At 37.1% G+C, this 57,671-nt stretch carries 69 protein-coding genes and 2 other annotated features (1 of these 71 running past the window's edge); all 69 genes read right to left on the bottom strand.

Annotated features, from left to right (window positions below; all coding sequences use genetic code 11):
* A protein-coding gene (locus V7056_RS07435; protein WP_499700693.1) for an ATP-binding protein crosses the window boundary here: on the bottom strand, positions 1-996 show its 5' portion. Its footprint begins 300 nt before the window's first position; only the first 996 of its 1,296 coding nucleotides appear in the window; it begins with the start codon at positions 994-996; its stop codon lies off the left edge, out of view.
* Positions 997-1,130: 134 nt separating this feature from the next.
* Entirely contained in the window at positions 1,131-2,822 is a 1,692-nt protein-coding gene (locus tag V7056_RS07430) for an NAD-dependent malic enzyme (RefSeq protein WP_499700668.1), read from the bottom strand.
* Between the two features lie 126 nt (positions 2,823-2,948).
* Positions 2,949-4,385 (bottom strand): aspartate ammonia-lyase, encoded by a 1,437-nt coding sequence (gene aspA / locus V7056_RS07425; RefSeq protein ID WP_499700666.1) that lies wholly within the window; start codon positions 4,383-4,385, stop codon positions 2,949-2,951.
* 18 nt (positions 4,386-4,403) lie between these two features.
* On the bottom strand, positions 4,404-5,675 hold the full coding sequence (locus V7056_RS07420; RefSeq protein ID WP_499700664.1) for a cation:dicarboxylate symporter family transporter: 1,272 nt from the start codon (positions 5,673-5,675) through the stop codon (positions 4,404-4,406).
* A gap of 246 nt (positions 5,676-5,921) precedes the next feature.
* Positions 5,922-6,314 (bottom strand): 30S ribosomal protein S9, encoded by a 393-nt coding sequence (rpsI, locus tag V7056_RS07415; protein ID WP_056467505.1) that lies wholly within the window; start codon positions 6,312-6,314, stop codon positions 5,922-5,924.
* 21 nt (positions 6,315-6,335) lie between these two features.
* Positions 6,336-6,773 carry a 50S ribosomal protein L13 gene (gene rplM / locus V7056_RS07410; RefSeq protein WP_088003849.1) on the bottom strand — a complete coding sequence of 146 codons (438 nt, stop codon included), beginning with the start codon at positions 6,771-6,773 and terminating at the stop codon, positions 6,336-6,338.
* Between the two features lie 156 nt (positions 6,774-6,929).
* Positions 6,930-7,673, bottom strand: a complete 744-nt coding sequence (truA, locus tag V7056_RS07405) for a tRNA pseudouridine(38-40) synthase TruA (protein ID WP_499700652.1) — start codon at positions 7,671-7,673, stop codon at positions 6,930-6,932.
* A 12-nt stretch (positions 7,674-7,685) separates the two neighbouring features.
* Positions 7,686-8,480: an energy-coupling factor transporter transmembrane component T family protein gene (locus tag V7056_RS07400; protein ID WP_499700644.1), complete on the bottom strand. Its 795-nt coding sequence runs from the start codon at positions 8,478-8,480 to the stop codon at positions 7,686-7,688.
* Positions 8,477-9,343 carry an energy-coupling factor ABC transporter ATP-binding protein gene (locus V7056_RS07395; protein ID WP_499700642.1) on the bottom strand — a complete coding sequence of 289 codons (867 nt, stop codon included), beginning with the start codon at positions 9,341-9,343 and terminating at the stop codon, positions 8,477-8,479. Before V7056_RS07395 ends, V7056_RS07400 begins: the two co-directional genes overlap by 4 nt.
* On the bottom strand, positions 9,319-10,161 hold the full coding sequence (locus V7056_RS07390) for an energy-coupling factor ABC transporter ATP-binding protein (RefSeq protein WP_499700640.1): 843 nt from the start codon (positions 10,159-10,161) through the stop codon (positions 9,319-9,321). Before V7056_RS07390 ends, V7056_RS07395 begins: the two co-directional genes overlap by 25 nt.
* Before the next feature lie 112 nt (positions 10,162-10,273).
* Positions 10,274-10,636 (bottom strand): 50S ribosomal protein L17, encoded by a 363-nt coding sequence (gene rplQ, locus V7056_RS07385; RefSeq protein WP_088003839.1) that lies wholly within the window; start codon positions 10,634-10,636, stop codon positions 10,274-10,276.
* An 87-nt stretch (positions 10,637-10,723) separates the two neighbouring features.
* Positions 10,724-11,668, bottom strand: a complete 945-nt coding sequence (locus tag V7056_RS07380; RefSeq protein WP_499700638.1) for a DNA-directed RNA polymerase subunit alpha — start codon at positions 11,666-11,668, stop codon at positions 10,724-10,726.
* Between the two features lie 169 nt (positions 11,669-11,837).
* Positions 11,838-12,227, bottom strand: a complete 390-nt coding sequence (gene rpsK / locus V7056_RS07375; protein ID WP_088044540.1) for a 30S ribosomal protein S11 — start codon at positions 12,225-12,227, stop codon at positions 11,838-11,840.
* A gap of 26 nt (positions 12,228-12,253) precedes the next feature.
* Positions 12,254-12,619: a 30S ribosomal protein S13 gene (rpsM, locus tag V7056_RS07370; RefSeq protein ID WP_192604281.1), complete on the bottom strand. Its 366-nt coding sequence runs from the start codon at positions 12,617-12,619 to the stop codon at positions 12,254-12,256.
* A 21-nt stretch (positions 12,620-12,640) separates the two neighbouring features.
* A complete protein-coding gene (gene rpmJ, locus V7056_RS07365; protein ID WP_000868344.1) occupies positions 12,641-12,754 on the bottom strand; it encodes a 50S ribosomal protein L36 in 114 nt (37 codons plus the stop codon).
* A gap of 38 nt (positions 12,755-12,792) precedes the next feature.
* Entirely contained in the window at positions 12,793-13,011 is a 219-nt protein-coding gene (infA, locus tag V7056_RS07360) for a translation initiation factor IF-1 (RefSeq protein ID WP_056467475.1), read from the bottom strand.
* A gap of 285 nt (positions 13,012-13,296) precedes the next feature.
* Entirely contained in the window at positions 13,297-13,947 is a 651-nt protein-coding gene (locus V7056_RS07355; RefSeq protein WP_499700633.1) for an adenylate kinase, read from the bottom strand.
* Between the two features lie 59 nt (positions 13,948-14,006).
* Complete coding sequence (gene secY / locus V7056_RS07350; RefSeq protein ID WP_499700631.1) at positions 14,007-15,305, bottom strand: preprotein translocase subunit SecY; 1,299 nt, start codon at positions 15,303-15,305, stop codon at positions 14,007-14,009.
* The gene (rplO, locus tag V7056_RS07345) at positions 15,305-15,745 is read right to left on the bottom strand and encodes a 50S ribosomal protein L15 (protein ID WP_088003829.1); all 441 of its coding nucleotides are present in this window, start codon (positions 15,743-15,745) and stop codon (positions 15,305-15,307) included. Before rplO ends, secY begins: the two co-directional genes overlap by 1 nt.
* 30 nt (positions 15,746-15,775) lie before the next feature.
* Entirely contained in the window at positions 15,776-15,958 is a 183-nt protein-coding gene (gene rpmD / locus V7056_RS07340; RefSeq protein WP_088003827.1) for a 50S ribosomal protein L30, read from the bottom strand.
* A 15-nt stretch (positions 15,959-15,973) separates the two neighbouring features.
* The gene (rpsE, locus tag V7056_RS07335; protein ID WP_088044546.1) at positions 15,974-16,474 is read right to left on the bottom strand and encodes a 30S ribosomal protein S5; all 501 of its coding nucleotides are present in this window, start codon (positions 16,472-16,474) and stop codon (positions 15,974-15,976) included.
* A 20-nt stretch (positions 16,475-16,494) separates the two neighbouring features.
* Complete coding sequence (gene rplR, locus V7056_RS07330; protein ID WP_192604285.1) at positions 16,495-16,857, bottom strand: 50S ribosomal protein L18; 363 nt, start codon at positions 16,855-16,857, stop codon at positions 16,495-16,497.
* Between the two features lie 31 nt (positions 16,858-16,888).
* Entirely contained in the window at positions 16,889-17,425 is a 537-nt protein-coding gene (gene rplF, locus V7056_RS07325; protein WP_499700629.1) for a 50S ribosomal protein L6, read from the bottom strand.
* Between the two features lie 30 nt (positions 17,426-17,455).
* The gene (gene rpsH / locus V7056_RS07320; RefSeq protein ID WP_088003819.1) at positions 17,456-17,854 is read right to left on the bottom strand and encodes a 30S ribosomal protein S8; all 399 of its coding nucleotides are present in this window, start codon (positions 17,852-17,854) and stop codon (positions 17,456-17,458) included.
* 33 nt (positions 17,855-17,887) lie between these two features.
* Positions 17,888-18,073 (bottom strand): type Z 30S ribosomal protein S14, encoded by a 186-nt coding sequence (locus tag V7056_RS07315; RefSeq protein WP_069716795.1) that lies wholly within the window; start codon positions 18,071-18,073, stop codon positions 17,888-17,890.
* A 34-nt stretch (positions 18,074-18,107) separates the two neighbouring features.
* Positions 18,108-18,647: a 50S ribosomal protein L5 gene (rplE, locus tag V7056_RS07310; RefSeq protein WP_499700627.1), complete on the bottom strand. Its 540-nt coding sequence runs from the start codon at positions 18,645-18,647 to the stop codon at positions 18,108-18,110.
* Between the two features lie 28 nt (positions 18,648-18,675).
* A complete protein-coding gene (gene rplX / locus V7056_RS07305; RefSeq protein ID WP_088044551.1) occupies positions 18,676-18,987 on the bottom strand; it encodes a 50S ribosomal protein L24 in 312 nt (103 codons plus the stop codon).
* 56 nt (positions 18,988-19,043) lie between these two features.
* Positions 19,044-19,412 carry a 50S ribosomal protein L14 gene (gene rplN / locus V7056_RS07300; protein WP_107904046.1) on the bottom strand — a complete coding sequence of 123 codons (369 nt, stop codon included), beginning with the start codon at positions 19,410-19,412 and terminating at the stop codon, positions 19,044-19,046.
* A gap of 46 nt (positions 19,413-19,458) precedes the next feature.
* Positions 19,459-19,722 (bottom strand): 30S ribosomal protein S17, encoded by a 264-nt coding sequence (gene rpsQ / locus V7056_RS07295; RefSeq protein ID WP_192604288.1) that lies wholly within the window; start codon positions 19,720-19,722, stop codon positions 19,459-19,461.
* Positions 19,723-19,743: 21 nt separating this feature from the next.
* Positions 19,744-19,944: a 50S ribosomal protein L29 gene (gene rpmC, locus V7056_RS07290; RefSeq protein WP_088044553.1), complete on the bottom strand. Its 201-nt coding sequence runs from the start codon at positions 19,942-19,944 to the stop codon at positions 19,744-19,746.
* The gene (rplP, locus tag V7056_RS07285) at positions 19,934-20,368 is read right to left on the bottom strand and encodes a 50S ribosomal protein L16 (protein WP_192604289.1); all 435 of its coding nucleotides are present in this window, start codon (positions 20,366-20,368) and stop codon (positions 19,934-19,936) included. The genes rpmC and rplP overlap by 11 nt, the downstream gene beginning before the upstream one ends.
* A 2-nt stretch (positions 20,369-20,370) precedes the next feature.
* Positions 20,371-21,030: a 30S ribosomal protein S3 gene (rpsC, locus tag V7056_RS07280; RefSeq protein WP_192604290.1), complete on the bottom strand. Its 660-nt coding sequence runs from the start codon at positions 21,028-21,030 to the stop codon at positions 20,371-20,373.
* Between the two features lie 3 nt (positions 21,031-21,033).
* A complete protein-coding gene (rplV, locus tag V7056_RS07275) occupies positions 21,034-21,375 on the bottom strand; it encodes a 50S ribosomal protein L22 (RefSeq protein WP_499700623.1) in 342 nt (113 codons plus the stop codon).
* A 17-nt stretch (positions 21,376-21,392) separates the two neighbouring features.
* Positions 21,393-21,671 carry a 30S ribosomal protein S19 gene (rpsS, locus tag V7056_RS07270; protein WP_069033610.1) on the bottom strand — a complete coding sequence of 93 codons (279 nt, stop codon included), beginning with the start codon at positions 21,669-21,671 and terminating at the stop codon, positions 21,393-21,395.
* Positions 21,672-21,728: 57 nt separating this feature from the next.
* On the bottom strand, positions 21,729-22,559 hold the full coding sequence (gene rplB / locus V7056_RS07265) for a 50S ribosomal protein L2 (RefSeq protein WP_088003803.1): 831 nt from the start codon (positions 22,557-22,559) through the stop codon (positions 21,729-21,731).
* Positions 22,560-22,590: 31 nt separating this feature from the next.
* The gene (gene rplW, locus V7056_RS07260) at positions 22,591-22,881 is read right to left on the bottom strand and encodes a 50S ribosomal protein L23 (protein WP_088003801.1); all 291 of its coding nucleotides are present in this window, start codon (positions 22,879-22,881) and stop codon (positions 22,591-22,593) included.
* Positions 22,881-23,504, bottom strand: coding sequence for a 50S ribosomal protein L4 (gene rplD / locus V7056_RS07255; RefSeq protein ID WP_499700620.1), 624 nt, complete (start codon positions 23,502-23,504; stop codon positions 22,881-22,883). The genes rplW and rplD overlap by 1 nt, the downstream gene beginning before the upstream one ends.
* A gap of 26 nt (positions 23,505-23,530) precedes the next feature.
* Entirely contained in the window at positions 23,531-24,160 is a 630-nt protein-coding gene (gene rplC, locus V7056_RS07250) for a 50S ribosomal protein L3 (RefSeq protein WP_499700618.1), read from the bottom strand.
* 32 nt (positions 24,161-24,192) lie between these two features.
* Positions 24,193-24,501, bottom strand: a complete 309-nt coding sequence (gene rpsJ, locus V7056_RS07245; protein ID WP_088003795.1) for a 30S ribosomal protein S10 — start codon at positions 24,499-24,501, stop codon at positions 24,193-24,195.
* Between the two features lie 330 nt (positions 24,502-24,831).
* Positions 24,832-26,019, bottom strand: coding sequence for an elongation factor Tu (gene tuf / locus V7056_RS07240; RefSeq protein WP_499700616.1), 1,188 nt, complete (start codon positions 26,017-26,019; stop codon positions 24,832-24,834).
* A gap of 120 nt (positions 26,020-26,139) precedes the next feature.
* On the bottom strand, positions 26,140-28,218 hold the full coding sequence (fusA, locus tag V7056_RS07235) for an elongation factor G (RefSeq protein WP_499700614.1): 2,079 nt from the start codon (positions 28,216-28,218) through the stop codon (positions 26,140-26,142).
* A gap of 233 nt (positions 28,219-28,451) precedes the next feature.
* A complete protein-coding gene (gene rpsG, locus V7056_RS07230; RefSeq protein WP_088044563.1) occupies positions 28,452-28,922 on the bottom strand; it encodes a 30S ribosomal protein S7 in 471 nt (156 codons plus the stop codon).
* Between the two features lie 32 nt (positions 28,923-28,954).
* The gene (gene rpsL, locus V7056_RS07225) at positions 28,955-29,377 is read right to left on the bottom strand and encodes a 30S ribosomal protein S12 (RefSeq protein ID WP_056467392.1); all 423 of its coding nucleotides are present in this window, start codon (positions 29,375-29,377) and stop codon (positions 28,955-28,957) included.
* A 246-nt stretch (positions 29,378-29,623) separates the two neighbouring features.
* Complete coding sequence (rpoC, locus tag V7056_RS07220) at positions 29,624-33,232, bottom strand: DNA-directed RNA polymerase subunit beta' (protein ID WP_499700611.1); 3,609 nt, start codon at positions 33,230-33,232, stop codon at positions 29,624-29,626.
* Between the two features lie 46 nt (positions 33,233-33,278).
* Positions 33,279-36,812: a DNA-directed RNA polymerase subunit beta gene (gene rpoB, locus V7056_RS07215; RefSeq protein ID WP_499700691.1), complete on the bottom strand. Its 3,534-nt coding sequence runs from the start codon at positions 36,810-36,812 to the stop codon at positions 33,279-33,281.
* A 250-nt stretch (positions 36,813-37,062) separates the two neighbouring features.
* The gene (locus tag V7056_RS07210) at positions 37,063-37,662 is read right to left on the bottom strand and encodes a class I SAM-dependent methyltransferase (RefSeq protein WP_499700609.1); all 600 of its coding nucleotides are present in this window, start codon (positions 37,660-37,662) and stop codon (positions 37,063-37,065) included.
* 110 nt (positions 37,663-37,772) lie between these two features.
* Positions 37,773-38,135, bottom strand: a complete 363-nt coding sequence (rplL, locus tag V7056_RS07205; protein ID WP_088044568.1) for a 50S ribosomal protein L7/L12 — start codon at positions 38,133-38,135, stop codon at positions 37,773-37,775.
* A 52-nt stretch (positions 38,136-38,187) separates the two neighbouring features.
* Positions 38,188-38,688 carry a 50S ribosomal protein L10 gene (gene rplJ / locus V7056_RS07200; protein ID WP_499700606.1) on the bottom strand — a complete coding sequence of 167 codons (501 nt, stop codon included), beginning with the start codon at positions 38,686-38,688 and terminating at the stop codon, positions 38,188-38,190.
* Between the two features lie 44 nt (positions 38,689-38,732).
* Positions 38,733-38,868 (bottom strand) — a sequence feature (ribosomal protein L10 leader region).
* A gap of 54 nt (positions 38,869-38,922) precedes the next feature.
* Entirely contained in the window at positions 38,923-39,612 is a 690-nt protein-coding gene (gene rplA, locus V7056_RS07195) for a 50S ribosomal protein L1 (RefSeq protein WP_499700604.1), read from the bottom strand.
* A 115-nt stretch (positions 39,613-39,727) separates the two neighbouring features.
* Positions 39,728-40,153 carry a 50S ribosomal protein L11 gene (rplK, locus tag V7056_RS07190; RefSeq protein WP_142283142.1) on the bottom strand — a complete coding sequence of 142 codons (426 nt, stop codon included), beginning with the start codon at positions 40,151-40,153 and terminating at the stop codon, positions 39,728-39,730.
* Positions 40,154-40,319: 166 nt separating this feature from the next.
* A complete protein-coding gene (gene nusG / locus V7056_RS07185; RefSeq protein WP_499700602.1) occupies positions 40,320-40,853 on the bottom strand; it encodes a transcription termination/antitermination protein NusG in 534 nt (177 codons plus the stop codon).
* Positions 40,854-40,965: 112 nt separating this feature from the next.
* On the bottom strand, positions 40,966-41,148 hold the full coding sequence (gene secE, locus V7056_RS07180; RefSeq protein ID WP_499700600.1) for a preprotein translocase subunit SecE: 183 nt from the start codon (positions 41,146-41,148) through the stop codon (positions 40,966-40,968).
* 139 nt (positions 41,149-41,287) lie between these two features.
* Positions 41,288-41,434, bottom strand: a complete 147-nt coding sequence (rpmG, locus tag V7056_RS07175) for a 50S ribosomal protein L33 (RefSeq protein ID WP_464961650.1) — start codon at positions 41,432-41,434, stop codon at positions 41,288-41,290.
* A gap of 87 nt (positions 41,435-41,521) precedes the next feature.
* On the bottom strand, positions 41,522-42,145 hold the full coding sequence (sigH, locus tag V7056_RS07170; RefSeq protein ID WP_499700689.1) for an RNA polymerase sporulation sigma factor SigH: 624 nt from the start codon (positions 42,143-42,145) through the stop codon (positions 41,522-41,524).
* Positions 42,146-42,236: 91 nt separating this feature from the next.
* Entirely contained in the window at positions 42,237-42,716 is a 480-nt protein-coding gene (locus tag V7056_RS07165) for an NYN domain-containing protein (protein WP_499700687.1), read from the bottom strand.
* A gap of 34 nt (positions 42,717-42,750) precedes the next feature.
* Complete coding sequence (gene rlmB, locus V7056_RS07160) at positions 42,751-43,494, bottom strand: 23S rRNA (guanosine(2251)-2'-O)-methyltransferase RlmB (protein WP_499700597.1); 744 nt, start codon at positions 43,492-43,494, stop codon at positions 42,751-42,753.
* A gap of 1 nt (position 43,495) precedes the next feature.
* Positions 43,496-43,912, bottom strand: coding sequence for a Mini-ribonuclease 3 (locus V7056_RS07155; protein ID WP_499700595.1), 417 nt, complete (start codon positions 43,910-43,912; stop codon positions 43,496-43,498).
* Between the two features lie 4 nt (positions 43,913-43,916).
* Complete coding sequence (gene cysS, locus V7056_RS07150; protein WP_499700593.1) at positions 43,917-45,317, bottom strand: cysteine--tRNA ligase; 1,401 nt, start codon at positions 45,315-45,317, stop codon at positions 43,917-43,919.
* Positions 45,318-45,321: 4 nt separating this feature from the next.
* Complete coding sequence (gene cysE / locus V7056_RS07145; protein WP_499700591.1) at positions 45,322-45,960, bottom strand: serine O-acetyltransferase; 639 nt, start codon at positions 45,958-45,960, stop codon at positions 45,322-45,324.
* Positions 45,961-46,051: 91 nt separating this feature from the next.
* Positions 46,052-46,276: a binding site (T-box leader), on the bottom strand.
* A 42-nt stretch (positions 46,277-46,318) separates the two neighbouring features.
* The gene (gltX, locus tag V7056_RS07140) at positions 46,319-47,779 is read right to left on the bottom strand and encodes a glutamate--tRNA ligase (RefSeq protein ID WP_499700590.1); all 1,461 of its coding nucleotides are present in this window, start codon (positions 47,777-47,779) and stop codon (positions 46,319-46,321) included.
* Between the two features lie 42 nt (positions 47,780-47,821).
* Positions 47,822-48,301, bottom strand: coding sequence for a 2-C-methyl-D-erythritol 2,4-cyclodiphosphate synthase (gene ispF, locus V7056_RS07135; RefSeq protein WP_499700588.1), 480 nt, complete (start codon positions 48,299-48,301; stop codon positions 47,822-47,824).
* Between the two features lie 11 nt (positions 48,302-48,312).
* A complete protein-coding gene (gene ispD, locus V7056_RS07130) occupies positions 48,313-48,999 on the bottom strand; it encodes a 2-C-methyl-D-erythritol 4-phosphate cytidylyltransferase (RefSeq protein WP_499700586.1) in 687 nt (228 codons plus the stop codon).
* 16 nt (positions 49,000-49,015) lie between these two features.
* Positions 49,016-50,083, bottom strand: coding sequence for a PIN/TRAM domain-containing protein (locus V7056_RS07125; protein ID WP_499700584.1), 1,068 nt, complete (start codon positions 50,081-50,083; stop codon positions 49,016-49,018).
* Between the two features lie 80 nt (positions 50,084-50,163).
* Positions 50,164-51,237, bottom strand: coding sequence for a DNA integrity scanning diadenylate cyclase DisA (gene disA / locus V7056_RS07120; RefSeq protein WP_499700582.1), 1,074 nt, complete (start codon positions 51,235-51,237; stop codon positions 50,164-50,166).
* 10 nt (positions 51,238-51,247) lie between these two features.
* Positions 51,248-52,621, bottom strand: a complete 1,374-nt coding sequence (gene radA / locus V7056_RS07115) for a DNA repair protein RadA (protein WP_499700580.1) — start codon at positions 52,619-52,621, stop codon at positions 51,248-51,250.
* 175 nt (positions 52,622-52,796) lie between these two features.
* On the bottom strand, positions 52,797-55,238 hold the full coding sequence (gene clpC / locus V7056_RS07110; protein WP_499700578.1) for an ATP-dependent protease ATP-binding subunit ClpC: 2,442 nt from the start codon (positions 55,236-55,238) through the stop codon (positions 52,797-52,799).
* 20 nt (positions 55,239-55,258) lie between these two features.
* Complete coding sequence (gene mcsB / locus V7056_RS07105; protein ID WP_499700576.1) at positions 55,259-56,323, bottom strand: protein-arginine kinase McsB; 1,065 nt, start codon at positions 56,321-56,323, stop codon at positions 55,259-55,261.
* A gap of 5 nt (positions 56,324-56,328) precedes the next feature.
* Positions 56,329-56,877, bottom strand: coding sequence for a protein-arginine kinase activator protein McsA (gene mcsA, locus V7056_RS07100; protein ID WP_499700574.1), 549 nt, complete (start codon positions 56,875-56,877; stop codon positions 56,329-56,331).
* Between the two features lie 19 nt (positions 56,878-56,896).
* Positions 56,897-57,358: a CtsR family transcriptional regulator gene (locus V7056_RS07095; protein WP_088003714.1), complete on the bottom strand. Its 462-nt coding sequence runs from the start codon at positions 57,356-57,358 to the stop codon at positions 56,897-56,899.
* Positions 57,359-57,671 lie beyond the last annotated feature (313 nt).

Genomic DNA, 57,671 nt, shown 5'->3' with positions numbered 1-57,671 from the left:
TGCGTTAGCAACTAAATTGTTGATAAAGGATAGCATTAGGTAAATATGATAATTCGAATGTGTACCGTTTATTTTAGAAACAAATTCGATTTTCTTTCCTAGTAGTGCAGCATATTTCTGATTACTTCTAATAATAATAAGCGCTAATTCATTTACATTCATATATTCTGGCAAGCTTTCACTTGAAATGAGCTTTGAAAGACCTGCAAAGATTCTCTGATTATCCTTTTTTATTTCATGTACTTCTCCTGCGATTCGCAAGGCTTTTTTTCCCCAATCTTCAATTGGATAACCATGAATAGGGTTAACATGATTCATATTACGATATAAATGATAGGATTCCTTTGTGATCGTCTCTGCATTTTGTAGCGTCTTTTTCAAATAAACAGACTCAACATATAAATTGGAAAGGTGCATGAGCATATTCTCATTCTCTCTCCGGGTTTGTGATTCTTTTAGTCTTAGTTCGTACAGTTTCATCATATTAATAAAAGCTAAAACAAAAAAGCTTCGAAATATGGCAATAATAATAATTTTGTTTAATTCACCTACTGTAAGTTCTGAACCGTTACCAATCAGTTGGAGTATTAACTCTAGGAGACTAGATGCAATTTCGATGGTAATGCCAAAAAATCCAATCAGTAATGGATGTTGGAAACGATTTACCCTCAATAAGTAAAACAGAAAGGCATACATTAGATAGTAAAAAAACGTCGGGTATCTTATGGAGAATGAAGTATCTAGGCTAAAGTCCGCCAAAACCACCCAGTCCAATCCAACACGAAAGATGAAAACGGCCGCTCCTACAAAAAGCCCTAAAACAACCGGTGAAATTTTTCTAAAGTACAATAAAGAAAAGAAGAAGATTGGCGTTCCAAAACTGACACGAAAAATATTATCGAATGGATGAAAATTTAATTCACCCGCAATCGGTACGATAATCATTAGCGCAATAACAATCCAGACGTCCTTGTCTTGAAGTTGATCTGGCTTCAATTCTGATACTCCCCGATTTTTACCAAGAGTACTTCGTTTTGAATTTTTAATCACAATTGCCCTCCATACACTACGTAATTTAATAAGAAAATACAGCTTGTTCATTTAAACAAGCTGTACCAGTACTTTCTATACTATCCAATATAAGCGTTTGTTACAGCTTTAATAGGTCTATATTCAGGTTCCCACATGGCATTTCTAACAGCTTGTTGGATATCATCGTGCAGAGCGCGAGCTACACCATCAGCTATAGCTGCTTTTGCTACTTCTATCGCAACGACTTCAGAAATGGCGCGAAGATTTTCAATTTGCGGAAGCAAAGGTGCACCTAATTTACTAACGTCAATCATTGCTGCCACAGCTTCAGCGGCCGCTGCAAACATTCCGTCAGTGATAATACGTGCACGAGAAACATTCGTTCCAAGACCAAGCCCTGGAAAAATTAAAGCATTATTAGATTGCCCAATCACATAAACTGTTTTGTTATATGTGACATTAGGAAACGGGCTGCCAGTTGCCACTAATGCTCTTCCCTCTGTCCAATGAATTAGATCAACAGGTTTTGCCTCTGCTAGAGGTGTCGGATTAGACATTGGTAAAATGACAGGTCTTTCAACATGTGCTGCCATTTCCTTCACAATCTCTTCAGTGAATGCACCCGCTACCGTTGAGGTACCAATTAAAATAGTAGGATGAATTTGACCAACTACTTCATCTAAGCTTGCTCCGGAATTATTCTCTTCGAACGGACGAGCGTATGGTCGCTGGAAGTCGTATAACTCCATATCCTCTGACAGTAAACCATGTCGGTCAATACACCAAAATCTACGGTTAGCTTCTTCCAATGAAAGCCCTTCGCGTACCATTGCATCTCGAACTTGATCTGCAATTCCTATACCAGCTGTCCCAGCTCCAAAAACAACAACACGATGTTCACTTAATGGAATATCAGAAGCGCGCACTGCCGCTAGTACAGCAGCTAACGAAACAGCTCCTGTACCTTGAATATCGTCATTAAATGTACACACACTACCTCGATACTTCTCTAATATATCTCGCGCATTTTGAGTACCAAAATCCTCCCAATGTAATAATGCATTAGGAAATCTTCTTACTACAGTACTAACAAACTTCTCAATGAATTCTTCATAAATATCAGAACGCACACGTGGATGGCGATTTCCAATGTAAAATGGGTTGCTTAGAAGCTCTTCACGATCTGTACCCACATCTAATATAACAGGAAGTACTCTCGCAGGATCGATTCCAGCCGCAGCTGTATAAACCGCTAATTTTCCAATTGCGATATTAATGCCGCCAACTCCCCAGTCACCAATTCCTAAAATACCTTCTCCATCGGTAATAACAATCAAATCAATATCTTCTGCACTAGCTCCGAAATTATCAATTGCTTGTTCAATGCCATCAAATTCATTGATTGATAAATACATTCCACGAGGTCGGCGATATTCATTGCTAAAACGTTTGATTGCCGTACCAACTGTCGGGGTATAGACAATAGGAAGCATTTCAGGCAAGTGATCTGTCAGAACACGATAAAATAATATCTCATTTCGATCATGTAAAGCAGATAGTGTTACATTTTTATGCAAATCAGTCGGTTGCGAAGAAAATTGCTCGTAAGCGCGTCGTGCCTGTTCATCTAAGGACAATACTGCTGGTGGCAGTAATCCTGTTAGTCCTAATTCCTTTCGTTCCTCTTCAGTAAAAGCAACGCCTTTATTTAACAACGGGATAGCCAGTAGTTCGGCACCGCGTAAGGTAGTTTTTACTTCCCCATTAGAATCTACCTTAAATTTAAACATATAATCCCTTCCTTTTTTCCAATCAATCATTCATTTTTTGCTCATTCTTATATGAACCCATTAAGTGGATTTATTTTATGTTAAGCAAAAAAGGGCATTTCGCCCTCTTTTGCTGATTTTAGTTCATTACTGTCTATCTAATAGAGCTGCACCCGCAATACCAGGGTGAGTCATTTCATACGGATCTAGAATTAAATCAAGTTCTTCTTCTGTTAACACATCATATTTTAAGCATAGTTCACGAATCGGTTGCCCAGTTAAAATTGCTTCTCGTGCAATTCGTGCTGCAACTTCATAGCCAATATGCGGATTAACAGCTGTGATGATCCCTACGCTCTTTTCTACATATTCTTTTACTCTTTCTTCATTCGCTTCAATACCCTTTAAACAGTAATCTGTAAATGCACGGAAAGCATTATTCATAATATTGATTGATTGAAGTAAGTTGAAAACAAGTACTGGTTCCATAACATTTAGTTCTAATTGACCTGCTTCAGACGCTAAACATATTGTATGATCGTTTCCGATTACTTGGAATGCCACTTGATTAATAACTTCAGCCATAACTGGGTTGACTTTCCCAGGCATAATTGAAGAACCAGGTTGACGTGCAGGTAATGTAATCTCACCTAAACCTGCTCGAGGACCTGATGCCATTAATCGTAAATCATTTGCAATTTTAGACATGTTCATCATACATACTTTAAGTGACGCTGATACTTCCGTGTAAGAATCTGTGTTTTGAGTCGCATCCACAAGATGCTCTGCACCTACAAGTGATAAACCACTAATTTCAGCAAGATGTTTTACAACAAGCTCAATATAGCGAGGATCAGCATTCAAGCCTGTTCCTACCGCTGTTGCCCCCATATTTACTTCATATAAGTGTTGGCGTGATTGCTTGATACGTTTGATATCACGACCAATTACTCGAGCGTAAGCCTCAAACTCTTGACCTAAACGAATTGGAACAGCATCCTGCAAGTGAGTACGACCCATTTTGATGACATGGTCAAATTCTTTTGCTTTTGACTCAAAAACCTCATGCATATATTCCATTGTTTTTAATAACTTTTCTAGCATATTTAAAGTTGCAATATGAATTGCAGTCGGAAAAGCATCATTTGTAGACTGTGACATATTTACATGGCTATTGGGACTTATACAGAAATAGTCTCCTCTTTCTTTACCAATCAACTCTAGAGCACGATTGGCAATTACTTCATTTGCATTCATGTTCATTGAAGTACCCGCACCACCTTGAATAGGGTCTACAATGAAATGATCATGCCATTTGCCATCAATGATTTCTTGAGCTGCATTTACTATGGCCATAGCATTTCCTTCATATAGGCGCTTTGTTTCCATATTTGCAAGAGCTGCAGCTTTCTTAACAACAGCCAAAGCTTTAATTAATTCTTCATGAATTTTATATCCTGTAATCGGAAAGTTTTCAACAGCACGTAATGTTTGAATCCCATAATAGGCATCCGCAGGCAATTCTTTTTCCCCTAGAAAATCTTTCTCTAACCGAATATTAGGTTTAGTTTCAGTAAATGTCATCGTACTCTTCTCCAATCTTTACGCAACATTTGATTCCTTAACAGAATTCATGTATTGCTGCGCTTTATCTTTATCAAATTCGCCTTCCCATTTCGCCATCGTGATGGCTGCTAATGAGTTTCCTAATACGTTTACAGCTGAGCGAATCATATCTAAAATACGGTCTATTCCCGCAATTAATGCGATTCCCTCTAATGGTAATCCCATTGAACCTAGTGTTGCCAGTACAACAACGAACGATGCACCTGGAACACCTGCCATACCTTTTGAAGTTAACATAAGTACAAATAATAATGTAACTTGTTCAACAAAGGACATGTGTATATTATACATCTGTGCAACAAAAAGTGAAGCAAGTGCTTGATAAATTGCAGAACCAGTTAAATTAAATGTATATCCAGTCGGAATAACGAACGAAACAATTGCTTTCGGACAACCAAATTGTTCCATCTTTTTCATAATGTTTGGAAGTACTGCTTCAGAACTCGCTGTTGTAAATGAAAGGATCAGTTCTTCCTTTAAAATTTTAATAAGCGTAAAAATATTTGTTCCTGCCATTTTTGCATTAATACCTAAAATGACAATAGCGAAAAACAGAACAGTTAAATACACAGCTAAAACAAGTTTTCCAAGCGGAAGCAATGTACTTACGCCGAACTTTGCAACCGTTACAGCTATTAGCGCAAATACCCCAAATGGAGCAGCCTTCATTACTTGGTTTGTAACCCAAAACATTGCTTCTAATACACCTTCAAAGAAATGTAGTACCGGCTTACCTTTATCCCCGATCGCAGCAACCCCTAAACCAAATAGAACAGAGAAGAAAATAATCGGTAAAAGGTCACCTTGTGACATAGATTCGAACACATTCTTTGGAAAAATATGAACAATCGTCTCAGCGAAGCCTTTGTTTTGAGTAGCAGTAGCTGTTTGTTCGTATGCGGATATATCTCCTTTTTGTAGATGATCCATATCAATTCCTGTACCAGGATGGAACAAGTTAGCAGCCAATAATCCAATTCCTAATGCAATCGTTGTAATCACTTCGAAATAAAGTAGCGTTTTACCACCCAGTTTTCCTAACTTTTTTATATCACCCACACCTGCAACTGCAACAATCAGTGCTGCTATTACAATCGGCATAACAATCATTTTTATTAAGTGAATGAATATATCTCCAATTGGTGCAATATATCCTATTGCTGTTTCGTTTCCGTAAAATATAGCCCCAACCACGATTCCTAATATAAGAGCAACAAAAATTTGCGTAGCTAATCCAAATTTCTTCATGTAGATCCCCCTTGTGAACGCTTTCAAATTGAATTAATAAATACTTAACTAAGTCTAAAAGCAAAACTACAAAACAATACAGAAACCTACAGATTGATTCGAAAAATTTTTGTGGAAAACAAAAAGCAAAACCAGATGGTTGAGCTTACATTTCGTATTTCATTTACGTATTTATCGTAAACATACTGACTCTAAATGAAAAAAGCTCTTCTCCACTGAGTGGAAAAGAGCCTTGTAAAAATAATATTAACGTTTTGAGAACTGAGGAGCTCTACGTGCACCTTTAAGACCGTATTTTTTACGCTCTTTCATACGTGCATCACGAGTTAATAATCCAGCGCGTTTTAAAGTTCCGCGGTATTCAGGATCAACTTGTAATAATGCTCTAGAGATACCGTGACGAATTGCACCAGCTTGACCAGTGTATCCACCGCCGTTAACGTTTACTAGAATATCATAGCTACCTAAAGTTTCAGTTGCAACAAGTGGTTGTTTAACAACTTCTCTTAATGCAGCGAATGGGATGTAATCTTCAAAATCACGACCGTTAATGATAACGCGTCCTTCGCCAGGAACTAAACGTACACGAGCTACTGAGCTTTTACGACGTCCTGTGCCATAGTATTGTACTTGTGCCATGTGAATGCCCTCCTTTTATTATTATCCGCGAAGTTCGTAAACTTCTGGTTTTTGTGCTTGGTGTGGATGCTCGTTACCAGCATACACGTGTAATTTTTTAACTTGAGCACGTCCAAGACGTCCTTTTGGAAGCATACCTTTAACAGCTAATTCAAGCATTTTAACTGGGTAGTTAGTACGCATTTCTAAAGCAGTACGCTCTTTTAAACCACCAGCATACATTGTGTGACGGTAGTAAATTTTGTTGTTTAATTTATTTCCTGTTAATTCAACTTTCTCAGCATTGATGATGATTACGTTATCACCTGAGTCAATGTGTGGTGTGAAAGTTGGTTTGTGTTTTCCACGAAGTAAAGCAGCTACTTCAGTTGCAAGACGACCTAAAGTTTTACCTTCAGCGTCTACAACGAACCACTTACGTTCAACTTCGCTAGCTTTTGCCATATAAGTTGTGCGCATTCTATTTTCCTCCTAATACAATATACATAAAGTAAAATTGTTTTTATTGTTTATCTTAACACGACTGGTTCCGGGGCTAATCGTGGTTCTTAAAACAATACCGTATTTAATATTAAACTTTCTACCTTCTAATGTCAAGCAAATGTTACACCAGGATTAGTTGTTATAATCTACTTTCCACAAAAATAATCCATGTGGCGGTGAAGTCTTGCCAGCAAAGCTTCGATCACGCGCTTCTAAAGCGATTTTCACACTCGTTACATCGCGTTTTCCTTGCCCCACTTCGACTAATGTTCCAACAATTATTCTAACCATATTATAAAGAAAACCATTTCCGACAAGCTTAATAACAATTCCTTGTTCTTCTTTCGTAATCGTTCCTTCATAAATTGTCCGAACTTTATCTTTTATATCAGTATTTGAAGCACAGAATGAACTGAAGTCATGCGTTCCAATTAAGTATTGAAGTGCTTCTTGCATCTTTCCAAGATCTAGCTCATATGGAAAAAAATAATGTTGGTTTCTTGAAAAAATATTTTCTTCCGTTTCATTCCAAATAACATATCTGTATTCTTTTTGAACAACATCAAATCGTGAATGAAACGTCGGTTCTACGATCGTAACTGACTTAATATATATATCCTTTGGTAATTGCGCATTTAATGCCTTTTTCCATTGGTCTGGTTCGAGATTATATTCACTATCAAAATGAATAACTTGTCCAACTGCATGTACTCCTGTGTCTGTACGACCAGAAGCGTGGATACGTATTTGCATTCCTTTATGCATTCTTGATAGTACTGTCTCAATGTCTGTTTGAACAGTACGTTGGTTAGGTTGAACTTGATACCCATTAAAAAGTGTACCTTCATATGCGATTATACATTTTATACGATTCATTTCACTTCTCCATTACTTACGTAAAAACAATAATAATAAAAATAGAATAACTAAAATAACAAGACTTAAAGTATCACTCATTTTCCACTTCATGATCCGAAACTTAGTTCTTCCTTCTCCACCTTGATATCCTCTGGCCTCCATCGCAATAGCTAAGTCCTCAGCCCTCTTAAAAGAATGAATGAATAATGGTACTAGTAATGAAACTAATGCCTTTAGACGCTCTTTAATGGGTCCTGAAGAAAAATCTACTCCTCTTGACGACTGAGCCTTCATAATTTTTTCGGTTTCCTCCATCAAAGTAGGAATAAAACGTAACGAAATTGACATCATTAAAGCCATTTCGTGGACTGGTAAACCAAATCTCTTAAAAGGATGGAATAATGATTCTAAGCCGTCCGTAATTTCGATTGGGTTCGTTGTTAAAGTTAGTATGGTTGTAATTGAAACAAGAAGGAAAAACCTGACAGATATAAAAATCCCTTGAATGATCCCTTCTTTATGAATTTCTAACCAACCATATTCATATAATAGTGGCCCTTCTTTATTTGTAAACACATGAAGAATAAACGTAAATAAAACTAACCACCAAATTGTTTTGAGACCTCTTATATAGTAGCTCATTGGTACTTTTGATAATAGAACTGAGGTCATTACAAATACGAATAAAATAGAATACGTTACTAAATTATTCGCAAAGAAGACAATAAAAATAAAAAGGAACATCGTCAGAAGTTTAGCTCTTGCATCTAAACGATGAATCAGCGAATCAATTGGTATATATTTACCGATAATTAAACCATTCATGTAGTTTCCCCATTGTAAAGATTTGCTATATAATCTGCAAGTTGTTCTAGTGTTAAACTTGTAGCTTGTTTCTCTATCCCTAACCTTTGATTTAATTCTTGATGGAATTTTAATGATAACGGGATTTGTAATCCGATTGCTTCTAATTCCTTCTCATATGAGAATACCTCTAAGGGGCTTCCTTTTAAGTATGTAGTGCCTTTTTGAAGCACGTGAATCGTATCAGCATATCTTGCAGCATCTTCCATGCTATGTGTCACTAAGATGATTGTCAGACCATTTTCTTTATGTAATTGATAAAACATATCCATAAGCGCTTTTTGACCACTAGGATCAAGTCCAGCAGTTGGCTCATCTAATACAAGTACATCCGGCTCCATCGCTAATACGCCTGCAATGGCAATTCTCCTCATCTGTCCACCACTTAACTCAAAAGGTGACTTCATTAAGTAATCATCGTTTAATCCTACTTTTTCGATTAAGATTCTCGCTCTTTTTTTTGCTTCTTCCTCTGAAACACCAAAATTCATAGGTCCAAAACAAATATCTTTTTCTACTGTTTCTTCAAATAATTGTTGTTCTGGAAACTGAAAAACTAATCCGACTTTTTTACGTAGTGATTTTAATTTCTTATTTTTTTTATCTGAATTGAGGGTAATATCATCTATTCTAGCTATCCCCTCAGTAGGTTGTAAGAGGCCATTTAAATGTTGTAGAAAAGTTGATTTACCTGAGCCAGTGTGACCTATTACAGCGTAGTAAGAACCATCAGGTATAGAAACATCAATTTCATGTAATGCACGATACGAAAAAGGCGTATTAGGCTGATAGGTATATCCTACTTTTTCAAAAGTAATTTGCATAATTCGTTCACCAAACTTTCTTGCGCTAAATGGTCTTGCTTAATAGGTAAACCCTTGTCTACTAGTAGCTTAGAAAGGTTATTTGTAAAAGGAGATGCTAATCCAAGTGATTCTAGTGAATATTCGGTTGTTAATAGTTCCTCAGGCGTCACACTTTGGACTAGATGGCCATCATGCATAATTAAAATACGATCAGCGTGTACTGCTTCTTCAATATCATGTGTAATCGATATTACTGTCATATTAATATCCTTATGTAGGTTACGGATTGTTTCTATCACTTCTTTACGTCCAAATGGATCTAACATAGAAGTTGCTTCATCCAAAATTAATATACTCGGTTGTATAGCAAGCGCACCTGCAATGGCAACTCTTTGTTTTTGGCCTCCAGAAAGGGAATGTGGCTCATGTAGTTTAAATTCCATCATATTAACGATATTTAATACTTCTTGTACCCTGCGATCCATTTCGGCTTTTTCAATACCATGGTTTTCTAAACCAAACGCTATATCATCTAATACAGTTGTTCCAACAAACTGATTATCAGGATTTTGAAAAACCATTGCTATTCTTTTTCGTACGTCCCATATCGTTTCTTCAGCTAAAATAATGTCATCATCTATTGTTATATGGCCTTCCTCAGGAAGAATAAGACCATTTAATAATTTAGCTAAAGTTGACTTACCTGATCCATTTCTCCCCACAATTGCGATCCATTCATTTTCTTTTATCTCAAAAGATACTGAGTGAATTGCATTCGTTTGGGCATTTGGATATTTAAAGGATATATTATCTACTTTAATACTATCTTTTCTCATGATTTCACCTATAATTCTTGTTTGTTTATAGATATATAATAGTCTAAAAGACAATATAAAAAAAGGGCAACGACATGTTTGCAATAAACGTCGAGCCCTTTAGTAACGAATATTAAACTAATTCGATAACAACCATTGGTGCTGCGTCTCCACGACGAGGACCGATTTTAGCGATACGAGTGTATCCACCTTGGCGCTCAGTGTAACGAGGAGCAACGTCAGCGAATAATTTTTGTAATGCGTCTTGACCAGTCTCAGCGTTAGCAACTTCATTACGGATGTAAGCAGCAGCTAGACGACGAGCGTGTAAGTCTCCACGTTTACCTAAAGTAATCATTTTTTCAACAACAGAACGTAATTCTTTCGCACGTGTTTCAGTTGTTTGAATACGTTCGTTGATGATTAAGTCAGTAGCTAAGTCACGTAACATAGCTTTACGTTGTGAACTAGTACGTCCTAATTTTCTGTATCCCATTTCTAGTTCCCTCCTTTGTAGGTAGTATCAAAATTGGGTCATATAGACTAGATGAAGAGAACGCCTCTCCCTTTATCAAAGCAACAGTCAGTCTTCTTTACGTAGGCCTAAACCTAATTCTTCTAACTTGTGTTTCACTTCTTCTAAAGACTTACGACCTAAGTTACGTACTTTCATCATGTCTTCTTCTGTTTTATTAGCAAGCTCTTGTACTGTATTAATACCAGCTCGTTTTAAACAGTTATATGAACGAACAGAAAGATCAAGTTCTTCAATCGTCATTTCAAGTACTTTATCTTTTTGATCTTCTTCTTTTTCGACCATGATTTCTGCATTTTTAGCTTCGTCAGTTAAACCTACAAAAATGTTTAAGTGTTCAGTTAGAATTTTTGAACCAAGTGCAATTGCATCTTTTGGTCCAATGCTTCCATCAGTCCAAACATCAAGTGTTAACTTATCGAAATTTGAAACCTGTCCCACACGTGTATTTTCTACTTGGTATGTGACACGAGACACTGGAGTGTAAATCGAGTCGATAGGAATAACACCTATTGCTTGATCCTCTCTCTTATTACCATCTGCAGGGATGTATCCACGACCACGTCTAGCAGTTAGACGGATACGAAGATGAGCATCTTTAGCAAGTGTCGCAATATGAAGATCTGGATTCAGTACTTCAACATCGCTATCATGCGTAATGTCAGCTGCAGTAATCGGTCCTTCACCGCGTACATCAATTTCTAATGTTTTATCATCCTCTGAATAAATCTTCAGAGCAAGTTTTTTCACATTAAGAATAATTGTTGTAACGTCTTCTACAACTCCTTCAACTGTAGAAAACTCATGTAACACACCATCAATTTGAATAGCGGTTACAGCGGCACCAGGAAGTGAGGATAAAAGGATACGACGTAAGGAGTTACCTAGCGTTGTACCATATCCACGCTCAAGTGGTTCAATAACGAATTTACCGTACTTGGAATCGTCACTGATCTCAACCGTTTCGATTTTCGGCTTTTCGATTTCAATCATTTTATAAACCCTCCTTCAAAACGTCGAAACCCTCGGTTAGACAATAATGCTAACCGAAAGTCCCCATTAGGCAGTTCCTAATTGTGCACAACAAGAGATGTCTGTTAATATTTGCCAAACATATATCATAATCCATTATAGACAATTTTTGTAAATTTATACAGACAAATTATACACGACGACGTTTTGGTGGACGGCATCCGTTATGTGGAACTGGAGTAACGTCTCTGATAGCAGTTACTTCAAGACCAGCAGCTTGAAGAGCACGGATAGCAGCCTCACGACCAGCGCCAGGACCTTTAACCGTTACGTCAAGAGTTTTTAAACCATGTTCCATAGATGCTTTCGCAGCTGTTTCAGCAGCCATTTGTGCAGCAAAAGGTGTAGATTTACGAGAACCTCTGAATCCTAATGATCCTGCACTTGACCATGAAATCGCGTTACCATGAACATCAGTAATAGTTACGATAGTGTTGTTGAAAGTTGAACGAATATGAGCTGTACCAGCTTCAATATTCTTTTTCACACGACGTTTACGTACGTTTGTTTTACGTGCCATGTTGAATACCCTCCTTTACTTAAATATTATTTCTTTTTATTCGCTACTGTACGGCGTGGGCCTTTACGAGTACGCGCATTGTTTTTAGTATTTTGACCACGAACAGGTAAGTTACGGCGGTGACGGATACCACGGAAAGAACCAATTTCGATAAGACGTTTAATGTTTAAAGAAACTTCACGACGAAGATCCCCTTCAACTTTTAACTTGTCAACTAATTCACGAATTTTACCTAATTCTTCTTCTGTTAAATCACGCACACGTGTTTCTTCTGAAATTCCAGCTTCAGCTAAGATTTTTTCAGAAGTTGAACGACCGATACCGTATACATAAGTTAAAGAAACTACCACGCGTTTGTCGCGGGGAATGTCTACACCAGCAATACGAGCCATTTAGGTGCACCTCCTTCTTTATTAACCTTGTTTTTGTTTATGTTTTGGATTTTCACAAATTACCATTACTTTACCACGTCTGCGAATAACTTTACATTTCTCACAGATTGGTTTTACTGATGGTCTCACTTTCATGATTTAAACCTCCTTGTAGATTACGGAGTGCATAATTATTATTTAAAACGGTACGTAATACGACCACGAGTTAAATCATATGGAGATAGTTCAACAGTTACCTTGTCACCAGGAAGAATTCGAATGAAGTTCATACGAATTTTACCAGAAACGTGTGCTAGAACAACATGACCATTTTCTAATTCAACTTTGAACATCGCATTCGGAAGTGTTTCCGTAACGGTACCTTCAATTTCAATTACATCATCTTTCGCCATTAGGGCATTCTCCTTTCTTCAAATCAGTAGCTTGCTGTAGGCAAACATACGCTTAGGAATATTAAGCCAAAGTGCTCTGATATGTTGGAGATTAATTGGCCTACATAAGTAAGAAATTCTTTCTGTCAGTAGTATAGGTTTGACCCTATTACCAATTGAATTGTAGATCCTATATAAAATCAATCGTTCCAATCAAAGCTAAATCAAAGCTTTTATTCATAGTAATTAGTTTTGACGAAACGACAAAACGTCATACACTTGGAACGACGATCTCTCGTTCGTTTTTTAAACTAACTCTTTTAAAAGATTATCAATGTCTACAAAAACTCTGCTAATCTCTTGGTCACCTTCAATTGTTTTCACATAACCAAGGTTATTGTAGAAATCAAGTAAAGGTTGAGTTTGTTTAATATTTACTTCAAGGCGGTTTGCAACAGTTTCCTTATTATCATCCGCACGTTGATAAAGTTCTCCGCCACATTTCGAACAGATTCCTTCTTCAGCTGGAGGATTGAAAATTAAGTGATAAGTCGCACCACACTCTTTGCAAATACGACGTCCTGTTAAACGATCAATTAATAGTTGTTGGTCTACATGAATGTTTAACACGAAGTCTAATTTACGATTCATTAAATTCAGTGTCTCTTCTAGTGCTTCAGCCTGCGCAACTGTTCTAGGAAAGCCATCCAATAAAAAACCGTTTTGGCAATCATCTTTAGCTAATCGTTCACGTACAATTCCAATTGTTACTTCATCAGGAACAAGTTGACCTTGATCCATAAACGATTTTGCTTTAAGACCTAGTTCTGTGCCATCTTTAATAGCAGCACGGAACATATCACCTGTAGAAATATGAGGAATATCATACTTCTCTACTATTTTCTCAGCTTGTGTGCCTTTGCCTGCACCAGGAAGTCCCATTAATATTAAATTCATGGTTGATCCTCCTCAAAATTAGGTGAGCAAAAGGGAAATTTCTACTTCCCTAACGCTCGTTATTTAATAAAGCCTTTGTAGTTTCGTTTTACAAGCTGACTTTCTAATTGCTTCATTGTTTCAAGCGCAACGCCGACAACGATTAGTAAACTCGTTCCTCCAATTTGAGCTGAAGGTGGTAAGTTAGCAATTTTACCAAATGCAATTGGTAATAAAGCTATGAAAGCTAAGAAAATTGATCCTACAAACGTTAAGCGATATAAGACTTTGATTATATATTCTTGTGTGCTCTTACCTGGGCGAATGCCTGGGATGTAGCCACCTTGCTTTTGTAAGTTTTCAGCCATTTGCTCAGGGTTAGCCTGAACAAAAGTATAAAAGTATGAAAAAGCAATAATTAAAACTAGATAAAATGCCATACCCCATGGATTGTTATAAGTAAATACTTTTTCAATCCAATCAGTCACACTGTTATTTGGTAAGAACGATGCGATTGTTGATGGAGTTATTAAAAATGAAACAGCGAAGATTACCGGAATAACCCCAGCACCATTAACTTTTAATGGCAAGTGAGTAGATTGTCCTCCGACATAGCTATTATTTCCATTGTTACGTTTTGCGTATTGGATCGGAATTTTACGAGTTGCTTGTTGGATGTAAATAACAGCAACAATAACAAGTAATAATACCAACACAACTAAGCCAACTTTAACAATGTTTAAGAATAGCTCATCACCAGCACCTTTAAATTGTTGCTGATAGATTTGTGAAATAGTAGTTGGAATAGCAGCTACTATACCACCAAAGATGAGAATTGAAATACCGTTCCCTACACCTTTAGCAGTAATTTGCTCACCTAGCCACAATAAGAAAGCTGTACCAGCTGTTAGTACAGTTGCAATATATAGGTAGGTAGACCAACCAGCATTTTCAATTAACATTCCGCCTGTAACATTGTTCATACTGATCGATAACCCAATAGCTTCAATAAATCCTAAAATAATTGTGATATATCTAGTCAGTTGAGTCAATTTACGTCGACCAATCTCACCCTGCTTCGACCATTCAGTTAGCTTTGGAACTACGTCCATTTGAAGTAACTGAATAATAATCGAAGCTGTAATGTAAGGCATTATACCCATTGCAAAAATCGAGAACTGTTTAAGAGCTCCTCCACCGAATGTATTTAGTACTCCAAAGACGCTCAGCGAGCTATCTTGGGAAGCAAGCACATCAGCGTTGACGTTTGGAACAGGTATAAACGTCCCAATACGAAATACAATTAACATTAATAACGTGAAGAGAATCTTTCTTCTAATATCTGCAACGCGCATAAAGTTGGAGATTGTCCGGAACATTAGATCACCTCAGTTTTTCCACCAGCTGCTTCGATTGCCTCTACTGCAGTAGATGAGAACTTATGAGCTTTAACAGTAAGTTTAACTTCTAACTTACCTTTACCTAAAATTTTAATACCAGCTAATTCTTTACGAACGATACCAGTTTCAATCAGTAACTCAGGAGTTACTTCAGTTCCGTTTTCGAAGCGGTTTAACGTTTCAACATTAACGATTGCGTACTCTTTACGGTTGATGTTAGTGAAACCACGTTTTGGTAAACGACGGAATAAAGGAGTTTGACCACCTTCAAATCCAAGACGCACACCGCCACCTGAACGAGCGTTTTGTCCTTTATGACCTTTACCAGCAGTTTTACCAGTACCAGATCCGATACCACGACCGATACGTTTCGATACTTTACGAGAACCTTCTGTAGGTTTTAATTCATGAAGTTTCATTAGGGCACCTCCTTACTTATTCATGTTTCATTAAATTTCTTTTACAGATACAAGGTGAGAAACTTTGTTAATCATCCCACGCATTGCAGCGTTATCTTCTTTAACTACAGTTTGGTTAGTTTTTGTTATACCTAACGCACGAACTGTTGCGATTTGATCTTGTTTACGACCAATAACACTACGAGTAAGGGTAATTTCTAACTTTTTAGCCATCGTTATCCCTCCTTATTAACCTAGTAATTCTTCTACAGATTTACCGCGTAATTTTGCAACTTCATCCGCACGTTTAAGGTTACTTAATCCTTCGATTGTAGCACGTACAATGTTCACTGGTGTGTTAGAACCAAGAGATTTAGATAAGATATCATGTACTCCAGCAAGTTCTAATACCGCACGAACAGGACCTCCTGCGATAACTCCAGTACCGGCAGAAGCAGGTTTTAAGAATACTTCACCAGCTCCAAAACGACCTGTAATTACGTGAGGAATTGTAGTTCCAACGATTGGTACGTTAATTAGATTTTTCTTAGCATCTTCAACAGCTTTACGGATTGCATCAGGTACTTCTTGAGCTTTACCTGTACCAAAACCTACATGACCGTTTTTGTCACCAACAACAACTAATGCAGCGAAACGGAAACGACGACCACCTTTTACAACCTTTGCAACACGGTTAATCGTAACTAGGCGTTCTTCAAGCTCTAATTTATTAGGATCAATGCGACGCATGTATGTCCCTCCTTCTTTTATTAAAATTGTAAACCAGCTTCACGAGCAGCTTCAGCTAAAGCTTTTACGCGACCATGATATAAGTAACCACCGCGGTCAAATACAACTACAGTAACACCTTTTTCAGTAGCACGTTTAGCAACTAAATTACCAACTAATTTTGCTGCCTCGATATTACCAGTACCATTTATAGTTAATTCTTTATCTAAAGTTGATGCACTTGCTAATGTTACACCATTAACGTCATCAATGATTTGAGCATAGATATGGTTGTTTGAACGATAAACGTTTAAACGTGGACGTTCTTGAGTACCAGATAATTTAGTACGTACACGAGCATGTCTCTTTTTACGTACTGCATTTTTATCAGTCTTTAAGATCATCTTGGTCACTCCTTTCTCTTATCTAGTTAGATTACTTCGCAGTTTTACCTTCTTTACGACGAACCATTTCACCTTCATAACGAATACCTTTACCTTTGTAAGGCTCTGGTGGACGTACTTGACGGATGTAAGCAGCAAGAGCGCCTACACGTTCTTTGTCGATACCTTTGATACTGATTTTAGTATTTGAAGGTACTTCGATTTCAACACCATTTTCAGGAGTGATTTCAACTGGGTGAGAATAACCAACGCTAAGAACAAGTTTGTCACCTGTTTTAGTAGCACGGTAACCTACCCCAACTAGTTCAAGGTTACGAGTATAACCATTAGTTACACCTTCAACCATGTTTCCTAAAAGGGCACGAGTTGTACCATGAAGAGCACGGTGCTCTTTGTTATCAGTTGGACGTACAACTGTTAATACGTTCTCGTTAATATCAATTTGCATTGCAGAACTAAAAGTACGAGTTAACTCACCTTTTGGTCCTTTTACTGTAATAGTATTGTTGTTATTAGTAAGAGTAACTCCAGCAGGAATTACAAGTTCTTTTTTACCAACACGAGACATTCACTACACCTCCATTCTCTCTGTCGTTTATTACCAAACGTATGCTAAGATTTCGCCACCAGTTTTAGCTTGACGAGCTTCTTTATCTGTCATTACACCTTTAGAAGTTGAAAGAATTGCAACACCTAAACCATTAAGTACTCGTGGTACTTCATCAGCTTTTGCGTATACACGTAAGCCAGGCTTAGAGATTCTTTTTAATCCAGTGATAACACGTTCGTTGTTTACACCATATTTTAAGAAAATACGGATGATACCTTGTTTATCGTCTTCAATGTACTCAACGTCACGGATGAAACCTTCACGTTTTAGAATTTCAGCAACTTCCTTCTTTAGGTTAGAACCTGGGAATTCTAATTTCTCGTGACGTACCATGTTCGCATTACGAATGCGAGTAAGCATATCTGCAATAGGATCTGTCATGACCATGTTCAGATAACCTCCTTCCTAATATCTATAAAATTACCAACTAGCTTTTTTAACGCCAGGGATTTGTCCTTTATATGCAAGTTCACGGAAACAAATACGGCAAAGTTTAAATTTACGTAAAACTGAGTGTGGACGTCCGCAACGTTCGCAACGTGTATACTCTTGTACTTTAAATTTCTGTTCGCGTTTTTGTTTCGCAATCATTGATTTTTTAGCCACGTTTTCGCCTCCTCTTCTTTAGCGCTGGCTTTCATTATTTTTGAAAAGGCATTCCGAATAATGTTAGCATTTCACGAGCTTCTTCATCAGTTTTTGCAGTAGTTACAATAACGATGTCCATACCACGTACCTTATTTACTTTATCATAATCGATTTCTGGGAAGATTAATTGTTCTTTAACACCTAAAGTGTAGTTTCCACGGCCATCGAATGCTTTTTTAGAGATCCCACGGAAATCACGTACACGTGGTAATGTTACAGCAACTAATTTTTCAAAGAATTCGTACATACGCTCGCCACGTAATGTAACTTTAGCACCGATAGGCATTCCTTCACGTAGACGGAATTGTGCGATTGATTTCTTAGCTCTAGTTACTAGAGGTTTTTGACCTGCGATTAGAGTTAATTCTTCAACAGCAGTATCTAACGCTTTTGAGTTAGAAACAGCCTCACCAACACCCATGTTGATAACGATCTTTTCAATTTTAGGTACTTCCATAACTGATTTATAGTTAAACTTGCTCACTAGAGCAGGAGTAATTTCTTTTTGATATTTCTCGACTAGGCGGTTCATTCAGTTGACCTCCTTTCATAAATTTCTATTATTTATCAAGTAATTCGCCTGATTTTTTAGCAATACGTACTTTTTTACCATCCACTAATTGGTAACCTACACGTGTAGGTACTCCAGTTTTTGGATCTAATGCCATAACATTAGAAACATGGATTGGTGCTTCTTTCTCGATGATGCCACCTTGTGGGTTAGCTTGAGTAGGTTTTGAGTGTTTTTTAATGATGTTAACACCTTCAACTAGTACGCGGTTATTCTTTGGAAATGAAGCAAGGATCACACCTTGTTTTCCTTTGTCTTTGCCAGAGATAACTTGAACTTTATCACCTTTTTTTACATGCATCTTCTTCGTGCACCTCCTTAATAAGGCTTTCTGAAGTATTTATTGTAGTACATTAATTATAGTACTTCTGGAGCTAATGATACGATTTTCATGAAGTTGCTATCACGTAATTCACGAGCAACTGGTCCGAAAATACGAGTACCACGTGGGCTCTTATCATCTTTAATGATAACAGCTGCGTTTTCATCAAAACGAATGTAAGTACCGTCTGGACGACGAACACCGCGTTTCGTACGAACGATAACGGCTTTAACTACATCACCTTTTTTAACAACGCCACCTGGTGTTGCTTGTTTCACTGTACATACGATGATATCACCGATGTTAGCAGTTTTACGGCCTGAACCACCTAATACTTTAATAGTAAGTAATTCACGAGCACCTGAATTGTCAGCAACTTTTAAACGAGATTCTTGTTGGATCATGTCAAATTGACCTCCTTTCGGATTAGGTATATTATCCGATCATCTATTAGATAATAACAGCTTCTTCTACAATTTCAATTAAACGGAAACGTTTTGTAGCTGATAATGGACGAGTCTCCATGATTTTTACGATATCGCCAACTTTTGCTTGGTTTAGCTCATCGTGCGCTTTATACTTCTTAGAATATTTAACGCGTTTTCCGTATAGCTTGTGTGTTTTATAAGTTTCAACTACAACCGTAATTGTCTTATCCATTTTATCAGAAACTACACGTCCTGTGTAAACTTTACGTTGGTTACGTTCGCTCACTGTGCAAACCTCCCCTCATGATTAGTTGTTAGAGTTGATCTCTCTTTCACGTACTACAGTTTTCATACGAGCAATACCTTTACGAACCTCGCGGATACGAGCAGTGTTCTCTAATTGTCCTGTAGCTAATTGGAAACGAAGGTTGAATAACTCTTCTTTAAGAGATTTCACTTTTAATTCAATTTCAGCAGTAGTAAGATCGCGAATCTCATTAGTTTTCATTAGAATCACCACCATTTGTTTCGCGTTTTACAAACTTACATTTTACTGGTAATTTGTGAGCTGCTAAGCGTAGAGCTTCACGAGCAATCTCTTCAGATACACCAGCGATTTCGAACATGATTTTTCCTGGTTTAACAACTGCTACCCAACCTTCAGGAGCACCTTTACCGCTACCCATACGAACCTCAAGAGGTTTAGCTGTGTAAGGCTTAGAAGGGAAGATCTTAATCCATACTTTACCGCCACGTTTCATGTAACGAGTCATTGCACGACGCGCTGCTTCAATTTGACGGTTAGTAATCCAAGAAGCTTCAGTTGATTGTAAACCGAATTCACCGAATGCTACTTCAGTACCACCTTTGGCACGTCCGCGCATTTTACCACGATGCTCTCTTCTATATTTAACACGTTTAGGCATTAACATAATTAATTTCCTCCTTCCTCAGAAGCTTTCTTTTTTGTAGGAAGAACTTCACCTTTGTAAATCCATACTTTTACGCCAAGTTTACCGTATGTTGTATCTGCTTCTGCAGTTGAATAGTCGATATCTGCGCGTAATGTATGAAGTGGCACTGTACCTTCGCTATATGATTCAGCACGAGCGATATCTGCTCCGCCAAGACGTCCAGAAACTTGTGTTTTGATTCCTAATGCACCAGCACGCATAGCACGTTGTAATACTTGCTTTTGAGCACGACGGAAAGAAACACGGTTTTCTAATTGACGAGCGATGTTTTCTGCTACTAATTTAGCATCAAGATCTGCTCTTTTGATTTCGATGATGTTGATATGAACACGTTTGCCAGTTAAGTTGTTTAAAGCTTTACGAAGAGCTTCAACCTCTGAACCACCTTTACCGATTACCATACCAGGTTTTGCAGTGTGAACTGTAATGTTTACACGGTTTGCAGCTCTTTCGATTTCTACTTTGGAAACAGCAGAATCTTTTAAGCGAGCGCTGATATATTCACGAATTTTAATATCTTCATGTAAAAGGTCTGCGTAATCTTTCTCTGCGTACCATTTAGATTCCCAATCTTTGATTATACCGACACGAAGTCCGACTGGATTTACCTTTTGACCCATCGATTATCCCTCCTTCTTCTCTGATACCACGATTGTGATGTGGCTTGTGCGTTTATTGATTGCGCTAGCACGTCCTTGTGCACGTGGGCGGAAACGTTTTAATGTAGCACCTTCATCAACGAATACTTTTTCGACGATTAAGTTGTTAACATCCATATCATAGTTATGTTCTGCATTTGCAATAGCAGATTTTAACAATTTCTCTACAACAGGAGAAGCAGTTTTTGGTGTGTGTCGAAGGATTGCGATCGCTTCGCCAACTTGCTTACCTCGGATTAAATCGACTACTAGACGAACTTTACGAGGAGCGATACGAACTGTTCTCAGTACAGCTTTTGCTTGCATTGGAGTGCCTCCTCTCATTATCTTCTAGTTTTCTTGTCATCCGCATCGTGACCTTTATAAGTACGAGTTGGAGCAAATTCACCAAGTTTGTGACCTACCATATCTTCCGATACGTATACAGGTACGTGTTTACGACCATCGTACACTGCAATAGTATGTCCGATAAATTGTGGGAAAATAGTAGAACGACGTGACCAAGTTTTTACAACTTGTTTTGAGTCAGTTTCGTTTAATTTCTCAACTTTAGCTAATAAGTGATCATCAATAAATGGACCTTTTTTCAGGCTGCGTCCCATTGTGGTACCTCCCTTCGTGATTGACCTACGGTTCTAGTGAACCGTAGCACAACCGCGTTATTTTTTACGACGACGTACGATAAATTTATCTGACGCTTTGTTTTTCTTACGAGTTTTGTACCCAAGAGTTGGTTTACCCCATGGAGACATTGGTGATTTACGTCCGATTGGAGAGCGTCCTTCACCACCACCGTGTGGGTGATCTACTGGGTTCATTACAGATCCACGTACAGTTGGGCGTTTACCCATCCAACGAGAACGACCTGCTTTACCGATGTTAATAAGTTCGTGGTGCTCATTACCAACTTGACCTACAGTCGCGCGGCATGTAGCTAATACCATACGTACTTCACCAGAATTTAAACGTACTAATACGTAACGATCTTCTTTACCTAATACTTGAGCTGAAGTACCAGCAGAACGTACTAATTGTCCTCCACGACCTGGTTTTAATTCGATGTTGTGGATTGTTGTACCTACTGGAATGTTTACAAGTGGTAAAGCGTTACCTATTTTAATATCTGCTTCTGGACCAGAAACGATTTCCATTCCTACTACTAAGTTTTTAGGAGCAAGGATGTAACGTTTTTCTCCATCAGCGTAGTTAATTAACGCAATGTTTGCAGAACGGTTTGGATCGTACTCGATTGTAGCAACGCGTCCTGGTATACCATCTTTATCTCTTTTGAAATCGATGATACGGTATTGACGTTTATGTCCACCACCTTGGTGACGAACAGTAATTTTACCTTGGTTATTACGGCCAGCTTTTTTACTAAGTGGAGCTAGTAATGATTTTTCTGGTTTATCAGTAGTGATCTCAGCAAAATCATTAGTAGTCATACCACGGCGACCGTTAGTGGTTGGTTTATACTTTTTGATTCCCATCGTAATTTCCCTCCTTTTCTAGTAGTTAGTATTAAACGCCTTCGAATAATTGAATATCTTGGCTATCAGCAGTTAATTTAACGATTGCTTTTCTACGACGGTTAGTGTAACCAGCATGTTTACCCATACGTTTAAACTTACCTTTGTAGTTCATTACGTTAACTTTTTCTACTTTAACACCGAAGATTGCTTCAACAGCATCTTTAACTTCAGTTTTATTAGCTCTTACATCAACTTCGAAAGTGTATTTTTTCTCTGATATAGCATCCATAGAAGCTTCAGTGATTACCGGGCGTTTGATAATATCACGAGGATCCTTCATTACGCAAGCACCTCCTCTACTTTTTCCACCGCAGCTTTAGTCATGATTAAAGTATCATGATGTAAAACGTCGATTACGTTAACTTCATTTGCTGCAAGCACAGTGATTCCTTGGATATTACGAGCAGATAAAGCTACGTTTTCATTTAAGTCAGCTGTAACGATTAAGACTTTCTTTTGTACAGATAAGCCTTGTAATACAGTAACCATATCTTTTGTTTTTGGTGCGTTTAACACTAAATCTTCAAGCACTAACATGCTTTGCTCTAATACTTTCGTAGATAAAGCAGATTTAATTGCTAAGCGACGTACCTTTTTAGGTAATTTGTAAGAATATGATCTTGGAGCTGGACCGAATACGATACCACCACCACGCCATTGTGGAGAACGAATAGAACCTTGACGAGCACGTCCAGTTCCTTTTTGTTTCCATGGTTTACGACCACCACCACGTACTTCAGAACGTGTTTTTACTTTGTGTGTACCTTGACGTAAAGATGCACGTTGCATCATTACAGCGTCAAATAAAACGTGTTCGTTTGGAGCGATTCCGAATACAGCTTCTGCTAATTCGATTTCTCCTACTTGAGCACCAGTTTGATTAAACATAGTAACTTTAGGCATTTGGTTTCCTCCTTTCTTCTAATTAATTAGTTAGATTTAACCGCAGAACGGATTGTTACGTAAGATTTTTTAGCACCTGGTACATTACCTTTAACTAATAGTAAGTTACGTTCAACGTCAACTTTAACAATTTGTAAGTTTTGTACAGTTACTTTTTCTCCACCCATACGTCCTGGTAATGCTTTGTTTTTAAATACGCGGTTTGGAGCTACAGGACCCATTGAACCTGGACGACGGTGGTAACGAGAACCGTGAGTCATTGGACCACGAGATTGTCCGTGGCGCTTAATGCTACCTTGGAATCCTTTACCTTTTGAAGTTCCAGTTACATCAACGATGTCACCATTTGCAAATATATCTACCTTGACTTCTTGACCTACTTCATAAGCTGACATGTCAGCATCACGAATTTCACGAACGAAGCGCTTAGGTGCAGTGTTTGCTTTAGCAGCGTGGCCTTTTTCAGGTTTGTTAGCGATTTTATCACGTTTGTCAGCAAATCCGATTTGGATTGCTTCATATCCGTCAGTTTCAGTAGTTTTCTTTTGTAAAACTACGTTAGAAGCTGCTTCGATAACAGTAACTGGAATTAACTCACCATTTTCAGCAAATACTTGTGTCATACCGATCTTTTTCCCTAAGATTCCTTTAGTCATAAGTCACACCTCCTGAATTTTCTATATTGTTATTAAAGCTTGATTTCAATATCAACGCCAGACGGTAAGTCTAGTCTCATTAGTGAATCAACAGTTTGTGGTGTTGGGTTCACGATATCGATTAAACGTTTATGTGTGCGCATTTCGAATTGCTCACGTGAATCTTTGTATTTATGAACCGCACGAAGAATCGTGTAAATTGATTTCTCAGTTGGTAACGGGATCGGACCAGATACAGAAGCACCTGAACGTTTCGCAGTTTCAACGATTTTTTCAGCAGATTGATCTAAAATACGGTGATCGTAAGCTTTTAAACGAATACGAATTTTTTCTTTTGCCATAATTTTCCCTCCTTTTTCGCCTATTTATATAATAGACATACTCCATGGAAATTTCCTTACACTCGCCATGGCAAAGCGGCCGGGTGTATCAGCAACCTTCCATTTCTACGCAGTCAAAGACCAACATCATCTATTATACATAAAAAATAATGCTATTGCAAGCATTAATTTATTTGTTTATGTAAGACAGGTTTTTGTCGTCTTTTGTACTTTGTTATTATATTATCTCTACTTATGAAAATCAAGTAAGAAACGAATTTCTATTATATTAAATATTACCAATAAAAAAAAGCTTAGAAGAATAAATTCTTCTAAGCTTTTGAGTTTTAATTATTCAACGATTGTAGCAACTACGCCAGCGCCTACAGTACGTCCACCCTCACGGATAGAGAACTTAGTTCCTTCTTCAACAGCGATTGCGTTGATTAACTCAACAGTCATTTCGATGTTGTCGCCAGGCATAACCATTTCAGTACCTTCTGGTAATTGGATGATTCCAGTTACGTCAGTTGTACGGAAATAGAATTGTGGGCGGTAGTTAGCGAAGAATGGAGTATGACGTCCACCTTCTTCTTTAGATAAAACGTAAACTTCAGCTTTGAACTTAGTGTGTTGTTTAACTGAACCTGGTTTAGCTAAAACTTGACCACGTTGGATATCGTCACGAGCAACCCCACGAAGAAGTGCACCGATGTTATCTCCAGCTTCTGCTTGATCAAGAAGTTTACGGAACATTTCAACACCTGTTACAGTAGTTGATTTTGGCTCTTCAGTGAAACCGATGATTTCGATTACTTCACCAACTTTAACTACTCCACGCTCAACACGTCCAGTAGCAACTGTTCCACGACCAGTGATTGAGAATACATCCTCAACTGGCATTAAGAAAGGTTTGTCAGTTTCACGAGCTGGTGTTGGGATATAAGAATCAACTTCAGCCATTAATTCATGAATTTTTGCTTCCCAAGCTTCGTCACCTTCTAAAGCTTTAAGAGCTGAACCTTTGATTACTGGAATGTCATCGCCAGGGAATTCATATTCTGATAATAGATCACGAATTTCCATTTCAACTAATTCAAGTAACTCTTCATCGTCAACCATGTCACATTTGTTCATGAATACTACAATGTAAGGTACACCAACTTGGCGTGATAAAAGAATGTGCTCACGAGTTTGAGGCATTGGACCATCAGCAGCAGATACTACTAAGATACCACCGTCCATTTGAGCAGCACCAGTGATCATGTTTTTAACATAGTCAGCGTGACCTGGGCAGTCAACGTGTGCATAGTGACGAGTTTCAGTTTCATACTCAACGTGTGCAGTAGAGATTGTGATACCACGTTCTCTTTCTTCTGGAGCACCATCGATTTGATCGTAAGCACGAGCTTCAGCTCCACCTACTTTAGCTAATACAGTTGTAATAGCAGCTGTTAATGTAGTTTTACCATGGTCAACGTGTCCGATTGTACCAATGTTAACGTGTGGTTTTACACGTTCGAATTTAGCTTTACCCATTGTAAAAATCCTCCTTATAATTAAGAAAATTAATTTTAGTTTTATTATTATGCCATAAAGGGGCAAGTCCCCTATATGGCTAACATACATAGTTATACATGATGAGAACTAAATAATCAATTACTCACCTTTATATTTTTTGATAATTTCTTCAGAGATTGATTTTGGTACATCTTCATAATGGTCAAATACCATTGAGAACGTTCCACGACCTTGAGTGTTAGAACGTAATGAAGTTGCATAACCAAACATCTCAGCAAGAGGTACCATTGCACGTACTACTTGAGCGTTACCGCGAGCTTCCATACCTTCAACGCGTCCACGACGAGATGTAACATCACCCATGATATCTCCTAAGTATTCCTCAGGGATAACAACTTCTACTTTCATGATTGGTTCAAGTAGAACTGGGTTACATTTTTTAACTGCGTTTTTAAGTGCTAATGAAGCAGCAACTTTAAACGCCATCTCATTCGAGTCAACATCATGGTAAGAACCATCAAATAGACGAGCTTTAATGTCGATTAGTGGGAAACCAGCTAATACACCATTTTTAAGAGAATCTTCAAGACCTGCAGCAACAGCTGGGATGTATTCACGTGGAACAACACCACCAACGATTCCATTTTCAAACTCGAAGCCTTTTCCTTCTTCGTTTGGTGAGAATTCAATCCAAACGTGACCGAATTGTCCACGTCCACCTGATTGACGTACGAATTTACCTTCTACTTGTGCAGAAGAACGGAAAGTTTCACGGTATGCTACTTGAGGAGCACCAACGTTAGCTTCTACTTTGAATTCACGACGCATACGGTCAACGATGATATCAAGGTGAAGTTCACCCATACCACCGATGATTACTTGACCAGTTTCTTGATCAGTATGTGCACGGAATGTAGGATCTTCTTCTGTTAATTTTACTAATGCTTGACCCATTTTATCTTGGTCAGCTTTAGATTTTGGTTCGATTGCAATATGGATAACTGGCTCTGGGAATTCCATAGACTCAAGAATTACTAAATTCTTTTCATCACATAGAGTGTCTCCAGTTGTAGTATCTTTAAGACCTACAGCAGCAGCGATGTCTCCAGCATATACTTTCGAGATCTCTTGACGAGAGTTAGCATGCATTTGTAGGATACGTCCTACACGCTCACGCTTACCTTTCGTAGAGTTTTGAACGTATGAACCAGATTCTAATGTACCTGCGTACACACGGAAGAACGTTAATTTACCAACATAAGGATCTGTCATGATTTTGAATGCAAGAGCAGCGAAAGGCTCGTCGTCACTTGAAGGAACAACTTTCTCTTCATCAGAATCAGGAATAGTTCCCATAATTGCTGGTACATCTAATGGTGATGGTAAGTAGTCAATTACTGCATCAAGCATTAATTGAACACCTTTGTTTTTGAAAGCAGAACCACATACTACTGGGTAGAACTGTACTGAACAAGTTGCTTTACGAATAGCAGCTTTTAATTCAGGAAGTGTGATTTCTTCACCTTCAAGATATTTCATCATTAATTCTTCGTCAAGCTCAGCTACCGCTTCTACTAATCTTCCACGGTATTCTTCAGCTAGTTCTTGGTATTCTTCAGGGATTTCGATTGTTTCAATGTCAGTTCCTAAGTCATTGTTATACTTAATAGCTTTCATCTCAACAAGGTCAACAATACCCCAGAAGTTATCTTCAGCACCCATCGCTAATTGGATTGGGTGTGCGTTAGCTTGTAAACGATCGTGCAATGTTCCTACAGAGTATAAGAAATCCGCGCCGATTTTATCCATTTTGTTAACGAATACAACACGTGGAACTCCGTAAGTAGTTGCTTGACGCCATACTGTTTCAGTTTGAGGCTCAACACCAGATTGAGCATCAAGTACTGCAACTGCGCCATCAAGTACACGTAGAGAACGTTCAACTTCTACAGTGAAGTCTACGTGACCTGGAGTATCAATGATATTTACACGGTGGTTATTCCATTGAGCTGTTGTAGCAGCAGAAGTGATAGTGATACCACGCTCTTGCTCTTGCTCCATCCAGTCCATTTGTGAAGCTCCTTCATGAGTTTCACCAATTTTGTGAATACGACCAGTGTAATAAAGGATACGCTCAGTAGTCGTTGTTTTACCAGCGTCAATATGAGCCATGATCCCGATATTACGAGTGTTATTTAAGGAGAACTCTCTTGTCATAAGGGTTCTTTCTCCCTTCCAATTTGTAAGTAGGATTTTTAATAGTATAAGAAAAAGTTATTCCTATACATATTTCATGTTATTAAGTTAAGCACTACAAGCAAAGAACTTTCATGTCATCCTAAGTTATGTAATCCGACGTTCACCTATTCAAACTAGAAAACTAGATAAAAATAGGTGAACGACTTAACCAACATTCATTATGTGCAGAAATAACTAAAATGCTTTTAATCTTACCAACGGTAGTGAGCAAACGCTTTGTTCGCTTCTGCCATTTTGTGTGTATCTTCACGTTTCTTAACTGCAGAACCTGAGTTGTTAGCTGCATCAAGAATTTCGTTAGCTAAACGCTCTTCCATCGTTTTTTCTCCACGAAGACGAGAATAGTTAACTAACCAGCGAAGACCTAAAGTTGTACGGCGCTCTGGACGTACCTCAACTGGTACTTGGTAGTTTGATCCACCAACACGACGAGCTCTAACTTCTAGAACTGGCATGATATTTTTAAGAGCAGCTTCGAATACTTCCATTGGTTCTTTACCAGAACGTTCTTGGATTAATTCAAAAGCACCGTATAAGATAGCTTGAGATTTCCCTCTTTTTCCGTCAATCATCATTTTGTTGATTAGACGAGAAACTAATTTTGAATTATAAAGTGGATCTGGCAATACATCTCTTTTTGCAACAGGACCTTTACGTGGCATGTGATTTCCTCCTTTCGACTAGTTGTAATTTATTACTTCTTAGCTGCTTTCGGTCTCTTAGTTCCGTATTTAGAACGACCTTGCATACGTTTGTCAACACCTGCAGTATCTAAAGCACCACGAACGATGTGATAACGTACCCCTGGTAAATCTTTTACACGTCCTCCACGAATAAGAACAACACTGTGCTCTTGTAAGTTGTGTCCGATACCTGGGATATAAGCAGTTACCTCGATTTGGTTAGTTAAACGTACACGAGCATATTTACGTAATGCTGAGTTCGGTTTCTTTGGAGTCATAGTACCAACACGAGTACAAACACCACGTTTTTGTGGAGCTGATAAATCAGTTGATTTTTTCTTTAATGAGTTGAAACCTTTGTTTAATGCTGGTGATTTTGATTTCCATACTTTAGAAGTACGTCCATTACGCACTAACTGGTTAATAGTAGGCATGAGTTTTCCTCCCTTCACATATTTATAAGACCACACATCCAGGTGGTTCATAATTAGTTGAAAACAAAGTTTTTGCAAGAAGGAAGGAATCTTCCCTCTCACAAAAACAGTTTTAACTGTATATTCCTAAATTAGCCCCGGGTCTAACCTGCTAAGATTAGCAGTGCTATTGTCTAGGAGCAACCTTGAATATCTTATCATTTTTCATCATTTGATGTCAACTCAAGAATGAAAATATTTTAAGTTTTATTTTTCAACTAAAACTTCTTCGTTCATTTCAACTGATTCGTTTACATCTTTTACAAGATCAACTTTACGGTATCTATTCATACCTGTACCAGCCGGAACCAACTTACCAATAATAACATTCTCTTTTAATCCTAGCAACTCATCACGTTTTCCTTTAATCGCAGCGTCTGTTAATACACGCGTTGTTTCTTGGAATGACGCAGCTGATAAGAATGAATCTGTTTCTAATGATGCTTTTGTAATACCTAGTAATAATGGACGAGCAGTAGCTGGTTGTTTACCTGCAAATAAAGCTTCTTTATTTGCTTCAGTAAATTGATGTAATTCTAATAATGTACCAGGAAGTAAAGTTGTTTCCCCAGCATCCATTACACGAACTTTCTTCAGCATTTGACGAACCATTACCTCTACGTGTTTATCACCAATTTCTACCCCTTGCATACGGTATACTTTTTGAACTTCACGTAGTAAGTATTCTTGAACAGCATTTGTACCTTTTACTTTTAATAGCTCTTTAGGATCAATTGAACCTTCAGTCATTACTTGACCGCGTTCAATTCTTTCACCTTCTTGAACTTTTAATCTAGCGCCATAAGGAACTGGGTAACTTCTAGATTCTACTGAACCTTCAACAATAATTTCTTGTTTGTCTTTTGCATCAGTTGAGATCGAGATAACACCATCAATTTCAGATATAACCGCTTGACCTTTAGGGTTACGCGCTTCAAATAGCTCTTGAATACGAGGTAAACCTTGAGTAATATCGTCTCCTGCTACCCCACCTGTATGGAATGTACGCATTGTTAACTGAGTACCTGGTTCACCGATAGATTGAGCAGCGATGATACCAACTGCTTCACCAACTTCAACTTCAGCACCTGTAGCTAAATTGCGACCATAACATTTTTTACATACTCCATGGTTCGTATTACATGTAAACGCAGAACGGATATTAACTTCTTCAATACCAGCATCGATAATTTCACGAGCTAAGTCTTCTGTAATTAAATCATTCTCTTGTGCAAGTAACACGCCAGTTTCTGGGTGACGTAGAGTTGCACGTAAATGACGTCCAACTAGACGATCGTATAGACCTTCAATAATTTCGTTACCTTCTTTAATCGCCTTAACATGTAAACCGCGATCAGTACCACAGTCATCTTGACGAACGATTACATCTTGTGCAACGTCAACTAGACGACGAGTTAAGTAACCTGAATCGGCTGTTTTAAGTGCAGTATCGGCAAGACCTTTACGAGCACCATGTGTTGAGATGAAGTATTCAAGTACCGTTAAACCTTCACGGAATGACGATTTAATCGGTAACTCAATAATACGACCAGCTGGGTTGGCCATCAGACCACGCATACCTGCAAGCTGAGTGAAGTTGGATGCATTACCACGGGCACCAGAGTCACTCATCATAAAGATAGGGTTTCGTTTATTTAATGAAGCCATCAGTTTTCCTTGGATAACGTCCTTCGCGTCACTCCAAATTGCGATTACACGATCGTAACGCTCATCTTCTGTGATTAATCCGCGGCGGAATTGCTTCAATACTTTATCTACTTTTTCCTGTGCTTCAGCAATAATGTGTTGCTTCTCAGGTAATACGATGATGTCAGCTACACCTACTGTGATACCAGCTTTAGTAGAATGTCTAAATCCTAGATCCTTCATACGGTCAAGCATTTTTGACGTTTCAGTAATTTTGAATCGTTTAAATACTTCAGCAATGATATTTCCAAGAATTTTCTTTTTGAAAGGAGAAATTTCTTCTCTACTTTCAATAATTTCTTTTATATTCTCACCTTTAGAAACAAAATACATCTGCGGAGTTTCTTTTTCAAGATTACTCTGCGTTGGTTCATTAATATAAGGGAACGATGTAGGTAAGATTTCATTGAAGATCAACTTACCGACAGTTGTGATTAATAATGAATTATTTTGTTCTTCAGTAAATGTTTCGTTATTAAGCGTTCCTGCTGCAACTGCAACACGAGAATGTAAATGTACATAACCGTTTTGGTATGCAATCAACGCTTCATTGATATCTTTAAATACCATACCTTCACCGACAGCGCCTGCACGCTCAAGTGTTAAGTAATAGTTACCTAATACCATATCTTGAGATGGTGTAACTACTGGTTTACCATCTTTCGGGTTCAGGATGTTTTGAGCTGCAAGCATTAGAATACGAGCTTCAGCTTGAGCTTCACTTGATAACGGTACGTGAACAGCCATTTGGTCACCGTCAAAATCGGCATTGTATGCAGTACATACAAGTGGATGTAGACGAATCGCACGGCCTTCTACTAGAGTAGGTTCGAACGCTTGGATACCAAGTCTGTGAAGAGTTGGGGCACGGTTTAGTAACACCGGGTGTTCACGAATAACCGATTCTAATACATCCCAAATTTCTGGGTGTAAACGCTCAATTTTACGTTTTGCACTCTTAATGTTATGTGCTAACCCACGCTCTACTAATTCTTTCATCACGAATGGCTTGAATAATTCAATTGCCATTTCTTTTGGTAGACCACATTGATACATCTGTAAGTTTGGTCCTACAACGATTACCGAACGTCCAGAGTAGTCAACACGTTTACCAAGTAAGTTTTGACGGAAACGTCCTTGCTTACCTTTAAGCATGTGAGAAAGTGATTTTAATGGACGGTTACCCGGCCCAGTAACTGGACGGCCACGACGACCATTGTCAATTAACGCATCAACTGCTTCTTGAAGCATACGTTTTTCGTTTTGAACGATGATACTTGGAGCACCAAGGTCTAATAAACGTTTTAAACGGTTGTTACGGTTAATTACACGACGATATAGATCATTTAAATCTGAAGTAGCAAAGCGTCCACCATCCAATTGAACCATTGGACGTAATTCAGGTGGAATCACTGGAAGAACATCAAGGATCATCCATGAAGGCTCATTACCAGAGTTACGGAATGCTTCTAATACTTCTAATCGTTTAATCGCTCTTGTACGACGTTGTCCTTGAGCAGTTTTTAATTCCTCTTTTAAAGAATCAACATCTTTCTCAAGGTTAATGTCGCTTAAAAGCTTTTTAATTGCTTCAGCACCCATAGATGCTTGGAAAGTTTGACCATAGCGCTCACGATAAGCACGGAATTCTTTCTCAGAAAGCAATTGTTTCTTTTCTAAAGGCGTATCACCTGTTTCAGTTACAACATACGAAGCAAAGTAGATAACTTCCTCCAAAGCTCGAGGGGACATGTCTAAAACAAGTCCCATTCGGCTTGGAATACCTTTGAAATACCAAATATGTGATACAGGAGCAGCTAATTCAATGTGCCCCATACGCTCACGACGCACTTTTGCACGAGTTACTTCAACTCCACAACGATCACAAACTACACCTTTATAACGTACACGCTTATATTTACCGCAATGACATTCCCAGTCCTTTGTAGGACCGAAAATACGTTCACAAAAAAGACCATCTTTTTCAGGTTTTAATGTACGGTAGTTAATTGTTTCAGGTTTTTTAATTTCCCCGTATGACCACGAGCGAATTTTGTCAGGCGATGCAAGTCCGATCTTCATATACTCGAAATTATTTACATCTATCAAGGGGCCTACCTCCCTTTCTGTCCTAAGGTTTTACCCAATATAATACTTATTCTTTAACGTATTCCATATCCATCGCTAAATGTTCTGAAGCTTGATCATCGTCATCTTCAGTATCACGCATTTCGATTTCTTGATCTGTAGCAGACATCATCTTAACATCCATACCTAGAGATTGTAATTCCTTGATTAATACTTTGAATGATTCAGGAACACCTGGTTCTGGTACGTTTTCGCCTTTAACGATCGCTTCGTATGTTTTCACACGTCCAACAACGTCATCTGACTTAACAGTTAAGATCTCTTGTAATGTATAAGCAGCACCATATGCTTCAAGTGCCCATACTTCCATCTCACCAAAACGTTGTCCACCAAATTGTGCTTTACCACCAAGTGGTTGTTGCGTAACAAGTGAGTATGGTCCAGTTGAACGAGCATGTAGCTTATCGTCAACCATGTGCGCAAGTTTGATCATATACATGACACCTACAGATACACGGTTATCGAACGGCTCACCCGTACGTCCATCATATAGTACAGTCTTAGCATCGCGTGCCATACCAGCTTCTTCAATCGTTCCCCAAACATCTTCCTCACGCGCTCCATCAAATACAGGAGAAGCAACATGAATGCCAAGGTATCTAGCAGCCATACCTAAGTGTAACTCTAATACCTGACCGATGTTCATACGAGAAGGTACCCCTAATGGGTTTAACATGATATCAACTGGTGTTCCATCTGGTAAGAATGGCATATCTTCTTCTGGTAAAATACGGGAAATAACCCCTTTATTACCATGTCGCCCGGCCATTTTATCCCCTTCAGAGATTTTACGCTTCTGAACGATGTAAACACGAACAAGTTGGTTAACTCCTGGTGGTAATTCATCGCCGTTTTCACGAGTGAATACTTTAACATCAAGAATAATTCCGCCTCCACCGTGTGGAACACGTAAAGATGTATCACGAACTTCACGAGCTTTTTCACCGAAGATTGCATGAAGTAGACGTTCTTCAGCAGTTAATTCTGTAACCCCTTTTGGTGTTACTTTACCAACTAATAAGTCACCATCTTTAACTTCTGCACCAATACGGATAATTCCACGCTCATCAAGATTTTTAAGTGCATCTTCACCAACGTTTGGAATATCACGAGTGATTTCTTCTGGTCCTAATTTAGTGTCACGAGCTTCTGACTCATATTCTTCAATATGAACTGAAGTGTAAACATCTTCTTTAACAAGACGGCGACTCATAATAATCGCATCCTCGTAGTTGTAACCATCCCATGTCATGAATGCTACAAGCACGTTACGTCCTAGAGCTAATTCACCTTTTTCCATCGAAGGTCCATCTGCAAGAATTTCGCCTCTTACTACTTCGTCACCAACACTTACGATTGGGCGTTGGTTATAACAAGTACCTTGGTTTGAACGTACGAATTTTAACATACGATATTTATCAAGGTCACCTTTAACTTTTTGTCCATCAACTTCTGAATAACGACGTACCCAAACTTCTTTCGCTTCAACACGTTCAACGATACCAGGGTGTTTACAGATTACTGCAGCACCAGAGTCTTTCGCTGATACATATTCCATACCTGTTCCAACAATTGGTGACTCAGGGTTTAACAATGGAACTGCTTGACGTTGCATGTTCGCTCCCATTAGGGCACGGTTTGAATCGTCATTCTCTAAGAAAGGAATACACGCTGTCGCAGCTGATACTACTTGTTTTGGTGATACATCCATATAGTCGATACGCTCACGTTTAACAACTGTGTTGTCTCCACGGAAACGAGCTACTACATCTTCATCTAAGAAACTACCATCATCGCCTAAACGAGCATTCGCTTGGGCTACAACGTATAGATCCTCTTCATCAGCTGTTAAGTAATCAATTTTATCAGTAAGACGGCCCGTTTCAGCATCTACACGACGATACGGCGTTTCTATGAAACCAAATTGATTTACTTTCGCATAAGAAGAAAGTGAGTTAATTAATCCGATGTTCGGTCCCTCAGGCGTCTCAATCGGACACATACGACCATAGTGAGAGTAATGAACGTCACGTACTTCGAATCCAGCACGTTCACGTGTTAAACCACCTGGTCCTAGCGCTGATAGTCTTCGTTTGTGAGTTAATTCTGCTAGTGGGTTTGTTTGGTCCATGAATTGAGATAGCTGCGAGCTACCAAAGAATTCTTTTATAGAAGCAATTACAGGGCGAATGTTAATTAATGCCTGTGGAGTAACTGCGTTTGTATCTTGAATTGACATACGTTCACGAACTACACGTTCCATACGAGATAAACCGATACGGAATTGGTTTTGAAGTAATTCTCCAACAGAACGTAAACGACGATTACCTAAGTGGTCAATATCATCAGTATCTCCTACGTTATGTAGTAAGTTAAAGAAGTAAGAAATCGAAGCGATAATGTCAGCAGGTGAAATATTTTTCACACTTTTGCTTACATTAGCATTTCCAATGACTTGAATTACTTGTTCGCCATCACCTTCAACTGGTGCATAGATTTTAATAGATTGTAAATTAATCTCTTCTTCTAGTACGCCACCAGCAGGTTGAACTACTTTTTCACCGATATTCTTCTCTAAGAACGGAAGAATTCTATCTAACGTACGGCGATCAAGAGTTGTCCCTTTTTCTACAATAATTTCACCAGTTTCTGGGTCCACTAAAGTTTCAGCGATACGTTGATTAAATAATCGGTTTTTAATGTGTAATTTTTTATTGATTTTGTAGCGACCTACGCTAGCTAAATCATAACGCTTCGGATCAAAGAAGCGAGTAATTAATAGGTTTTTTGCGTTTTCTACTGTAGGTGGTTCACCCGGACGTAGTCTCTCATAGATTTCAAGAAGCGCTTTTTCAGTGCTATCTGTATTATCCTTTTCAAGTGAGTTACGTAGGTATTCGTTTTCGCCTAATAAGTCCAGAATCTCTTGGTCTGTACCAAATCCAAGCGAACGTAGTAAGACAGTAACAGGTAATTTTCTTGTGCGGTCAATACGTACATAAACTACGTCTTTCGCATCCGTTTCGTACTCTAACCAAGCACCACGGTTCGGAATAACAGTAGCCGTATAACCTTTTTTACCGTTTTTGTCGATCTTTCCACTATAGTACACACTTGGAGAACGTACTAATTGTGAAACGATTACACGTTCAGCACCATTAATAATAAATGTGCCTGTGTCCGTCATTAATGGGAAATCTCCCATGAAAACATCTTGCTCTTTAACTTCGCCAGTTTCCTTATTTAATAGGCGAACTTTTACTCGAAGTGGAGCAGCGTAGTTTACATCACGCTCTTTTGATTCTTCTACAACATACTTCGGCTCACCTAGACTGTAATCAATGAATTCTAATGATAGATTACCTGTGAAATCCTCAATTGGCGAAATGTCCTGGAACATCTCTCTCAAACCTTCATCTAAAAACCATTGGTAAGATGCTGTTTGAATTTCAATTAAGTTAGGTAACTCTAAAACTTCACTGATACGAGCATAACTTCTGCGTTGGCGGTGTCGTCCATATTGAACTAGTTGACCTGTCAACATATAAAATATTCACCCCTTAGATCAAGAGTATTTAAAACAAAAAAATAGTAACAAATAAGCAGAAAAACCCCTTACTTGTTAAACAAAAAATAAAATGGTTTCAAAATGAAAACCATTTATTAAACTCAACGACAGTCATTTTACTATCATTTCCAAAGAATATAGAAATATACCCACTTCCAAAAATGATTTTTGAAAATAAATATATATTGGCATTTAATAATACTATCACAAGCGAAAATTAGAGTCAATCTTTTTTACTTTTTATGATATAATACCCTTTTTCCTTTTTTACAACATCCACTTCATCAAACAACTCTTTTAGTAGATCCAATGCGGAAGGAGCTCCTTGTTTCTTTTGAATCACTACCCAAAGTTCACCACCAGGAAGCAATTTCTCATGAGCTTCTCTTAAAATCGTGTGAACTACGATTTTTCCAGCTCGTATGGGAGGATTCGTTAAAATCGCGGCATATTCTCCAGATACATTTTCATAGATACTACTTTCATAGATTTTCACATTTTCTATATGATTCGCCTTTGCATTCTCTTTCGCTAATTCAATCGCTCTTAAATTCACATCGACCATTTCCACTAATCGATTCTCATCATCTTTAGCAATCGACAATCCAATCGGACCATACCCACAGCCCACATCTAAAATACCCCCTGCAATTTCAGGAAACGTAAAGTTCTCAATTAATACACGAGATCCAAAATCAACTTCATTTCTTGAAAACACTCCGGCATCTGATTGAAACTTTAAATCATTTCCTCTTAAGGTAAAAGAAAATACTTTCTTATCGATTTTACTATTCGGTTGGTTCGTAAAATAGTGATCAGCCATATAAATAAATCCTTCTTCCATCTTTGATACTGATTAGTCTTCCCAATCACAACTCTATATGTACAAAAAAAGCTCGCATAAATGCGAGCTTTTGTAAAAACGATTAGAAATTATTTAACTTCTACAGAAGCGCCAACTTCTTCAAGTTTAGCTTTCATTTCTTCAGCTTCTTCTTTGCTGATTCCTTCTTTAATTGCTTTAGGAGTGTTGTCAACTAATTCTTTAGCTTCTTTTAATCCTAAACCAGTTAATTCACGAACAACTTTGATAACCTTGATTTTTTGGTCGCCAGCGCCAGCTAATACTAGGTCGAATTCAGTTTGTTCAGCAGCAGCTTCAGCACCGCCACCAGCCATCATAGCCATAGGAGCAGCAGCAGTTACGCCAAACTCTTCTTCGATAGCTTTTACTAAGTCATTTAATTCTAATACAGTCATATTTTTAACTGCTTCAATGATTTGTTCTTTAGTCATTGTAATTTCCTCCTTATTTATACCTTCAATAATTTTTTATGCAATTTTGGCATTAAGCGCCTTGTTCTTCTTTTTGTTCTGCAACAGCTTTTGTTGCAAGAGCAAGGTTGCGGATTGGTGCTTGTAGCACGCTAAGCAACATAGAAAGTAAACCTTCGCGAGATGGAAGTTCAGCAAGAGCTTTCACTTCTTCAACTGTAGCAACGTTTCCTTCGATTACACCAGCTTTAATTTCTAAAGCTTCATGTTTTTTAGCGAAGTCATTTAATACTTTAGCAGGAGCAATTACATCCTCCATACTAAACGCGATTGCGTTTGGACCAGTTAATGCTTCATTTAAACCAGCTAAGCCAGCTTCTTCAGCAGCACGACGAGTTAAAGAGTTTTTGTAAACTTTGAACTCAACGCCAGCTTCACGTAATTGCTTACGTAATTCAGTTACTTCAGCAACATTTAAACCACGGTAGTCAACAACGATTGTTGATTTGCTATCACGTAATTTAGCAGATACTTCAGATACAACTTGTTTTTTAGCTTCTAATACTGCGCTCATTTATTACACCTCCTGTGGATTTTAGTGTGTATACCGCAAAAGTGTAACCCATAGCAAAACCTCCACGAATTTTTCAAAAAAAGACATGGAGGTTGTATATGCACGAATTTATCAGTTATACACCTCGGTAGGATATTAAGCAAACGCACCTACTGTCTACGGTAGTCTATTTAATTAGCAAGACAATCTCCATTATAGAGAGTTCTTGTCGAATTGTCAACTTTGTTTTTTATCTTAGAAACTAGCTGGATCTACTTTGATACCAGGGCCCATTGTTGAAGTAATTGCTACGTTCTTCATGTATAATCCTTTAGCAGCAGCAGGTTTAACTTTAACCATAGTTTCGAAGATTGTTGTAAAGTTTTCTACTAACTTTTCGTTTTCGAAAGATACTTTACCGATTGGCACGTGAATGTTACCAGCTTTATCAACACGGTATTCAACTTTACCAGCTTTGATTTCGTTAACAGCTTTCGTTACATCAAATGTAACAGTTCCTGTCTTAGGGTTTGGCATTAAACCTTTAGGTCCTAATACGCGTCCTAATTTACCAACTTCAGCCATCATGTCTGGAGTTGCAACGATTACATCAAAGTCGAACCAACCTTTTTGAATTTTAGCGATCATTTCTGCATCGCCTACGAAATCAGCACCAGCAGCTTCAGCTTCTTTAGCTTTTTCGCCTTTAGCAAATACTAAAACACGTTGTACTTTACCAGTACCGTGTGGAAGAACTACTGCACCACGAATTTGTTGGTCAGCTTTCTTTGGGTCTACTCCTAAACGGAATGCCACTTCAACTGTCGCATCAAAGTTAACAGTTGTAGTTTTCTTTACTAGTTCTACAGCTTCGTTTACAGCGTAAACAGCTGTACGATCTACTAATTTAATAGCATCTTGATACTTTTTACCTTTGTTAGCCATGTTATTTTCCTCCTAATGTGGTTTTAACGGATTTTCCTCCCACGAATAAAGGTTGCGATAGTACACCAAAAGCGATGTTCGCAACCTCCTCAATCACACCTTACTGAAGATGGGATTAGTCTTCAATAACGATACCCATACTACGTGCAGTACCTTCAACCATACGCATAGCAGCTTCAACTGAAGCAGCGTTTAAGTCAGGCATTTTAGTTTCAGCAATCTCACGTACTTTGTCGCGTTTTACTGTTGCTACTTTTTTACGATTTGGTTCACCAGAACCAGACTCAATACCAGCCGCTACTTTAAGAAGTACAGCAGCAGGAGGAGTTTTCGTAATAAATGTAAACGAACGATCTTCGAATACAGTGATTTCAACAGGAATAATTAGACCAGCTTGGTCAGCTGTACGAGCGTTGAACTCTTTACAGAAGCCCATGATGTTAACACCTGCTTGTCCTAATGCAGGACCAACTGGTGGTGCTGGGTTTGCTTTTCCTGCAGGAATTTGCAATTTTACCATTTTAATTACTTTTTTAGCCACGAGACACACCTCCTTAAGTCCGTGATGTGGTAATAGGGATTCACCCTCCCACTCATATCGTTTGCATTCTCATGCATATTCTTATACAGAAGTTAATACCATCGAATCGATGCATATTGACCTTTAAAATTCTAACACTTTCAAAATAAAATTGCAAGGTCTAGAATTATAATTTTTCTACAAGATTTAAATCTAGTTCTACTGGCGTTTCTTTATTAAAGAACTCTACAAGCACTGTAACTTTTTTCTTTTCAAAATCAATTTCTTTAATTGAACCAGTGTAATTAGCAAATGGCCCTTCTTTTAAACGAACAACTTCATTCACTTCTAAATCGAAATCAATTACTTGTTCATCAAGTCCCATATGTTTCAGAATATGTGTGATTTCTTCTTCTAATAGAGGAGTTGGTTTTGAACCTGAACCCGCTGAACCAACAAATCCTGTTACACCTGGTGTATTACGTACAACATACCATGAATCATCCGTCATAACGATTTCAACTAAAACGTAACCAGGAAACACTTTACGTTTTGTAACTTTTTCTTTACCGTTCTTCATTTCAACTTCCGATTCTTCAGGAACGATCACTCGGAAAATCTTATCTTGCATTCCCATTGTTTCTACACGCTTTTCTAGATTAGCTTTTACCTTATTCTCATATCCTGAATAAGTATGAACAACATACCAACTTTTTTCCATTTTAGAGGACTAAGTCCTTCCCTCCCCGGTCAACTTTCTTTGCAAATTAAAAAACCCGTTACCGGGCTTTTCTTTAAACATTATCATTCATTATAGCACATTTAGTTTTAACTTATTCAAGAATAAGTCGGATTAACTTAGAAATTCCTGTGTCAAGCACAGCAAAGAATAATACAAAGACAACAACTGTAGCTACAACCGTCACCGTTGAATTAACTAATTCTTTTCTTTTAGGCCAAGAAACTTTCTTCATTTCGCTTTTTACTTCGCGAAAAAATTTACCGATACGACCCATTGACGCAACCCCCAATATATACTTGTTTAGAGAAATGCGTAAACGTCCCGCTTGTCCGTACAAATAGAGCGTCGTTACATGCTATATACAGAAAAGCTATGATTCTAATACTGATCAAGGACACCCGCAATTATTTCATTTATTTTGTTTCTTTATGTGTAGTGTGTTCATTACACGTTTTACAAAACTTCTTCATCTCCAAACGTTCTACAGAAGCAGAATTTTTCATTGTGGAGTAGTTTCTATTATTGCAAGTAGTGCACGACAGGACAACTTTTTTTCTCACGGTGACACCAACCTAATTCATCTATAATTATCCATTAAAAATGTAACATGTGTCCCTTAAACTGTCAAACCGTATTAAAGAAAACCTCTATACAGATAGTTCTCTAATTTCCATATATCTTTCTAACTTCCTTTTTACACGTTGTAGTGCATTATCAATTGACTTTACATGTCTGTTTAATTCCTCGGAAATTTCCTGATAAGAACGACCGTCTAAGTAAAGTGATAATACTTTTCTTTCTAAATCGCTTAATAATTCTGACATTTTTAATTCTATGTCCACATTTTCTTCTTGATTTATAACAAGTTCTTCTGGATCCATATTTTTAGATTCAGTCAGCACATCTAATAAAGTACGATCTGACTCCTCATCATATATTGGCTTGTCCAACGAAACATATGAATTTAATGGTATATGCTTTTGTCTTGTTGCTGTTTTGATCGCTGTAATAATTTGTCTTGTAATGCATAATTCTGCAAACGCCTTAAAGGACGAAAGCTTGTCTTCTTTATAGTCACGAATTGCTTTGTACAGGCCAATCATACCCTCTTGAATAATGTCTTCACGGTCTGCACCAATTAGAAAATAAGATCTAGATTTTGCTTTAACAAAATTACGGTATTTTTGAATTAAAAAAGTAAGTGCTTCTTGGTCTCCTTCTCGGACATATTCTAAGATTACCTCATCCTCCATAGGACCATATTCTACCATTAGTTTTAATTCCTGTTCAACGTTCAAAATTAGCACCTCCGACCGTACAATTTACCTCATTATACAGTACAAAGAAAAAGGAAACAATAAGTCATCGTTCCCCTCTTCGCCATTTTTCTAAAATTTCTGTTTGTTTTGAATTTAATTTTTTGCCTATTGTCAGCCTTTGATCAGGTATTTCTTTAATTTTGCTACTGATCATTTTTTTATTTTGTGTAACTGAACGATATAACTCCATTGCCGGAATCCGAAGCGCACCTTGCCCAAAAATTTGCCATTGCTCAGTAAAATCCGATGTTGCAACATAGATTTGATGATTTACATGACGGAGCTCGATTGCAAGCTTTTCTATCTTTTCATCAGCAGATTGATTTTTACGTGTAAAAATCACTTCTACTTTCGAATGCTTATCTACTTTTTCAATTCCGTTTACAAAATGAGCATCAAAAACGACAATGACGCTCAATCCAGTAGAAGCTTTGTACTCGGCAAGTAATGTAATTAGTAAGTCTCGAGATTTATCAAAGTCTACATCTCGAAGCTTTCTTAGATTCGGCCAAGCTCCAATCATGTTATAACCATCTACTATCAGGATTTCTTTCTTTTTATGATCCAAGTGGATTTCTCTTGCGGTGTACTTCATACATTAATAAACTTGCAGCAACAGATGCGTTTAACGAAGTAACTTTACCAACCATTGGCAGTTTAATTAGAAAGTCACATTTTTCTTTTAAGATTCTGCTCATACCTTTGCCCTCACTACCGATAATTAAACCAAGTGAGATTTCGCCGTCCATTTTACGATAATCCTCAGCACCTTTTGCATCCGTACCGAAAATCCAAACGCCCTTTTGTTTTAAGTCGTCTACTGTTCTAGCCAGGTTTGTTACTCTTGCGACAGGGATATATTCAATTGCTCCTGTAGAAGATTTTGCTACTGCTGAAGTTAATCCAACCGCTCTTCTTTTTGGAATGATAATACCATGTGCACCAACAGCATCTGCAGTTCTCATAATAGATCCTAGATTGTGTGGGTCTTCAATTTCATCAAGGATGATGAAGAATGGTTGTTCATTACGACTACTAGCAACCTCGAATAAGTCTTCAACCTCTACATATTCATAAGCAGCAACTTGAGCAATTACACCTTGGTGATTTCCTTGAACCATACCGTCTAATTTTTTATTAGGTGCTTTTTGAACTAACACTTTGTTTTCATTCGCTAATTCTAAAAGCTTATGAATTTGTCCTTTATTTGCGCTATCACTTACCCATATTTTATTAATATCTCGACCAGCACGTATTGCTTCCATAACAGGGTTACGTCCAATAATAAATTCCTCTGACATGTTATACTCCTTTTTCATTCTCAATAAATTGAATCGCAAATTGCACAATACTATTGAGTCTTTCTTCATTTTTTAGTAAATAATGATATCCTATCAATGCTTCAATCGCTGTAGCATATCGATAGGTTTGAACATCTGTATTTTTAGGGACTGTGCCTGACTTGGCATTTCTCCCTCTTTTTACAACAGCAATTTCTTCATCAGACAAAAAGTCAGCAGACATCATTTCTCTGATAACCTTAGCTTGTCCTTTCGCAGAAACAAAACTAGTTGCTGCTTTATGGAGTTGATGAGGTCGAACCGTTCCTTTTACAAGGAGGTGATGCCGTACATATATTTCGAATACAGCATCACCTATATATGCAAGAGCTAAACTATTCAGTTGTTTCACATCTAAATTTTGACTACTTTCAATCATCAAGTTATCCTCTTTTCCAGCGAATACCTTGCGGAGTGTCTTCAATGATAATATTTAAGTCTTTTAATTGATCACGAATTTGATCAGCTAAAGCAAAATCACGATTTTTTCTTGCTTCTGTACGTTTTTGAATTAACGCCTCAATATCTTCATCTAACATTGCTTCTTCTTTCACTAGATTGATACCAAGAACACTTGATAATTCGTCAAAAGTCTGAAGGAATTGATTTATTACATTCGTTGAAGTGTGTGATTCCAATAAATATTGATTCGCTGATTTTGCTAATTGATATAACACTGAAATTGCATTTGCAGTATTAAAGTCATCATCCATTACTTTTATAAAGACTTGTTTCTCGTCCTCAATTTCTTTTAACCATTTTTCGTCTTCTTCAGTTAAATTTGTGCTACTTTCAAGTCTGTGCTTCAGATTTTGATATGCAGTTTTTATACGTTCGAATCCATTTTTTGCTTCTTGTAGAAGTTCTTCGCTATAGTTGATTGGATGACGGTAATGCACGGATAACATAAAGAACCTTAAAAGCATTGGATCAATTAATTTGATGATGTCATGTACTAATACAAAGTTACCAAGTGATTTTGACATTTTTTCATTATCAATATTAATATAGCCGTTATGCATCCAGTAATTTGAAAAAGTTTTTCCGCTCAACGCTTCAGATTGAGCTATTTCGTTTTCATGATGTGGGAACGATAAGTCTTGACCACCAGCGTGAATATCAATTGTTTCCCCTAAATATTTTTTTGCCATCGCAGAGCACTCGATATGCCAGCCTGGTCGACCATTACCCCAAGGACTTTCCCAAAAAATCTCTCCTGGTTTCGCTGCTTTCCAAAGTGCAAAGTCAAGCGGATCTTCTTTCTTTTCACCAATCTCAATTCTTTCACCGATACGTAGGTCTTCAATAGATTGATGAGAAAGCTTACCATATCCATTAAATTCTTTTGTTTTGAAATATACATCGCCTTCTGACTCATATGCGTACCCTTTTTTGATTAATTCCTCAACAAACTCAACAATAATATCCATATTTTCCATTACACGTGGATGATTAGTAGCTGTTTTGCAGCCTAGTGCTTGAACGTCTTCAAAATATGCATTAATAAATTTGTCAGCGATTGTTGGTACATCTGAACCTAGTTCATTTGCTGCCTTAATTAATTTATCATCTACGTCAGTAAAGTTAGAAACAAAATTCACATCATATCCACGGTATTCGAAATAACGTCTTACTGTGTCAAATACAATTGCTGGCCTAGCATTACCGATATGAATATAATTGTATACCGTTGGCCCACACACATACATTTTTACTTTACCTTCTTCTAAAGGTTTAAAATCTTCTTTTTTCCTCGTTAATGTATTATAAATTTGAATCGCCATGTTTTTACTTCCTTTCAGTTATGCTAAGTAAACTTTTCAATTCTTGAATCTCAGCTTCTAATTGAAGCAATCTATCTGCATCAGGATCAGGTAAATCACAGTGATCAAACTGATTATTCACTCTTATTCCATCTTGAACAACTATCTTACCAGGTATACCAACTACAGTCGTATTATTTGGAACATCTTTCAGCACGACTGAATTTGCACCTATCTTTGCGTTTTCTCCGACTGTAATTGACCCCAATACTTTTGCTCCTGTCGCAACTAGTACTCCGTCTAATAGAGTTGGGTGTCTTTTACCTTTTTCTTTCCCTGTTCCACCTAATGTTACTCCTTGATAAATAGTGACATCATCGCCAATTTCACAAGTTTCTCCAATAACAACTCCTGCCCCATGATCGATAAAGAATCGTCTACCGATTTTCGCACCTGGATGAATTTCAATGCCTGTTAGAAAACGAGCAAATTGTGAAATACTTCTTGCAATAAAGTACCATTTTCTACGATAGAAATAATGCGCAAATCGATAAAGCCATAATGCATGTAATCCAGCATAAGTTAGAATTACTTCTAAATATCCCGTTGCAGCTGGGTCACGTTCAAATATCGTCGCCACATCTTCCTTCATGTACTTTAGCATTTTCATTTCCCCTTAAAGAATTTATTAAGAACTCCGTTTCTCTCTATCTTAATGTGGTACTAAAAATAAAAAGCGTCCCTGTGTAATTAAACACAGAGACGCTTTTTTTGCGCGGTTCCACTCTGTTTAGATAATTATTAAAAATCATCTCAACTCATGTAATATAACGGTTTCCACCGCTTTAACCTACTAAAATAATCGTTCGGCTAAAGACTCAAGGGCGCACTTCCATGTATATCGTTAAAATCACTCCCACCACCTGTGATTCTCTCTGGATAACGAACAATCATTTACTCTTCCCTATCAACATTTTTCCTATATGAATGTTATTTATATATATTACACGAATGCAAAATTGTTAACCAATAATTTGTTGTAAACGAGCAATAACTTTTTCTTTTCCTAATAACGTCATTGCAGCTGGTAATTCAGGTCCGTGACATTGTCCAGTTGTTGCAACACGAATTGGCATAAATAATTTTTTACCTTTATGTCCAGTAGCTTTTTGAACATTTTTCATAGATGTTTTAATTGAATCTACAGTGAACTCGTCAGAAGAATTTAATTCTTCAACTAAAGCAGCTAGAACTTCTTTTACTTGTTCTTCAGAAATAACAGCTTGCTCTTCTTCACCAAATGTTAACTCATCTTTGAAGAATAAGCTAGATAGTTCTACAATTTCAGCACCATAGCTCATTTGATCTTGGTAAAGTGCAACAAGATTCGTTACCCAAAGATTTTCATCTGCAGTACGCTCTTCTTTTACATAACCAGCTTCGATTAAATGTGGTAATGCAATTTCTACAACTTTCTCTAACGGCTGCTCTTTAATATAGCGGTTATTAATCCAAGTTAACTTTTGCTTATCAAACATTGCTGGTGCCGAGCTTAAACGGCTAGGGTCGAAAATTTTAATAAATTCTTCTTTACCGAAAATTTCTTCCTCACCAACTGGTGACCATCCAAGAAGCGCAATGAAATTAAATAAAGCTTCTGGTAAATAACCAAGGTTTTGATATTGCTCAATAAATTGTAATACAGTTTCATCACGTTTTGAGAGCTTTTTACGGTTTTCATTCACAATTACAGCCATGTGTCCAAATTCAGGTGCATCCCAATTTAACGCACGATAGACCATTAATTGTTTTGGTGTATTCGAAATATGCTCTTCTCCACGTAGTACATGGCTAATTTTCATTAATGCATCATCTACTACTACTGCATAGTTATACGTAGCAATTCCGTTCTTTTTCACAAGAACCCAGTCACCGATATCTTTTGATTCGAATTTGATATTACCACGTACAATATCTTCCCATTCATACGTATCAGATGCTGGTACTGCAAAACGAATTGTATATTCTGCACCTTCTGTTTCTTTAGCTGTTCTTTCTTCCGCTGTTAAATGACGACATTTACCGTTATAACGTGTAGTTGGAAGTCCAGAAGCAATTTGAGCTTCACGTTCAGCTGCAAGTTCTTCTTCTGTACAATAACACTTATAAGCGTGACCTTTTTCAATTAACTCGTTAGCGTATTGTTTATATAAATCTAATCTTTCTAATTGACGGTAAGGGCCATATTCTCCACCCTTATCAGGGCCTTCATTCCAGTCGATTCCTAACCAGTGTAAAAATTTTGCTTGGCTTTCTTCGCCACCTTCAACGTTTCGTTCGATATCTGTATCCTCAATACGTAATACCATATCGCCGTTAAAGTGTTTCGCAAATAAATAAACATATAATGCAGTACGCGCGTTACCAATATGTAAATGCCCCGTTGGACTAGGTGCATAACGAACTCTTACTCTATTTGACATTTGTAGACACTCTCCACTGATTTATAATTATACTTTATTAGTTTAAGCCTTCTTCTGTAACAATACAACCGCTTGTGAGGCAATTCCTTCTTTTCTTCCAGTAAATCCTAACTTTTCAGTTGTCGTTGCTTTTACATTAATACGATCAGAAGACGTTTCAAGTAATTCTGCGATTCTACTTCTCATTGATTGTATATATGGTGCCATTTTTGGTGCTTGTGCAATAATTGTACAATCAGCATTGACTAATTCATACCCTTTATCTTTTACAAGCTGATAAACATGAATTAAGAGCTTTGCGGAATCAGCATCTTTAAAAGCTGGGTCCGTGTCTGGGAAATGTTTCCCAATATCTCCTTCACCTACCGCGCCTAATAAAGCGTCTGAAATTGTATGAAGAAGTACATCGGCATCTGAATGTCCAAGTAAGCCAAGCTCATACGGAATTTCAATACCGCCAATAATTAATGGGCGATTTTCTGCAAAAGCATGAACATCAAACCCTTGTCCGATTCTAAACATGTAAACACCTTCTAATCTCGATATTGTTCATAGATTGTTTCAGCAAAAAACAAATCCTCTTTTGTTGTAACTTTTATATTATTATAGTCACCATTCACTACTGAAACGACTTGTCCATTCCATTCAACTAAACTTGCATCATCAGTTCCGAGAAAGCCATTTTGTATCGCTTTTTGATGAGCTTGTACCAAACATTCATAAGTAAAAGCTTGGGGAGTCTGTACTCCCCAAAGTGTAGATCGATCAATTGTTTCAACTACTTGATCATCAATTACTTTTTTAATTGTGTCTTTCATAGGAACTGCACAAATAACTGCTTGACGATCATTTAGTCTTCCTAAAATTCGTTCAATCACATCTTTTGATACAAAAGGTCTTGCTCCATCGTGTACAAGTACATAACCTGCTGCATCTTTAATTGCTAGTAAACCATTATATACACTTTCCTGTCTTTCAGACCCACCTTGTACATAAGTGATTTTTTGTTTAATTGAATTAGGCAGGTTTAATGTTTCAAATAGATGTTTCTCAGTTTCTTTGATTGGTAATATAATCTCATTACAGCTCTGATCTTCACCAAATATTTTGATGGTTAATTCGATAATGGGTGAATTCTTTATCTTAAGAAATAATTTATTGAAGCCTGCGCCCATTCGAGAGCCTGAACCCGCTGCTGGGATAATGACTTTATATTGCATGCCTCTGTTACCCCTTTTACTTTACTTTTGCGAATATCATACGGCCTGCAGATGTTTGCAGAACACTTGTAACAACTGTTTCTATTCGTTTCCCGATCGATTCTTTTCCATCTTCTACAACAATCATCGTTCCATCGTCCAGGTAGGCAACACCTTGCAGTTTTTCTTTACCTTCTTTTACTACAAATGCGGTTATCACTTCTCCTGGTAATACAACCGGTTTGATGGCATTTGCTAAATCATTTATATTCCATACCTTAATTTGTTGTAGTTCACTTACTTTGTTTAGATTAAAATCATTTGTCACTAGAATACCGTTCTTTAGTTTTGCAAGTTTAACTAACTTTGCATCAACTTCTGGAACATCTTCAAAGTCACCTTCGTAAATTTCTACGTTCATAGCAAGCTCTTTTTGAATTCGATTTAGAATATCTAAACCTCTTCTACCTCTGTTTCGTTTTAACGTATCAGAAGAATCTGCTATGTACTGTAACTCGGCTAATACAAATTGCGGAATAACAATCGTACCTTCTATAAATCCAGTTTGACAAATGTCAGCGATACGTCCATCAATAATTACACTCGTATCTAAAATTTTAACTGGCGTTTCTACTATATCCTGCTCATCTGTTGCTTTTCGCTTAGAAGCTTTTGATAAAGTAAATAACCCAAGTAATTCTTCTCTTTTCTTAATTCCAACTTGGAATCCTAAATAACCTAACAAAATCGTAACAACAATCTGAATAATTGATGATACAGACTGTAATCTAATCGAGTCAAGAGGCATTGAAATAAGAAATGCCAGAATAAGTCCAAAAACTAGTCCTAAACTTCCAAACAAAATCATTGATATAGGAGTCTTTAACAATTTCTCCTCAATATACCTAATAAACATTACTGTTGGATCTACTAACCAAAGCGATAAAATGAAAAATATTAAGGCGCCACTTAATGCTTGTACGTATGAATTAAGCAATAACGAAGGCATCTCTGTTTTTAACAACTTATCTAAGAGTGGAAACAATACTAAACATAATGTACTTCCTACAAAGATATAAATTACTTGTACTATCCTTTTTATCACTTCGCCACCTCCTATCAATAATATATAATTACAACTATTGTTATTTAAATTGTAATTAATTCTATCTTAGACGAAACCACTCAATTATGTCTATTGATATACAATTGCTCTTGGATTCGTTTTAATCCTTCTTTGATTTTTTTAGCACGGATTTCACCTATTCCATCGACATCATCAAGCTCATCAAGTGAAGCTCTAAATATCCCTTTTAAATGTCTGAACCGCACTGTTAAATTCTCGATGACCAAAGGCGGCAATCTAGAAATTTTCATTAACATCCTATAACCCCTTGGCTCAACCATTTCTTCTAAATTCGTATTATTTGGGAAGCCAAGCAATTTAATAATGACATGATCCTCTAATAACTCTTCATTTGCTAACTCTTGTAGTTTTTGCAAAATATATTTAGGATTTTGCTCTTTATTATAATGATAATCTTTAATTAATAATAATGCCTCCTCCTCAAGGTCCGAAATGATTTCAATTAATTGTAATTCAATCAATCTACCTTCATCACCGAGTTCTATTACATAATTATTAATTTCATTTTTAATACGCAATACCATTTCAACACTATGCAATACATTGACAACTTCAAATAAAGTGACTAACTCTTCGAATTCTAAAATACTAAGAGAAGTAATCCCTTGATTCCATACACTTTTATATTTCTCAAGCGTTTGAATTGCTTGGTTTGCTTTTGTTAAAATGACTCCTATATCTTTTAACGTGTATCGTAGGTTCCCTTTGTACAAAGTAATTACATTTCTTCTTTGTGAGATTGCAATTACTAAATTCCCAGTTTGTCTTGATACACGCTCTGCAGTACGATGACGCATACCTGTTTCTTTTGTAAAAATAGACTGATCAGGGATTAATTGTGCATTTGCTAAAAGGATTTTTGAGCCATTCTCATTTAAGATAATTGCACCGTCCATTTTCGCTAACTCATACAAGCTTGCTGGAGAAAATGGATCATTAATATGAAAGCCTCCATCTACCATTTGTTTTGTCTCATCATTGAAGCCCAGTACAATTAAACCACCTGTCTGTGCTCGCAAAACATTGTCAATCCCATCACGTAATGGCGTACCAGGTGAAATCATTTCTAGTACTGGCAGCATCGTTTTGGTCTTTTGCTTTTGATCTTCCATCTATACCCTCCTAACTTAACAAATGTTTTAAAGCCTCTTGAACAGAGTTTATCCCTATTATTTCCATTCCTTCAGGAAAACTCCACCCTCCAATATTTTTTGCAGGAATAATTGCTCGTTTAAAACCAAGTTTTGCAGCTTCCTGCACTCTTTGTTCGATTCTAGATACTCTTCGTACTTCACCAGTTAAACCAATTTCACCAATTACTACGTCTGTTGGTTTCGTAGGCTTGTCTTGAAAACTTGAAGCAATACTGACTGCAACTGCTAAATCTACAGCAGGTTCATCTAACTTTAATCCTCCTGCGACCTTCAAATATGCATCTTGATTTTGTAATAATAGGCCGACTCTCTTTTCTAGAACAGCCATAATTAAAGATACTCGGTTGTGATCGACTCCCGTTGCCATTCTTCTTGCATTTCCAAAACTAGTAGGTGATACAAGCGCTTGTAATTCCACTAAAACAGGTCTTGTCCCTTCCATTGAAGATACAACTGTAGAACCAGCTACCCCAAAAGGACGCTCTTCCAAGAATATTTCAGAAGGATTTAACACTTCGACCAATCCTAATTCCTTCATTTCAAAAATACCAGTTTCATTTGTTGAACCGAAGCGATTTTTTACTGCTCTAAGTATGCGATATGTATGATGTCTTTCTCCTTCAAAATATAAAACAGCATCTACCATATGTTCTAATAAACGAGGCCCTGCAATTGCCCCTTCCTTCGTAACATGACCTACTATGAATATAGGTATACCTTTTGTTTTAGCAATTTTCATTAATTCAGATGTACATTCCCTTACTTGTGAAACACTACCAGGAGCTGAGGTTACTTCATTCAAATAAATTGTTTGAATGGAGTCTATTACAACAAAATCTGGTGCCATTTCATCCATAAATCTAGCAATGTAAGAAAGATCAGTCTCTGATAACACAAATAAGTTTTTTGTAGCAATTCCTAGACGTTCTGCTCTAAGCTTTATTTGTTTCTGTGATTCCTCTCCAGAAACGTATAAAACTTTATGATCCTTTTTTGCTAATTGTGAAGAAACCTGCAAAAGCATCGTCGACTTCCCGATACCAGGATCTCCACCAATTAATACTAACGAACCTAAAACAATTCCTCCACCTAAAACACGATTAAACTCTTGAAAAGTCGTTTCAATACGTGTTTCAGACCCAATTTCAACTTCCATAATGGAGATTGGCTTAGAACCTTCAGTAGAAGAACTTGTATTAAATGTTAATCTTCTAGAACTTGGCGCTTGTTCAATGAACTCCACCATTGTATTCCATTCATTACAAGCTGGACACTTTCCTACCCATTTAACAGATTCATAACCACAAGATTGACAGACAAATTTAGTTTTCTTTTTAGCCATATGTATTGTACCTCTCATGCAACATGATTACTTTATTTATTATATGTATTCTAAGTCTATCCTACCTTTTTTATGATATAAGAAAAAGGGCTTCACGCCCTTTTTCAAAAATTAGTTAATTGATCGTTTCCGTATTCTATAACCCTATTTTAAAAGGATAGGAAACAATTATTAATTATTGATTAACAATTTCAGCAGCTGATTTAATGACATATTCATTTTCTTGAACATCAAGAACAACTTTTTGTCCTTTTTCAACAGCACCTTTTAAAAGTTCTTCTGATAATCTATCTTCAATTTGCTTTTGGATTGCTCTTCTTAATGGACGAGCTCCATATTCAGGATCAAATCCCTCATCTGCAATTTTATCAATCGCTGCATCAGATAATTCTAATTCGATTTCTTGCTCTTTTAATCGTTTTGTTAAACTATTTACCATTAAATGAACAATCTCTTTAATATGTTTTTTCTCTAATGAATGGAACACAATTGTTTCATCAATACGGTTAAGGAATTCTGGTCGGAATGCTTTCTTTAATTCCTCCATTACTTTCCCTTTCATATCTTGATAGTCTTTTGCTCCATCATTAATATTAAATCCAACATATTTATTTGTTTTTAATGCACTTGCCCCTACGTTAGAAGTCATGATCACTAGTGTATTTCTAAAGTCAACAGTTCGACCTTTAGAATCAGTTAATCTACCGTCTTCTAAAACTTGAAGTAAGATATTAAATACATCTGGATGAGCTTTTTCAATTTCGTCTAAAAGAATAACAGAATATGGTTTACGTCTAACTTTTTCAGTTAATTGTCCACCTTCATCATACCCAACATATCCTGGAGGTGCACCAACTAGTCTTGAAGTTGCATGTTTCTCCATGTACTCAGACATATCAATACGAATCATTGCATCCTCGTCACCAAAGATGGTTTCTGCTAGAGCTCGCGCTAATTCAGTTTTACCGACACCAGTTGGACCTAAGAAGATAAATGAACCGATTGGACGTTTAGGATCCTTTAAGCCAGCTCTTGCACGTCTTACTGCTTTAGAAACAGCTACAACAGCTTCTTCTTGACCAATTACACGTTTGTGTAAAACACTTTCCATGTTTAACAGTTTATCAGCTTCAGTTTGTGCAAGCTTAGTAACTGGGATATTCGTCCATGAAGATACAACATTCGCAATATCCTCTATAGTTACCTCAGAATTTTCTTTACCTTGCTTTTCTTTCCACTGACGTTTTGTATCTTCTAATTGTTCACGTAATCTTTGCTCTGAATCTCTTAATGATGCTGCTTTTTCAAACTCTTGGCTTTGAACAGCTGCATCTTTTTCTTTTCGTACTTCTTCTAATTTTAATTCTAATTCTTTTAAGTTTGGTGGCGTTGTAAAGCTACGTAAACGAACCTTTGAACCAGCTTCATCAATTACATCAATTGCTTTATCTGGTAAGAAACGATCTGTAATATAGCGGTCAGATAATTTTACAGCTTCAATAATTGATTCATCAGAAATTGATACTCTATGATGCGCTTCATAACGGTCGCGTAACCCTTGTAGTATTTGAATTGACTCATCAACACTTGGCTGATCAACCGTAATTGGTTGGAAACGACGCTCTAAAGCTGCATCCTTTTCAATATATTTACGGTATTCATCAATTGTCGTAGCACCAATACACTGTAATTCACCACGTGCAAGTGATGGTTTTAAGATATTAGATGCATCGATTGCACCTTCAGCACCACCAGCACCGATTAATGTATGAAGCTCATCAATAAATAAAATAATATTTCCAGCCTGACGAATTTCGTCCATTACCTTTTTCAAACGGTCCTCAAATTCACCTCGATATTTAGTTCCAGCTACAACTGTCCCCATATCAAGCGTCATTACTCGTTTATCACGAAGAATTTCTGGCACTTCATTATTTACAATTTGTTGCGCTAACCCTTCAGCAATTGCTGTTTTACCAACACCTGGTTCACCAATTAGAACAGGATTATTTTTCGTACGACGGCTTAATACTTCAATAACACGTTGAATCTCTTTGCTACGTCCAATAACAGGATCTAAACGACCTTCTCGAGCAGATACAGTTAAATCACGAGCTAAGCTATCTAACGTAGGCGTGTTCGCTTGATTAGCTGATCCATTTTGATGATTAGATGAGCTTTCATTGCTACCTAATAATTGGAGTACTTGTTGACGAGCTTTATTTAAACTAACACCAAGATTATTTAAAACTCTTGCAGCAACACCCTCGCCTTCACGAATTAAGCCAAGTAATATATGTTCTGTCCCTACATAAGAGTGACCTAGTTTTCGGGCTTCATCCATTGATAATTCAATTACTTTTTTAGCTCTAGGTGTATAATGTACTGTTTGTGCTACACCTTGACCTCGACCTATCAAAGTTTCTACTTCTTGTTGTACTTTTTCAGGGCTTAGTCCAAGAGCAAGCAATGCTTTTGCTGCAATTCCTTCGCCCTCACGTACAAGCCCTAATAATATATGTTCTGTTCCTATATTTGAGTGTCCAATTCGGATTGCCTCTTCTTGAGAAAGAGCTAATACTTTTTGAGCACGTTCTGTAAATCGACCAAACATCATAATTGGTTCCTCCCATATAATTAGTTATTTTTACTAGATAGTTTTTCTCGAATTAATGATGCTCTTCTTATATCCCTTTCCTCAGGTGTAAGTTGATCTCCAACAAATTGTTGTAGTATACCTGGTTGGGTTAAGATCATTAATTCATTTAAAAAGTTTTTAGATAGACCGGTAATTAAACCTAAATCGATACCTAATTGTACATCTGATAAACAAATAGCACTTTCTTTTGTTTCAATAATTCGACCATATTTTAGTATCCCTAGAGAACGATAAATTCGATCCTCCAGTCTGATTAGTGAAGTTTTTACAAGAGCGTCTCTAGCTGCCTTTTCATGTTTAATCAACTGTTGAACGATTGTAATCAAATCTTCAATAATCTCTTCTTCCGATTTCCCCAATGTGATTTGATTCGAAATCTGAAAGATATTACCTAAAGCTTCGCTACCTTCACCATAAATTCCTCTTACAACTAATCCAAGTTGATTAATTGTTGGGATTAAACGATTAAATTGCTTTGTTATGACAAGCGCCGGTAAATGCATCATTACGGATGCTCTTAAACCAGTTCCTACATTAGTTGGACAACTCGTTAGATAACCTATCGTTTCATCAAACGCGTACTCTAGTTGACTTTCAATATAATTATCTATATTATTCGCTTCTGTTAATGCTTCTCTAAGTTGTAAACCAGGGTATAAAGCTTGAATACGTAAATGATCTTCCTCATTAATCATTATGCTAATCTGTTCATTTTGAGAAAGAATACATGCACCATGTACAGATTCTACTAAATTTGGACTTATCAAATGTTTTTCAATCAGTACACGTTTTTCTACAGGTTCTAACTTATTAATTTCAATATATTCAAAAGGTGCATTTGGTAAAGCTGTACTTCCTTCAAAATAATGTTTTACTAAGTGACAAATTTCTTTTGCCTTGTCTTTGTTTAATAATGTCGGATATAAATATGCGCTAAAATTTCTAGCAAGCCTTATACGACTACTTAGTACAATGTCATCATCAGGACCTTCTTGCTTCATCCAAGGACTAATTGCTTCATTTATAATACGATGAATTGACATAAAACTTACTCCCCCTCCTCTTGAAGGATTTGTAAATCTTTTTCGATTTTTCGAATTTCATCCCGTAATTTAATTGCTTGCTCGAATTCTTCTTTTTCAATATAAGTCTTCATTTGCGTTTTGAGATCATTCAACTTCCTTTTTAATGAAATTGCTCCACTAATTTTCTGAGGCAATTTTCCTGTATGAGAAACATTTCCGCTATGAATCCTTTTTACAATTGGTTTCATTTGTTCTTTAAATGTCTCATAACAAGTTGAACAACCTAAACGTCCGATTTTAGTAAACTTTTGAAATGTCATCTTACATCTAGGACACTCAATTTGTTGATCTTTATGAAATGTATTTTTTTTCATTTCATAAATACCATTATTACCTTTAAATAATCCGGCTAACAAATCATTTACAGAATATCCACCTATTTCGGAAAAAATATATTTGTTGTTTGAATCATTTGCACACTTCTCACATAAGTGAATATCTGTCTTTTCACCATTTATAATCTTAGAATAGTGTAATGTTGCCGGACGTTCTTGACATTCTTGACATATCATTGGGGGCAACCTCCATATTCTATTTATATTTTAAACTCCTTAACATTGCCTTTAATAACCTTGCCCTTAATTCATCACGGTAAGGTAAATTGACCATTAAAACTGAACGATCTAATACACTTAGCATCATTTTTGCTTCTCTTTCTGTAATAACATTTCTCTCAAGGAGTAAATGTATATAGTCTTCTGAGCTGGATTGCGCGATACTAGCGTTAAAACTATTCATTATCTGATCAATTACGCTAGCCTTATCATGAAATTGTACTTTGATAATTCTGATGTAACCTCCACCACCACGTTTACTTTCAACTACATATCCTCTTTCTAATGTAAACCTTGTGTTAATAACATAATTAATTTGTGATGGTACACAATCGAATTTATTAGCAATTTCACTTCTTTTTATTTCAACATAATCTTTGTCTGATACATCAAAGTACTGCATTAGATATTGTTCAATAATATCTGATATATTTTTCATTACTAACCACCCTTACTGACTTTGACTATCTTTGACTATTATTATATTCCTTTCAAGAAAAATTTCAACTAATAACACTTTTATTATTTTTGCCAAAGTATGAACGACTTAATCTGATTTGTATTATATAAATATATGTAAATGTATGTTTATTATGAAGTTATTTTTATTAAGATCCATTGAATTATGAAGTACTTTATTTATTACTCCTAATTCTTTCAAATTCCTGCTAATTATTTAAAAAACAAAACTCTACCAACAAACACAAAAAAGCATTAGTCTAATGGACTAATGCTTTTTCATTTACCAGGCG

The sequence above is a fragment of the Bacillus sp. JJ664 genome, from assembly GCF_036962205.1.
In the GTDB taxonomy this organism is placed as follows: Bacteria; Bacillota; Bacilli; order Bacillales; family Bacillaceae_G; genus Gottfriedia.
Note: the sequence above shows the minus strand (reverse complement) of the source record. Positions and strands in the feature narration are given on the sequence as shown.

Excerpts from the sequence above, each read along its gene's own strand:
- V7056_RS07430 (WP_499700668.1), bottom strand. The coding sequence starts at position 2,822 with ATGTTTAAATTTAAGGTAGATTCTAATGGGGAAGTAAAAACTACCTTA.
- aspA (WP_499700666.1), bottom strand. The coding sequence starts at position 4,385 with ATGACATTTACTGAAACTAAACCTAATATTCGGTTAGAGAAAGATTTT.
- V7056_RS07420 (WP_499700664.1), bottom strand. The coding sequence starts at position 5,675 with ATGAAGAAATTTGGATTAGCTACGCAAATTTTTGTTGCTCTTATATTA.
- rpsI (WP_056467505.1), bottom strand. The coding sequence starts at position 6,314 with ATGGCACAAGTACAATACTATGGCACAGGACGTCGTAAAAGCTCAGTA.
- rplM (WP_088003849.1), bottom strand. The coding sequence starts at position 6,773 with ATGCGCACAACTTATATGGCAAAAGCTAGCGAAGTTGAACGTAAGTGG.
- truA (WP_499700652.1), bottom strand. The coding sequence starts at position 7,673 with ATGAATCGTATAAAATGTATAATCGCATATGAAGGTACACTTTTTAAT.
- V7056_RS07400 (WP_499700644.1), bottom strand. The coding sequence starts at position 8,480 with ATGAATGGTTTAATTATCGGTAAATATATACCAATTGATTCGCTGATT.
- V7056_RS07395 (WP_499700642.1), bottom strand. The coding sequence starts at position 9,343 with ATGCAAATTACTTTTGAAAAAGTAGGATATACCTATCAGCCTAATACG.
- V7056_RS07390 (WP_499700640.1), bottom strand. The coding sequence starts at position 10,161 with ATGAGAAAAGATAGTATTAAAGTAGATAATATATCCTTTAAATATCCA.
- rplQ (WP_088003839.1), bottom strand. The coding sequence starts at position 10,636 with ATGGGATACAGAAAATTAGGACGTACTAGTTCACAACGTAAAGCTATG.
- V7056_RS07380 (WP_499700638.1), bottom strand. The coding sequence starts at position 11,668 with ATGATTGAAATCGAAAAGCCGAAAATCGAAACGGTTGAGATCAGTGAC.
- rpsK (WP_088044540.1), bottom strand. The coding sequence starts at position 12,227 with ATGGCACGTAAAACAAACGTACGTAAACGTCGTGTGAAAAAGAATATT.
- rpsM (WP_192604281.1), bottom strand. The coding sequence starts at position 12,619 with ATGGCTCGTATTGCTGGTGTAGACATTCCCCGCGACAAACGCGTGGTA.
- rpmJ (WP_000868344.1), bottom strand. The coding sequence starts at position 12,754 with ATGAAAGTGAGACCATCAGTAAAACCAATCTGTGAGAAATGTAAAGTT.
- infA (WP_056467475.1), bottom strand. The coding sequence starts at position 13,011 with ATGGCGAAAGATGATGTAATTGAAATTGAAGGTACCGTTACGGAAACA.
- V7056_RS07355 (WP_499700633.1), bottom strand. The coding sequence starts at position 13,947 with ATGAATTTAATATTAATGGGACTTCCTGGTGCAGGCAAAGGCACACAA.
- secY (WP_499700631.1), bottom strand. The coding sequence starts at position 15,305 with ATGTTCCGGACAATCTCCAACTTTATGCGCGTTGCAGATATTAGAAGA.
- rplO (WP_088003829.1), bottom strand. The coding sequence starts at position 15,745 with ATGAAACTTCATGAATTAAAACCTACAGAAGGTTCTCGTAAAGTATCG.
- rpmD (WP_088003827.1), bottom strand. The coding sequence starts at position 15,958 with ATGGCTAAAAAGTTAGAAATTACCCTTACTCGTAGTGTTATTGGTCGT.
- rpsE (WP_088044546.1), bottom strand. The coding sequence starts at position 16,474 with ATGCGTCGCATTGATCCTAATAAATTAGAGCTTGAAGAACGCCTAGTT.
- rplR (WP_192604285.1), bottom strand. The coding sequence starts at position 16,857 with ATGATCTTAAAGACTGATAAAAATGCAGTACGTAAAAAGAGACATGCT.
- rplF (WP_499700629.1), bottom strand. The coding sequence starts at position 17,425 with ATGTCTCGTGTTGGTAAAAAAGAACTTGTAATTCCTGCTGGAGTTACT.
- rpsH (WP_088003819.1), bottom strand. The coding sequence starts at position 17,854 with ATGGTCATGACAGATCCTATTGCAGATATGCTTACTCGCATTCGTAAT.
- rplE (WP_499700627.1), bottom strand. The coding sequence starts at position 18,647 with ATGAACCGCCTAGTCGAGAAATATCAAAAAGAAATTACTCCTGCTCTA.
- rplX (WP_088044551.1), bottom strand. The coding sequence starts at position 18,987 with ATGCATGTAAAAAAAGGTGATAAAGTTCAAGTTATCTCTGGCAAAGAC.
- rplN (WP_107904046.1), bottom strand. The coding sequence starts at position 19,412 with ATGATCCAACAAGAATCTCGTTTAAAAGTTGCTGACAATTCAGGTGCT.
- rpmC (WP_088044553.1), bottom strand. The coding sequence starts at position 19,944 with ATGAAAACTAATGAGATTCGCGATCTTACTACTGCTGAAATTGAATTA.
- rplP (WP_192604289.1), bottom strand. The coding sequence starts at position 20,368 with ATGTTAATGCCTAAACGTGTTAAATATAGAAGAGAGCATCGTGGTAAA.
- rpsC (WP_192604290.1), bottom strand. The coding sequence starts at position 21,030 with ATGGGTCAAAAGGTAAATCCAGTCGGACTTCGTGTCGGTATAATCAAA.
- rplV (WP_499700623.1), bottom strand. The coding sequence starts at position 21,375 with ATGCAAGCAAAAGCTGTACTGAGAACAGTTCGTATCGCTCCTCGTAAA.
- rpsS (WP_069033610.1), bottom strand. The coding sequence starts at position 21,671 with ATGGGACGCAGCCTGAAAAAAGGTCCATTTATTGATGATCACTTATTA.
- rplB (WP_088003803.1), bottom strand. The coding sequence starts at position 22,559 with ATGGGAATCAAAAAGTATAAACCAACCACTAACGGTCGCCGTGGTATG.
- rplW (WP_088003801.1), bottom strand. The coding sequence starts at position 22,881 with ATGAAGGATCCTCGTGATATTATCAAACGCCCGGTAATCACTGAAGCT.
- rplD (WP_499700620.1), bottom strand. The coding sequence starts at position 23,504 with ATGCCTAAAGTTACTATGTTTAATCAAACTGGTGCTCAAGTAGGAGAA.
- rplC (WP_499700618.1), bottom strand. The coding sequence starts at position 24,160 with ATGACTAAAGGAATCTTAGGGAAAAAGATCGGTATGACACAAGTATTT.
- rpsJ (WP_088003795.1), bottom strand. The coding sequence starts at position 24,501 with ATGGCAAAAGAAAAAATTCGTATTCGTTTAAAAGCTTACGATCACCGT.
- tuf (WP_499700616.1), bottom strand. The coding sequence starts at position 26,019 with ATGGGTAAAGCTAAATTCGAACGTGTAAAACCACACGTTAACATTGGT.
- fusA (WP_499700614.1), bottom strand. The coding sequence starts at position 28,218 with ATGACAAGAGAGTTCTCCTTAAATAACACTCGTAATATCGGGATCATG.
- rpsG (WP_088044563.1), bottom strand. The coding sequence starts at position 28,922 with ATGCCACGTAAAGGTCCTGTTGCAAAAAGAGATGTATTGCCAGATCCA.
- rpsL (WP_056467392.1), bottom strand. The coding sequence starts at position 29,377 with ATGCCTACTATTAACCAGTTAGTGCGTAATGGACGTACTTCTAAAGTA.
- V7056_RS07210 (WP_499700609.1), bottom strand. The coding sequence starts at position 37,662 with ATGGCTGATCACTATTTTACGAACCAACCGAATAGTAAAATCGATAAG.
- rplL (WP_088044568.1), bottom strand. The coding sequence starts at position 38,135 with ATGACTAAAGAACAAATCATTGAAGCAGTTAAAAATATGACTGTATTA.
- rplJ (WP_499700606.1), bottom strand. The coding sequence starts at position 38,688 with ATGAGCGCAGTATTAGAAGCTAAAAAACAAGTTGTATCTGAAGTATCT.
- rplA (WP_499700604.1), bottom strand. The coding sequence starts at position 39,612 with ATGGCTAACAAAGGTAAAAAGTATCAAGATGCTATTAAATTAGTAGAT.
- nusG (WP_499700602.1), bottom strand. The coding sequence starts at position 40,853 with ATGGAAAAAAGTTGGTATGTTGTTCATACTTATTCAGGATATGAGAAT.
- secE (WP_499700600.1), bottom strand. The coding sequence starts at position 41,148 with ATGGGTCGTATCGGTAAATTTTTTCGCGAAGTAAAAAGCGAAATGAAG.
- sigH (WP_499700689.1), bottom strand. The coding sequence starts at position 42,145 with ATGGTAGAATATGGTCCTATGGAGGATGAGGTAATCTTAGAATATGTC.
- V7056_RS07165 (WP_499700687.1), bottom strand. The coding sequence starts at position 42,716 with ATGATTGGAGCTTGGCCGAATCTAAGAAAGCTTCGAGATGTAGACTTT.
- rlmB (WP_499700597.1), bottom strand. The coding sequence starts at position 43,494 with ATGTCAGAGGAATTTATTATTGGACGTAACCCTGTTATGGAAGCAATA.
- V7056_RS07155 (WP_499700595.1), bottom strand. The coding sequence starts at position 43,912 with ATGATTGAAAGTAGTCAAAATTTAGATGTGAAACAACTGAATAGTTTA.
- cysS (WP_499700593.1), bottom strand. The coding sequence starts at position 45,317 with ATGGCGATTCAAATTTATAATACATTAACGAGGAAAAAAGAAGATTTT.
- cysE (WP_499700591.1), bottom strand. The coding sequence starts at position 45,960 with ATGCTAAAGTACATGAAGGAAGATGTGGCGACGATATTTGAACGTGAC.
- gltX (WP_499700590.1), bottom strand. The coding sequence starts at position 47,779 with ATGTCAAATAGAGTAAGAGTTCGTTATGCACCTAGTCCAACGGGGCAT.
- ispF (WP_499700588.1), bottom strand. The coding sequence starts at position 48,301 with ATGTTTAGAATCGGACAAGGGTTTGATGTTCATGCTTTTGCAGAAAAT.
- ispD (WP_499700586.1), bottom strand. The coding sequence starts at position 48,999 with ATGCAATATAAAGTCATTATCCCAGCAGCGGGTTCAGGCTCTCGAATG.
- disA (WP_499700582.1), bottom strand. The coding sequence starts at position 51,237 with ATGGAAGATCAAAAGCAAAAGACCAAAACGATGCTGCCAGTACTAGAA.
- radA (WP_499700580.1), bottom strand. The coding sequence starts at position 52,621 with ATGGCTAAAAAGAAAACTAAATTTGTCTGTCAATCTTGTGGTTATGAA.
- clpC (WP_499700578.1), bottom strand. The coding sequence starts at position 55,238 with ATGATGTTTGGTCGATTTACAGAACGTGCTCAAAAAGTATTAGCTCTT.
- mcsB (WP_499700576.1), bottom strand. The coding sequence starts at position 56,323 with ATGTCAATTCATCGTATTATAAATGAAGCAATTAGTCCTTGGATGAAG.
- mcsA (WP_499700574.1), bottom strand. The coding sequence starts at position 56,877 with ATGATATGTCAAGAATGTCAAGAACGTCCGGCAACATTACACTATTCT.
- V7056_RS07095 (WP_088003714.1), bottom strand. The coding sequence starts at position 57,358 with ATGAAAAATATATCAGATATTATTGAACAATATCTAATGCAGTACTTT.